The organism is Stenotrophomonas maltophilia group sp. SKK55 (genome assembly GCF_057179845.1).
The window spans coordinates 388691-446222 of record NZ_JBXUHP010000011.1; the positions used below are offsets into that span (position 1 = coordinate 388691).

Genomic DNA, 57532 nt, shown 5'->3' on the forward strand with positions numbered 1-57532 from the left:
TCCCGCAACCGGACCCACCCCGCCTTCGACAGATTTTCGCGATCTGTCGGAACGACGCATTGCCCTGGTGGGTGTCGACCTTGGTCGACACAGTAGATCCACGCCATGCGTGGATGACCCATTCGATATCTGACAGATGTGTCGACCAAGGTCGACACCTACCGACAGCACACGGAATCTGTCAGAGGTGGGGCGGTGTCGGAGTGCGGGGTGTCAGCCGCATGGGCCCGAGGCATGCCTCGGGCGGGTTGGGCAGGACGCCCAACCCCGGTCTTGCCGTGTGCGCAGGAAAGCGCACACGAGCATGCGGCTGCCAAGCCTACACGGACGTACTTGCGGCGTCCCCGCACTCCGACACCGCCCCGCCAAACCACGGACAGTCCGCTGTTGCTGCTGCTTCGGCCTTTGCCGTTGCTTGAAGGCCTCTGCGGGTGCCGGGCGCCGCCAGGCCGACTTCCGCCACTTGCGGTCGCAGCCACTGCCCACTAGCCTTCGGCCGTCGTTCACCACCCAAGGACCGCCCGTGAAACACCGTCATCTCCTGCTGGCCTCGGCAATCGCCGCCGCCACGCTGGCCCTGGCCGCCTGCAAGAAGGAAGCTGCCCCAGGCACCGACACCGCAAGCAGCAGCGCTCCGGCCGGTGAAACCGCCGACCAGTTCGTGGCCCGCATCAATGCCGAATTCAAGGCCGCTTACCCGGAGATGACCTCGGCGCAGTGGCTGTCCTCCACCTACATCAACGGTGATTCGGAACGCATTGCGGCCAAGGCCAACGAGCGTTCGCTGACCCAGCTCAACAGCTGGATCGAACAGGCCGCCAAGTTCGAAGGCAAGCCGATGAGCGAGGACAGCAAGCGCGCGATCCACCTGCTGAAGCTGATGTCGTCGATGCCTGCACCGCGCGACCCGGCCAAGCTGGCCGAGCTGACCCAGATCGCCACGCGCATGGAAGGCAGCTACGGTGCCGGCAAGTACTGCACCGATGCCAATGATCCGAACTCCTGCCGCCAGCTGGGCGAGCTGGAACAGGTGCTGGCGCGCAGCCGCGACTATGACAAGCAGCTCGACGCCTGGCAGGGCTGGCACAGCACCACCAAGAGCATGCGCGGCGACTACCAGAGGTTCGTCGGCCTGGTGAACGAAGGCGCCAAGGGCATGGGCTTTGCCGACGCCGGCCAGATGTGGCGCAGCGGCTACGACATGCCGCCGGAGCAGATCGGCCCGGAAACCGACCGCCTCTGGGAACAGGTCAAGCCGATGTACGAGCAGCTGCACTGCTACGCACGCGGCAAGCTGGACAAGACCTACGGCAAGGACAAGGCCGAAGTGGGCAACGGCCTGATTGCCGCGCACCTGCTGGGCAACATGTGGCAGCAGGACTGGTCGAACCTGTGGGACCAGCTGGAACCGTACCCGGGTGCCGGCAGCCTGGACATCACCGCTGCACTGGAAAAGCAGTACCAGACCAACCTGAGCGCGGCGCTGGCCAAGGCAGGCAAGGACGCCAACGTGGCTGCCCAGTACAAGGCGCAGCGCGAAGCCGAACTGCGTACCGCCAAGCAGATGACCGAACGCGCACAGGACTTCTATGTGTCGCTGGGCATGCCGTCGCTGCCGCAGTCTTACTGGGAACGCACCCAGTTCATCAAGCCCGACGACCGCGATGTGGTCTGCCACGCCAGCGCCTGGGACATGAACATGGAAGGCGATGTGCGCACCAAGATGTGCATCAAGCCGAACGAAGAGAACTTCACCACCATCTACCACGAGCTGGGCCATATCTATTACGACCTGGCCTACAACCCGCTGCCGCCGCTGTTCCAGGGCGGTGCCAACGATGGCTTCCATGAGGCGATCGGCGACACCATCGTGCTGGCGATGACGCCCAAGTACCTCAGCTCGATCGGCCTGGTCGATGCACCGACCGAGAGCCGCGAAGCGGTCATCAACAACCAGATGCGCATGGCGCTGTCGGGCGTGTCGTTCCTGCCGTTCGGGCTGATGATCGACCGCTGGCGCTGGGGCGTGTTCGATGGTTCGATCACCGCCGACAACTACAACAAAGCGTGGTGGGACCTGAAGGCCAAGTACCAGGGCGTGGCCCCGGCCAGCACCCGTGGCGAGGAATTCTTCGATCCGGGCGCGAAGTACCACGTGCCGGGCAACACCCCGTACACCCGCTACTTCCTGGCCCGCATCCTGCAGTTCCAGTTCTACAAGGGCCTGTGCGATGCGGCCGGCTACAAGGGCCCGCTGCACGAGTGCACCTTCTACGGCAACAAGGAAGCCGGCCAGAAATACTGGGCGATGCTGAGCAAGGGTGCCAGCCAGCCGTGGCAGGCCACGCTGAAGGAGCTGACCGGCACCGACAAGCTCGATGCCGGCCCGATGATCGAGTACTTCACTCCGGTCAACGAGTGGCTGAAGCAGCAGAACGAAGGCCAGATGTGTGGCTGGCAGGCCAACGCGGCCCCGGCGGCGAAATGAGAAAAGGGGCGGATCCGCAAGGATCCGCCCCTTCTCCGTGTTGTAGAGCCGAGCCATGCTCGGCTGCGTTTCCACCGTGCTGCGCACGGCAAGCCGAGCACGGCTCGGCTCTACAGATTCGGCGCGATCAGCTGTCCTTCTTCGCCGCCATCGCCGCGGCCAGTTCCGCCTTGAATTCCTCGAAGGTCTGGCCCTTCTCTTTCGCTTCGGCATGCGCGGCGTCGCGCAGCGCATCGGAGTACATCAGGCGCACCGGCGTGCCGTTGCGCTCGTGCAGTTCACCTGCCTGCATGATCAGCGCCAGTACCTGTGCGGCGGAGTCACTGTGGCCGGCGATGCGGCCGTCCATGCCCAGCACCCATTCGCCGTCGCGGCGCACGACACCGGCCAGCAGGGTGCGCTGCGCGTCGCGCAGTTCGGCATGCGGCTCCACCGGCGAGGCCTGGGCAGCGGCCTTGTTGGCGGCCTGCTTTTCCTGGCGACGGCGCTGGTCGCGGCGGGTCTTGGAGCTGGTGGACATGGTGCGGTACCGCTGCGAAGGGGGGCGCAAGGATAGCGCACCCCGCCCGCAGCGCTGCTTCACGCGTGCTCGATCCAGTCCGGTCAGTCCAGCACCTTGCCATGCCGCCAGTAGCCCATGAAGGTGATCGCGCGGCGGTCCAGCCCGCAATCGCGCACCAGGTGGCGGCGGATCGCCATCACCGCCCCCGCCTCACCCGCCACCCAGGCATACAGCGGACCGGCCACACGGGTATCGGCCTGCTCCCAGAGGATCTGCGTATCGACGTCGATCTCCTCCAGCGCATCGCCGGCAGCCACGCTCGAGGTCGCTGCCAACCGCGCCTGGACCGCCTGCAGCAACGGCTGTCCGTAGGCGGCCTGCCCGCGCGGCAGCCAGACCAGCTCGGCGCTGGAGGGCGCCTTCAGGTGCACCGCATCACCGGCCTGCGCCACCTCCAGCAGCGCCAGCGTGCGCGGTGGGTCGACCATGGCCGCCAGTTCCTCAAGAATGCCAGCCACCGCCGGTAGCGCGGTTTCATCGGCCACCAGCAGCACCTGGCCGACGCCGGCCGGCGGCCTCCATTCCCAGCCTTCGCTGCTGTCGGCACAGTCGGCATCGGGGGCCAGCAGCACTACGCGGTCGCCCGGTCGCGCGTGGATGGCCCAGCGCGAGGCCGGCCCGGTCTCGCCATGCAGCACGAAATCAACATCGACTTCGCCCAGCTCTGCACGCAGCTGGCGGATGGTATAGGTGCGCATCGGCGGGCGCTGATCGTCCGGCAGCGCCCGGTAGCGGGGGTACCAGTCCTCGCCGCTGGGCACCTGTGGCAGGTCCTGCCCGGGCAAGGGGAAGAACACCTTGATGCGCTGGTCCGGGCCTTCGGTCTTCATCCGCGCCACGTCGGCGCCGGTGAACACCATGCGGTCCAGGGAAGGGGAAAGAACGCGGCGCTCCTTCAGCGCCACCTCGAACAGGCGGTAGGTCTGCTGCGCAGCCATGGCGAAACCTCATGCAACGACATTGGGTCGGCTGGCTGTCGTGCACCCACGCACCGGCTGGCTGGAATGCCCAGCCTAGTCCGGCCGTTCCCTGCCGCAAGTGTTTCGGGCATCGCGGCCCACCCTACCCCTGCGCGCTGCTCAGTGACCCGTGCAGGCTGCCCGCGCCGCGCGCTCGCGCTGGTGTTCCCAGTACCAGAACACGAAACCGGCGCCGAAGAACGCCGCCTGGCCCAGTGCCAGGTGCAGCGGGCTGCCGCTCAGCAGTGGTGACACCACGCCGGCCACCACGGTGCTGATCATCAGCTGCACGAAGGCCTGCAGCGACGAGGCCAGGCCGCGCTGATGCGGGTACATGTCCAGCACCGCCAGCGCCAGGATCGGGAAGATCAGCGCCATGCCCATGCCACCCAGGAAGATCGGCAGTACCGCCCATGGCAGCACGAACTGTGGCGACAGCACCACGTAGCCAACGTTCAACAGCACTGACAATGCGCACAGGCCGAAACCAATGGAGACCTGGCGGGTGGGCGTGGTGTGCCCGGCCATGCGCCCGGACAGGAATGAGCCGGTGGTCATGCCGCCGATGGTCGGGATGAACAACCAGGCGAAACCGCCCTCGCCCAGGTGCAGGTGCTGCATCACGAACACCGGCGCCGAGGAGATGTACAGGAAGATTCCACCAAAGCCGATGCTGCCGGCCAGCGCCAGGCGCAGGAAGCGTGGATTGAAACCGATGCGCACGTAATCACGCATCAACGCGCGCGGTGACAACGGCACGCGCGCTTCGACGGGATGGGTCTCGGGCAGGTAGCGTGCAGTGGCCGCCAGCAGGACCAGCCCGAACACCACCAGGAACCAGAAGATCAGCGGCCACCCCGCGCCACTGAGCAGGATCCAGCCACCGATGATCGGCGCGATGGCCGGGGCGATGCCGAACAGCATCGACACCTGGCTCATCAGCCGCTGCGCGTCATGGCCATGGTACAGGTCGCGGATCACCGCGCGGCCGACGATCATGCCGACACCCGCCGACAGGCCCTGCAGCGCACGGAACGCCAGCAGCGTGGTCAGGTCGGTGGACAGTGCACAGCCCACCGAGGCGCCGACGAACACCACCAGGCCACCGAGGATCACCCGCTTGCGGCCCCAGGCGTCGGACAGCGGACCGTGCGCCAGGCTCATCAGGCCGTAGAACAGCAGGTAGACGCTGATGGTCTGCTGCACCGCCACCTCGTCCACCGCCAGGCGCCGGGCCAGCTGCGGGAAGGCCGGGAAGATGGTGTCGATCGAGAACGGGCCGAACATGGCTAGGCCGGCAAGCAGCAGGGCCATGCGGCGGGTGGAGGGAGCAACAGCGGCGGTCATGAGAAAGGCGTCCGGCAGGGCCATGCGTGGCACGCACGGCGGGCGCCGGTCCCCTTCTGCAGGGACGGCGCCAGATGAATTCGGGTATCCGGCCATCATAGGTGGGGATTGCGCCCGATGCCATGCAGCGATGCACAAAACGCACGTCCGGGCCATCGGCCATTCAGCCGCGGGGCCGTGCCGGGAGGCGGCCAGCGGGCCCGCAACGGGCTATAATCCGCCGGCAACACGGTGGGAGAAGCGGAACACCGCTGCCGAAGGCGCAACGCCCGTAATCGCTCAGGCCCGATACCACCCGTAACAGAACTCTGGAGAGACCGGTTCGATCCGGCGCCGAAGGGGCACGAAGCTGCGGTCCGCCGCGCTTTTAAACTCTCAGGCAAAAGGACAGAGGGGCGCCCCGCAGACCGCCGACCGGCGGCTTGTGCCCGTGCGTGTGCCCTTTCCTGACGGATCCTTCGCCATGTCCCAGAACACCCCTTCCCTGCGTGAGCTCGAGCACCACAATGCGTTCGTCGAGCGCCACATCGGCCCCAACGATGCCGAGATCGCGCAGATGCTCGACGTCGTCGGCCACGCGTCGCTGGATGCGATGACCGATGCCATCGTGCCGGCCAAGATCAAGTCGCCGGCACCGCTGGCGCTGCCGGAGTCGATGACCGAAGTGCAGGCACTGGCGAAGATCCGCGCGATCGCCGACAAGAACACCGTGCTGCGCAGCTTCATCGGCCAGGGCTACTACGGTACCCATACCCCGAACGTGATCCTGCGCAACATCCTGGAAAACCCGGCCTGGTACACCGCCTACACCCCGTACCAGGCCGAGATCTCGCAGGGCCGCATGGAAGCGCTGATCAACTTCCAGACCCTGTGCGCCGACCTCGCCGGCATGGAGATCGCCAACGCCTCGCTGCTGGACGAAGCCACCGCCGCCGCCGAAGCGATGACCCTGGCCAAGCGTTCGGCCAAGTCGAAGTCGGACACCTTCTTCGTGCACGACGCCGTGCACCCGCAGACCCTGGAACTGCTGCGCACCCGCGCAGAACCGATGGGCATCGTGCTGCGCGTCGGCACCCCCGCCGAAGCACTGGAAGCGGAAGCCTTCGGCCTGCTGCTGCAGTACCCGGACACCTTCGGCCAGGTCGGCGACTACAAGGCCCTGGTCGAGGCCGTGCACGCACGCGGCGGCCTGGTGGCCGTGGCCACCGACCTGCTGGCGCTGACCCTGCTGGCCGCACCGGGCGAATGGGGCGCGGACATCGTGGTCGGCAACAGCCAGCGTTTCGGCGTGCCGTTCGGCTTCGGCGGCCCGCACGCCGCGTTCATGGCCTGCCGTGACGCCTACAAGCGCTCGATGCCGGGCCGCCTGATCGGTGTCTCCATCGATGCCCAGGGCAACCCGGCCTATCGCCTGACCCTGCAGACCCGCGAGCAGCACATCCGCCGCGAGAAGGCGACGTCGAACATCTGTACCGCACAGGTGCTGCTGGCGGTGATGGCCTCGATGTATGCGGTCTACCATGGTCCGGAAGGCCTGACCCGCATCGCCCGGCGCACCCACCGCCTGGCCTCGATCCTGGCTGCGGCACTGCGCAACGCCGGCGTGCAGGTCGGTGGCGACTTCTTCGACACCCTGCACATCACCGGCGTGCATGCCGATGAGATCCACGCCAAGGCACGCGCCGCCGGTTACAACCTGCGCGCGATCGACAGCGACTCGGTCGGCATCAGCCTGGACGAGACCGCCACCCGCGCCGACGTGGTCGCGCTGGCCGCCGTGTTCGGCGCGCAGGCCGACGTCGATGCGCTGGATGCCAGCACCGCCGACGCACTGCCGGCCGGCCTGCTGCGCCAGTCGGCGTTCCTGACCCATCCGGTGTTCAACACCCACCACAGCGAGCACGAACTGCTGCGCTACCTGCGTTCGCTGGCCGACAAGGACCTGGCGATGGACCGCACGATGATCCCGCTGGGCTCGTGCACCATGAAGCTCAACGCCACCGCCGAGATGATCCCGGTGACCTGGCCGGAGTTCTCGCAGATCCACCCGCTGGTGCCGGCCGACCAGGCGCTGGGTTACAAGGAACTGATCGATACGCTGGAAGCGATGCTGGTGGAATGCACCGGCTACGACGCGGTCAGCCTGCAGCCGAACTCCGGCGCGCAGGGCGAGTACGCCGGCCTGCTGGCGATCCGCGCCTACCACCGCTCGCGCGGCGAAGGCCACCGCGACATCTGCCTGATCCCGGACTCGGCGCACGGCACCAACCCGGCCTCGGCGCAGATGTGCGGCATGAAGGTCGTGGTGACCAAGACCGATGCCAACGGCAACGTCGACGTCGAGGACATCCGCCTCAACGCCGAGAAGTACAGCGACCGCCTGGCCGCGATCATGATGACCTACCCGTCCACGCACGGCGTGTTCGAGGAAGAGGTGGTCGAGATCTGCGAGATCATCCACAAGCACGGCGGCCAGGTGTACACCGACGGCGCCAACATGAACGCCCTGGTCGGCGTGGCCAAGCCGGGCAAGTGGGGTTCGGACGTTTCGCACCTGAACCTGCACAAGACCTTCTGCATCCCGCACGGCGGTGGTGGCCCGGGCGTGGGCCCGTGCGCGGTCAAGGAGCACCTGGCCCCGTTCCTGCCGGGCAAGCTCGGTGAAAACGGCCCGGTCGGCATGGTCAGCGCGGCCAGCTTCGGCAGCGCCTCGATCCTGCCGATCAGCTGGATGTACATCGCGATGATGGGCCGCGAAGGCCTGCGCAAGGCCACCCAGGTCGCGCAGCTCAACGCCAACTACATCGCCAAGCGCCTGGCCCCGCACTTCAAGACCCTGTACACCGGCCGCAACGGCCTGGTGGCGCACGAATGCATCCTGGACGTGCGCCCGCTGGAGAAGACCAGCGGCATCGGCGCCGAGGACGTCGCCAAGCGCCTGATCGACTTCGGCTTCCACGCCCCGACCCTGAGCTTCCCGGTCGCGGGCACGCTGATGGTCGAACCGACCGAGAGCGAGTCGCTGCACGAGCTGGATCGCTTCATCAACGCGATGATCCAGATCCGAGAGGAAATCAGCGCGATCGAAGACGGCCGCCTGGACCGCGAGGACAACCCGCTGAAGAACGCGCCGCACACCGCCACCGCGGTGACCGCCAGTGAGTGGACCCACGCCTACCCGCGCGAACTGGCCGCCTTCCCGCTGGCCAGCCTGAAGCAGAGCAAGTACTGGCCGCCGGTGGCACGCGTCGACAACGTGTACGGTGACAAGAACGTGATGTGCGCCTGCATCCCGGTCGATGCCTACAAGGATGATGAAGTCGAGGCTTGATTCCTCACTGCATCGATAAAGAAAACGGCCCGCTTGCGCGGGCCGTTTTCATGAGGGCGTGTGGACCAAGGTCCACACCCACAATTACCCGATCACGGGTCCGGCATCTGTCCCAGGCTCAACTGCCACGATACGCCGAAGCGGTCCTGCACCCAGCCATAGCGGTTGCTGAAGTCGTAATCACCCACCGGCATCAACCAATGGCCGCCCTCGCCCAGCACGCGTGCTGCACGCTCGAACTGCTCGGCACCGGAGCACTCGACGAACAGCGAGATCGACGGGCTGAAGGTGAAGTCGTGCACATCCAGGCTGTCGAAGCACAGGTAATGGGTGCCACCGAGCAGGAAGATGGCCTGGCGGACCTGTCCGGGTACGCCGGCGCCGGCCCCCTCGGGGTGGCGTTGCAGGGCCAGCAGGCGGAAATCGGCAAAGGCTTCGGCGTACAGGGCCAGCGCGGCCTCGGCCTGGCCGGTGAACATCAGGAAGGGACGGCTGCGCAGCATGCGGTACTCCTGGTCGACGGGCCGCTGGCGACCCACACGATCAGGATGGCACGGCGGATGTATGCCGGCTGTAGAGCCGAGCCCGCGCTCGGCTGGCGACTACGCGAACAGCAGCCGACCACAGGGTCGGCTCTACAGAAACTACAGCAACCGCAGCCGACCACAGGGTCGGCTCTACAGCTTCAGTCACGCCTCGCGCATGCGCCGGGCGATGGCGCTGCCGGCGGCGATGGTGGCGGTCAGCGCCACCATCGACAGGAACTGCAGGCGGGTGTGCGCCTCGCTCAGCAGCAGGCCGAAGATCAGCGCCAGGATCGCCAGCGCGCAGCAGGTCAGCCACGGGAAACCGGCCATGCGGAACGGCAGCCGGGTACCCAGGCGATCGGCGCGGCGGCGCAGTACCAGCTGCGAAACCAGCGACAGCGTCCACACCAGCAGGCAGGTGGAACCGACGATGTTCAGCAGCACCGGCAGCACCCGGTCCGGGAACAGCAGCTCCATCACCGTGGCCGCAAAGCCGAACAGCACGCTGGCCAGCACGGCGATGACCGGCACCTGCCGCGGATCGGTCCAGCCCAGCACGGCCGGCGCTTCGCGGCGCTGCGCCAGCGAATACATCATGCGCGAGGCGCCGTAGAGGTTGGCATTGAGTGCCGACAGCAGCGCGATCACCGCGATCAGGGTGATGGCGGTGCCGGCGCCCGGAATGCGCGCAATGTCCAGCACGGCGGCGAAGGGCGACTTCAGTGCTTCGCTGATCCAGGGCACCACGGCGATGATCACGCTCAGCGAGCCGATGTAGAACACCAGAATGCGCCAGGCCACGGTACGGATGGCACGGGCGATGCTGCGTTCGGGATCTTCGGTTTCGGCCGCCGCAACGGCAACGATTTCGGTCCCACCGAAGGCAAAAACGACAACCAGCAGCGCCGCACCGATCCCGGCCAGGCCCTTCGGTGCGAAACCGCCGTGTCCGGTGAAGTTGCTCAGGCCAGGTGAGGTGACCTGCGGCAGCCAGCCCATCAGCAGTGCCACGCCGATGGCAATGAAGGCCAGGATCGCCGCCACTTTCAGGATGGCGAACCAGAATTCGAACTCGCCGAAGTTCTTCACCCCGAGCAGGTTGATCGCAGTGAAGAACAGCATGAAGGCCAACGCAGCCATCGGCACCGGCACCACCGGCCAGACCGTGGCAAGCAACCCGGCCGCACCCACCGCCTCGGCGGCGATCACGATCACCAGCTGCACCCACCACAACCAGCCGACCGTGGCGCCAGCGGTGGCGCCCATGGCATCGGCGGCGTACACCGAGAACGCGCCGCTGGTCGGTTTGGCCGCCGCCATCTCGCCCAGTGCGTTCATCACGATGATCACCAGCGCGCCAGCGACCAGATACGAGACCAGAACGGCCGGACCGGCCGCCTGCACACCGACGCCCGAGCCGAGGAACAGGCCGGCGCCGATGGCACTGCCCAGGCCCATCATGATCAGCTGGCGGGGCTTGAGCGAATGTCCGAGGCGGGACGGCGAAGCGGTCGGAATCGAATTGGGCATCGGCGGGGCTGGCGGCGGGCTACAGGGGCGACACCTTACCCTGTCCCAGGCCCGCGGGGATAGGCACAGCGCAGCAGGGGGCTCAGGCCAGTGCGGGCTCGCCGACGTTGCCGCCGATCCGGGCGCGATAGGCGCGCGGCGAGAAACCGGTTTCAGCCTTGAACTTGCGGGTGAAGGCGCTCTGGTCGCTGAAACCGCAGGCCTGGCCGATGCAGGCAATGCTGTCGTCGCCATGCAACAGGTGCATGGCCATCTGGATCCGCAGCCGGGTCAGCACCTGCTGCGGGGTCATCTGGAACACCTTGCGGAAACTGCGCTCCAGCTTGGACAGCGAAAAGCCTGTGATGTCCAGCAGGGTCTGCATGCGCACGTTCTCGGCGTAGTGCGCGTTGAGGTGGGCCAGCGCGAGCCGCAGCTGCTCGTACTGCGCGCCCAGGCTGTCCTTCTGGCCCAGGTCGCGGGAAATGCCGATCAGGCCCTCGATGGCGCCGTCGACCAGCAGCGGGCGCTTGCAGGTCAGGCACCAGCCCGGTTCGCGGTTGGCGAACAGGTGCAGCTCCATCAGGTTCTCGATCACCTCGCCGGACAGCACGCGGGCGTCCTGGTCGACATAGTCCGCGCTGAGGCCGGTCGGGTAGATCTCGGCCGCTGTGCGCCCGATCACGTCCTTGCGCGCGCGCAGGCCCAGCCGTCGCAGCATGGTCTGGTTGACGTGGGTGTACCGCCCCTGGCGGTCCTTGATGAAGAACAGCACGTCCGGGATGGCGTCGAACAGGGCTTCGATGTCGGCGGGCTCGACTCGCATGGGGCAAGCATACCCGAGCCTGCTTTTGCCCGTACGTTCACCTTTGCCGGACCTGGGTTTAACGGGTTCGGTTCCAGTGTCGTGGTTCACTTGATGATCCGGAGCCTCCCCCATGGCCGCCAGCAAGCCGACCGGCAAGCGCGCAACCGAAAACCACCCCCGCGGCAACGGCGATGAACTGCACCCGCGCGCCGGCGGCAGCCACCCGGCGATGACCACCGATCAGGGCATCCCGGTGGCAGACAACCAGAACTCCCTGCGGCAGGGACCTCGAGGACCCACGCTGCTGGAAGACTTCATCCTACGCGAGAAGATCACCCACTTCGATCACGAACGCATTCCCGAGCGCATCGTGCACGCACGTGGCAGCGCGGCACATGGCTACTTCGAGTTGACCCGGTCTCTGGCCGCCCACACCCGGGCGCGCATCCTGACCGAGGTAGGCGTGAAGACGCCCGTGTTTACCCGCTTCTCGACCGTGGCCGGTGGCGCAGGGTCGGTGGACACTCCGCGCGACGTGCGCGGCTTCGCGGTCAAGTTCTATACCAAGGAAGGCAACTGGGATCTGGTCGGCAACAACATCCCGGTGTTCTTCATCCAGGACGCCATGAAATTCCCGGACCTGGTGCATGCGGTGAAGATGGAACCAGACCGTGCGTTCCCGCAGGCGGCTTCGGCCCATGACACCTTCTGGGACTTCATTTCGCTGATGCCCGAGTCGATGCACATGATCATGTGGGCGATGAGCGACCGCGCCATTCCGCGCTCGCTGCGCATGATCGAAGGCTTCGGGGTGCACAGCTTCCGCCTGCTGAACGAGGCGGGCGAGTCGACGTTCGTCAAATTCCACTGGCGACCCAAGCTGGGCATCCAGTCAACGGTCTGGGACGAAGCGTTGAAACTGCAATCGGCTGACAATGACTTCCATCGCCGCGACCTGTTCGAGGCCATCCAGCGCGGTGACTTCCCCGAGTGGGAACTGGCGGTGCAGCTGTTCACCGAAGAAGAAGCGGACGCATTTCCGTTCGATCACCTGGATCCGACCAAGATCATCCCTGAATCGCTGGTACCGCTGCAGGTGATCGGGCGCATGGTGCTGGACCGCTGGCCCGACAACTTCTTCGCCGAGACCGAGCAGGTGGCGTTCTGCCCGGCCAACGTGCCGCCGGGCATCGACTTCAGCAACGATCCGCTGCTGCAGGGCCGCCTGTTCTCCTATCTGGACACCCAGCTGCTGCGGCTTGGCGGCCCGAACTTCCACCAGATCCCGGTGAATGCCCCGAAGTGCCCGTTCGCCAATCACCACCGCGACGGCCACATGCAGATGCAGGTGCCCAAGGGTCGCGTCGCCTATGATCCCAGCTCGCTGCAGGAGGACTCCCCGCGCGAGACGCCTGCGGGTTTCCGCAGCCACGCCAGCGCCGACGATGGCCGCAAGGGCCGCACCCGCGCCGAGAGCTTCGCCGACCACTACAGCCAGGCCCGCATGTTCTTCCGTAGCCTTGAGAAGCCGGAACAGGCGCATCTGGCATCGGCACTCGTGTTCGAATTGTCCAAGGTGGAAACACTCAAGGTGCGGGTGCGTACCGTCAGCCACCTGCGCAACATCGACGAATCACTGGCGCAGCGCGTAGCCGATGGACTCGCGCTGCCTGCACTGCCCGACCCCGCGCCGACCGCCACGCCGGCGCAGGACATGCCTGCCGCTCCCGAGGTGCGCGTGATCGGGCGCAACAAGCCCACCCTGCAGGGGCGCAGCATCGGCATCCTGTTTGATGAGGGCTCCGACGCGCGCGTGATGGCCAGCCTGAGCAAAGCGACGCGGAAGGCGGGTGCAGACGTGAAGCTGGTCGCGCCCAAAGTAGGCGGCGCCACGCTGAGCGATGGGGCGATGCAGGCGGCGGATGGGCAACTGGCGGGCACGCCATCGGCTGTGTTCGATGCGGTAGCCGTGGTGCTCAGTCCGGAAGCCGCGAAGGCCTTGTCGAAAGAGAGTGCAGCCATCGAGTTCGTCAGCCAGGCGTGGGCGCACCTGAAGGCCATCGCCAGCGACGCAGGCGGCCAGGCGCTGCTGAAGGCGGCGCGCGTCGGAAATGATGCCGGCATCGTCGAAGCGGAAGACGCCAAGGCCTTCCTGGCGGCGGCCGCCACCCGCCAGTGGGCGCGTGAACCGAAGCTGCGCCTGCTGGCCTGACTACTACAACAGGAGAACCGTCATGCCCCGTGGTGACAAATCCGCATATACCGACAAACAGAAGCGCCAGGCCGAGCACATCGAGGAAAGCGAGCGCGAGCGCGGTGCCAGCGAAAGCACCGCCGAACGCATCGCCTGGGCCACCGTGAACAAGCAGGACGGTGGCGGCAAGCGTAGCGGCAGCGCACGCAAGGGCACGAAGAAGGCGGCCAGCAAGAAGGCTGCCAAGAAGGCGCCTGCCAGGACGTCGGCCACAAAGAAGGCCACGACCAAGGCGACGGCAGCGAAGAAGGCACCTGCGAAGAAAGCGGTGGCAAAGAAGGCACCCGCTCGCAAGACCGCCACAAAGAAGGCCGCAAAGAAGACGGCGAAGAAGGTTGCGGCCAATAAGGGGGGTACGGCCGCCTCGCGGAGCGCCGCCGCAAAGAAGGCGGCGGCTACCCGTGCCCGAAAGGCAGCGACACGCAAGACCGCAGCGAAAAAGGCTGCCCGAACGCGGAGCAGAGATTGATCGTCCCCGAAAACGGGGAACAGCCCGCGCCCGCATCGCAGGCGCGGGATGTGTGGCGCAGCGCCTACTCTCGCTGGGTCGGTCCCAAGCGACCCGCGCACCTTACCTCAGCGGGACGGCCCCGCCGTCACTGCAGCTGAGGGCACCGGCACGGCAGCCGCCTGCAGCGTGCGCAACGCCGCGATCGGAATGGCCTCGGCACGCCGCTGCTGCGGCCACCAGACGAACAGGAACGCGCTGCTGGAACCGAGCAGGCGCGCAGTGCCCGGCAAAGGCGCGCGGTCGCCGTTCAACTGCAGGCGGATCACTTCGCCGCTGCCAGCGTTGTGGATCTGCCCCCCGCGCACCGTCATGTAGTTCGCCGCGCCCAGCGCCATGAAGGCGGCCACGCCAGGGTCATCGTGATCAGCGGGCGCCGGCCTACGTCCTCTCATATGGAGGAGTGAAGACCGAGCGATAACGGCCGTACGGCATCGGTGGCAGCGCGACTCACCTGCTCTGCCATCCAGAGACACTCGTGGCTCAGGCACACCGATGAAGGCAGTGCATGTCGCGCAGTTTGTCGTAAACGGCTATATCCCGTGCAGAGCAATCCGGAAGTCACCTGGCACTGCTGATCGCCGTCAGGGCCTCCTCGCTGGGCTCCCTCAAGGACAGATCATCGACATCCACCACCCTGTAGCTTCGCTCGGTGGTAGCGGCTACGTTGATTGACCCACTGACAGGGATAGTTGAGATGAAGAATGTGAACCGAGTTCTGGCGGCCAGCGCGCTGATGCTTGTACTGGCGGCATGCAGCAGTTCCCAGACCGCCAACAAGGGCAATTTCGGCAAGGCTATTCAGAAATATCTTGATACCAAGAACGGACTCTGCGCTGCTTTGCCCGCGCGGGAACTCCCCTTCAGACTGGCCAACGATGGCAGCTTGGGAGAGCGCGCGCGCCTGCAGGCCAACGCCTTGGTCGAGGCCGGGTTGCTGAGCCGCCAAGCATCTGAAATGAAATCGATGTTTGGCACATCGACCGTACCGGCTGGCGAGTACGCGCTTACTTCCAAAGGAAAGAAGTTCCTCGTAGAAGGCGGCGCAGAAACAATTGCAGGTCAAGCAGCGTTCTGCACCGGCAAGTTCAGGGTGACAGAGGTGGACACCTTTACCGAGCCCAGCGAGATGATGGGCGTGAAATTGTCTCAGGTGAACTTCCGCTACAAGGTCGAAGATGCGGACAGCTGGGCCAGATCGAAAGAGGTCCAGGCCAGCTACCGTAACCTAGCGGATCAAGCCAAGGACGAAATCGATGGCAAAGCGACGCTCGTGCTGACCAACGACGGCTGGATGCACGAGCGCTTGTTCAAGCGCTGAGGGCTTCTCGGTCGGCACGGCACTTTGCCGTGCCGACGCGGTGACGGTCAGGCCGCGCGCGCCACCACGGCGCGGGCTGCACCGTCCTGCTCGATCTGGAACACCGCCACTGATGTGGTCAGCGCATGCGCCTGTTCCTCCAGCGCGCGGCTCGCGGCAGTGGCTTCTTCCACAAGCGCGGCGTTCTGCTGGGTCACCTGGTCCATCTGCACCACCACCTGGTTGACCTGCTCGATGCCGGCCGCCTGCTCCTTGCTGGCCGCTGCGATGTCGCTCATCAGCTGGGTGGTGCGCGAGCTGGCTTGGGCCACGCGTGCGATCGCGGCTTCCGATTCAACGGTCACCGCCAGGCCACTCTTCACCTTGGCAGCGGCGTCCTCGATCAGTTCCTTGATCTCCTTGGCGGCGACACCGGCACGCTGCGCGAGCGTACGCACCTCGCTGGCGACCACGGCAAAGCCACGCCCCTGCTCGCCTGCACGCGCAGCTTCCACTGCCGCATTCAGCGCCAGGATGTTGGTCTGGAACGCGATGCCGTCGATCACCGTGGAGATTTCCGAGATGCGTGCCGAGGACTGATCGATCTCGCCCATCACCGATGCCATCTGTGCCATCGCCTGCTCGGTCTCGCGCACGGCGGCACCGGCGGCATGCGCTTCGCTGTCAGCCTGACGCGCCAGTTCGGCGTTCTGGCGTACGGTGGAGGTCAGCTCCTCCATCGACGCGGCCGCTTCTTCCAGATTCGCGGCCTGCTGCTCGGTGCGGCGCGACAGGTCATTGTTGCCAGCGGCCAGTTCCTGGGCCGCGTTGTTGATGCTGTCGGCAGCCACCTGGATGCCGCGGACAATGCCGGTCAGCTGCGCGGTGGTGGTGTTGGCATCGTCGCGCATGCGCGCAAACACGCCTTCGTACTCGCCCTCCATGCGTGCGGTCAGGTCGCCATGCGAGATCGCGCGCAGCACGTCGGAAACATCGGCGATGCTGGCCTGCGAACTGGCCATCATGCCGTTGAGGTGCTCGACCATCGTCTTGAACTGGTACTGGAACGCAGCGGCATCGCCACGCATGCTGAAATCGCCGGCGCGTGCGGCGCGGGCCAGTTCATCGATCTGCGCGTTGATCGCCATCAGGCTCTGCTTCACCGCCGCCAGGGTGCGGGTCAGCGTGCCCTTCTCGCCTGGGTAGTCCGGCAGGTCGCGGCTGAGGTCACCCATGGCGTAACGCTGCATCACCTCGGCCATCAGCAGTTCCACCTGCACGTGCGACTCGACCAGGCTGTTGGTGGCCTGCACCATGCGGCCGAAATCACCGGGGAACGCACTGGCGTCCATGCGATAGCGGATTGCACCGGCCTCGTGCTGCTCGGCCATCTGCAACTGCGCGCCGATCGCCGCCTGCACACTCTGGCGCACGCTGGCCATCGCCTCGCCCAGCTGGGTCAGTTCGTCACGGCCGCCCAGGCGGAATTCCTGATCCAGCTGGCCCTTGGACAGGCGCTCGGCCAGGTTCACCGCGCGGGCCAGCGGGCCGGTCAGGCTGCGCCCGATCATCACCGAGGCACCGATGCCGACCAGCAGTGCAACGCCGCCCAGCACCAGCAGCTGCAGCAGGCTGCGCTCGCCCAGGCGGATGGCCTCGGCGGCTGCCTCACGGCTTTCCTTCTCTTCGAAATCCACGCCATCGGACAGTGCCTTGTTCCAGCCGTTGGCCGCTTCCTGCACCGGGCCCAGGGTCAGTGCCACGGCACCCGGGTAGTCGCCCTGCTCCATCAGTTCGCTGGTCTGCTTGTTGAGCGGGCGCGCGATGGCACGCTTGGCCGCGATGGTTGCCGCGATGGCCTTGCCCTCCGCATCGCCTGGCAGCGCCTGGTAGGCGGCCCAGCTGGCCTCATAGCGCTTGACCAGATCGGCAATGCGCTTCTCATCGCTGCCGCGGTCTTCGCCCTGGCGGATCAGCATTTCGCGCCGCACCACCATCATCTGGTTGTTGGCGTCGAGCATCTGCGACAACAGGCGCACCTTGGCCACGCTGACGTCGACCACCTGCTGCATCGCGCGCTTCTGCACGACGCTGGCGGTGGCGCCGGTGGCCACTACGGCGGCAACCAGCAGCAGCAACAGGCCAAAGCCCAGCCCAAGACGCCAGGCAACCCTGACGTTCCTCAAGTAGTTCATGGGGGTATCCAAAACGGGGGGATGTGGGCTTATCGGCGGCACGGCAGGCAATCTTGATCGCCGCCCATCGACGGCGTCGGCCACCGTTCACCTTGGTGAGTCCCCGTCCCAGCGGCACCTGCCGGTGCCAGCCGGCCGCAATGACATGTCTGCTCATGCGGGTATCAGATCCCTTTCACGGCGGCTCCGCACCGTCTGCGGGCAAGGTGGCGGCGTACCTGCTGGAGATCCCAATGCGCTCATCTGTGTCCCGATCCACCCTGCTCGCAATCTCGCTGCTGGCATCACCTACCTTCGCGCAGGCGCCGCCGCCCGGACTGCCCGCCCCCATGGCCGAGAAGGCTGGCCCGGACACCGCGGTGCGCTCCGCACTGCATGCCCAGGTGCTGCTGGATCGTGCGAACTTCTCTCCGGGCCAGATTGATGGTGAGGTAGGCAGCAACCAGCGGCGGGCGGTGTCAGGCTTCCAGGCGGCGCACGGGCTGACCGTAACGGGTGAGCTGGACGACGCCACCTGGAAGGCTCTGCAGGCCGATACGATCACGCCGCTGGCCAGCTACACGCTGACTGCCGAGGATGTCGCCGGGCCGTTCCAGGCGGTGCCGAAGGGCCCCGCCGCACAGGCCAAACTGAAATCGTTGGGCTTCAACAACGTCGAAGAGTCGCTGGGCGAACGCTTCCACGCATCCCCTGAGCTGTTGAAGCTGCTCAATCCGGGCGTAGATCTGAGCAAGGCCGGCAACCGCATTCAGGTGCCCAACATCGCACCATCGGCGCTACCGAAGGCAGCCAAGGTGGTCGTCGACAAATCCGACTCGACCCTGCAACTGCTGGATGCCCAGGGCAAGGTGATCGCGCAGGTGCCTGTCTCATCCGGCAGCCAGCATGATCCGCTGCCGATCGGCGAATGGAAGATCCTGGGTGTGTACCGCGACCCGCCGTTCCACTACAACCCAAAGCTGTTCTGGGATGCGCGCAAGGGCGAAAAGAAGGCGACGCTGCCGCCGGGCCCGAACAATCCGGTCGGCCGGGTCTGGATCGACCTGTCCAAGCCGCATTACGGCCTGCATGGCACGCCCGAGCCCGGCCACGTGGGCAAGACCGAGTCGCATGGCTGCGTACGCATGACCAACTGGGATGCGCTGCGCGTGGCTGATGCGGTGGATGAGTCGGTGCCCGTGGTGATGCAGGAGTGAGCCGATGCGTCTTTCGCAGCTGATCGTGCTGGGTGTTCTGCTGGGACTGGGTGCAGGTTGGTGGCTGCACCGCGATGCAGGCGAGCCGGTAGCCGCCTCGCTGCCGGAAGCGCCATCGACGGTAGCCGCCGCGCCGGTGACGGAACCGGTAGCGCCAGGCGCAACAGCCCAACCCGCCTCCACCGCGCCGTCGGCCGCGCAGGCTCCGGATGCACCGCCCGGGTTACTGCTGCCGGTGCAGGGCATCCTGCCCTCGCAGCTGCGCGATACCTTCACCGATGCACGCAGCGAGGGCCGCGTACACGATGCCATCGACATCATGGCCGATGCCGGTACGCCGGTGCTGGCGGCGGCCGATGGCACGGTGGAGAAACTGTTCGACAGTGAGCGCGGCGGGCTGACGATCTACCAGTTCGAGCCCAGCGGACGCTGGTGCTACTACTACGCGCACCTGCAACGCTACGCCGATGGCCTGGCCGAGAAGCAGGTGATCAAGCGCGGGGAGGTGATCGGCTACGTCGGCAGCACTGGCAACGCCAGCGCCCATGCCCCGCACCTGCATTTCGAGGTGCATGTGCTGGGGCCAGAGAAGCAGTGGTGGAAGGGAGAGTCGATCAATCCGTATCCGCTGCTGAAATCGGCTGCTTCGACGCCCGGCGCTGCCAGCGCCGCAAGGTGAACGTGAACACCGCCAACGCACCCCCGGGAATCAGCAGGAACAGTGCCGCCACCTTCCAGAAAAAGAACGGCCACAGCCAGACGTAATCCAGGTCGGTCAGCTTCAGCAGGTCCAGCGGGGGCTGCAATTCGATCACGGCCGCCCTGCCCGCCAGCGCCGGGTCCACCTCCAGTACGGTTACCCGCAGCCATGAGCGTCCGCGTGGCAATGCATCACCGCGGCCATATCCAAAGTAGGACGCCATGAGCCCGCTGGACTCAACCGATGCCAGCCTGCGGTTGATACCCTGCCCGGCCACTCCCGAACGCTCTCCTGCGCGGAAGTCCCCATGATCGGTGGGAGTGTCGATGCGCAGCAGCACTTCAGGGTCAGCCTCAGTACCGTCTGCGGCATACCGCAGTCGCAGCCGCAGTTGGTCATCAATGAAGCGGTAGACCGTCACCTCGGCCGTCGCGCCGGGGCTGAGCAGCAGCGGCAGGGTCTGGGTACGCGAGGCCAGATGGTTGGCGATGGCGCCGAGCGCCAGAACCGCGCAGGCGATGACCCACAGGCTCCACAACACCCACAGGGTGACCCGCACCACGGTCTCGCCTTTCACGCTGACATCCTGGTCATCGCTTCGCTTCCTCGCCGGCACTGGCGACACAGTAACGAAAAAGCCCCGCGTTCGCGGGGCTTCTTCCTTCTGCGACGCCAGGCATGGCCCAGCGCTACCGGTCACGCACTCAGGCAAACGGATCCTGCAGGACCATGGTGTGGTCGCGGTCCGGGCCGGTGGAGACGATGCTGATCGGGCAGCCGGCCAGCTCTTCCAGCGAACGCAGGTAGGCGCGTGCGGCCGGCGGCAGGTCGTCCCACTGGGTGATGCCGTGGGTGTTCTCGCTCCAGCCCGGGAACTCCAGGTACACCGGAGTGCATTCTTCCCAGCCCTGTGCGTCCAGCGGCGCGTACTCGGTGCGCTTGCCGTTGTATTCGTAGGCGATGCAGACCTTCAGCTTTTCCATGCCGTCCAGCACGTCCAGCTTGGTGATGCACAGGCCGCTGATGCCGTTGATGGCCACCGCGCGCTTCAGCGCGACGATGTCCATCCAGCCGCAGCGACGCGGGCGGCCGGTCGATGCGCCGTATTCGGCGCCGCGGTCACGGATGCCCTGGCCGACTTCGTCGTCCAGTTCGGTCGGGAACGGGCCGCCGCCGACGCGGGTGGCGTAGGCCTTGGCGATGCCCAGCACGTAGTCGATCGAATCGGCGCCGACGCCGGAACCGGCCAGCGCACCACCGACGGTGGTGTTGGAGCTGGTGACATACGGGTAGGTACCGTGGTCGATGTCCAGCAGCGCACCCTGCGCGCCTTCGAACAGCACGCGCTTACCCTGCTTGCGCAGGTCGTGCAGGATGCCGGCCACGTCGGACTTCATCGGCTGCACGTATTCGCCGAACGCCAGCGCTTCGTCGAAGGTCTTCTGGAAGTCGACCGCATCGGTGTTCAGATACTTGGTCAGCACGAAGTTGTGGTAATCCAGCGCGGTGCGCAGCAGTTCTTCCAGCTGCTTCGGGTAATGCAGGTCGGCGATGCGGATGCCGCGGCGCGCCACCTTGTCTTCGTAGGCCGGGCCGATGCCACGACCGGTGGTGCCGATCGCCTTGCCACCGGCAGCGCGCTCGCGCGCCTGGTCCAGGGCGATGTGGTACGGCATGATCAGCGGCGCGGCCGGGGAGATCTTCAGGCGCGAACGCACTTCCACGCCGGAGGCTTCCAGCTCGGCGATTTCCTTCTGCAGCGCGGCCGGCGAGATCACCACGCCGTTGCCGATCAGGCACAGCGCGTCGTCACGCAGGATGCCCGACGGGATCAGGTGCAGGACGGTCTTCTTGCCGTTGATGACCAGGGTGTGGCCGGCGTTGTGGCCGCCCTGGAAGCGCACGACAGCGCCGATTTCCTCAGTGAGCAGATCGACGATCTTGCCCTTGCCTTCATCGCCCCACTGGGCACCCAACACTACGACAGACTGACCCATGACGGGCTCCTCGGTTTGTTGCGGCCATCGGGGCCGCGGACGGGTAAACCGTGGCGGGGCTGGCCAGCACCTGGAGGGCGGCTCCAAACGGGGAGCAGCCGGCGATGGAAGGCCCAGACACGGAAAAAGCCGAACGGGGAGGCCCGTCCGGCTTTTGTGCATTATCCGGGTTTCCGGGGTCCGGTGCCACCTTTCCGACCGGCGGCTTCACCGGCCGGTCAGGCCGGCGTCTCATGTAGAACCGAGCCCATGCTCGGCTGCCTTCCCGCCGCTGCGCGGCGCCGCCCGAGCATGGGCTCGGACGCTACAGGGCGGGGTCAGTGCCGCGCCCACCACAGCAGGCTCAGGCCGGCCAGCAGCACCAGCCCGCCGAAGCTGCGCAGGGCCGGGCTGGGCAGGTCCAGCAGGCGTTCGGCCATGCGCTTCCAGGCGAACGGCGCCACGAACAGGAACAGGCCTTCCAGCACCGCGACCAGGCAGACGGCGGCGAACAGATCTTTCATGGGGGACTCCGGAAAAAGCACGGGGCCCGGCGTCTGGCCGGGCCCCGTGGGGTAGTGCCCTGCGACCTCAGCGGTCGTTCTTCAGGTACTGCAGGAACGGGTCGTTCTTGTCGAGCACGATCACGCCATTGCCGTCGGTCATGGAGCCACGGTAGGCCTCCAGGCTGCGGTAGAAGGCGTAGAACGACGGATCAGCCGAGCCGGCCTTGCCGTAGATGCGGGCCGCCTCGGCATCGCCTTCACCGCGCAGGCGCTGTGCATCACGCTCGGCCTCGGCGATCAGCACGGTGCTGTCGCGGTCGGCCTGGGCACGGATGGTCAGCGACTGCTCCTCGCCCTCTGCACGCAGCTTGGCCGCTTCCTGCTTGCGCTGGGCGCGCATGCGCTCGTACACATCGTTGATCACCTGGCTGTCGGTCGGCAGGTCCACCTGCTTGATGCGCAGGTCGATCATCTGCATGCCGAGGCCGGCCACCGCCTCGTTGATCCCCTTCAGCTGCTCGGCGATCAGCTCGCTGCGGTCGCCGGACACCAGCTGCTGCAGGGTGCGCGAGTTGATCTGGTTGCGCAGCGAGTCGGTGATGATCGGCGCCAGGCGGGCGTTGGCCACACGCGGGTCGCCGCCGGTGGCACGGAAGTAGTCACCTACGTTGGAGATGTAGCCGATGGCGAAGAAGTCGACGCTGACGTCCTTCTGCTCGGCGGTGAAGTAGCGCGCAGGCGCGGTGTCGAGCACCTGGAAGCGGCGGTCGAAGACCTTCACCGTTTCCACCACCGGCACCTTGAAGTGCAGGCCCGGCTTGATGTCCGAACGCACCACCTTGCCCAGGTTCAGCACCATGGCGGTCTGGTCCTCACGGACCACGTACACCGAGCCGAGCAGGCCCAGCACCACCGCCACGATCACGGCGATCCAGATAGGACTCTTCATCGGCTGCCCTCCTCACGGCCGCTCGGTCGCCCGGTCGGGCGGCCCACCGGCCGGCCCGGATCACGGGAAGCTTCCACCGCTGCACCCGGCAGCGATGGCATCACCACGTCCGGGTTCGCCACTGCGGCCGGGGCCGAGGTGGTGGGACGGGTATCGCCGGTCATCGGCACGTAGATCAGCTGGCGGCCATCGCCGCCGATCACCTTGCGGTTCTCGCTCAGCACCTGCTGCACGGTTTCCAGCCACAGGCGCTTGCGGGTCACTTCCGGGGCGTCCTTGTACTGGGCCTGCAACAGGCTGAAGCGCTGCGCGTCACCCTCGGCCTTGGACACCGCGGCCTGCTTGTAGCCTTCGGCGGTGGTACGGGCGCGCGAGGCCTGGCCTCGGGCTTCCGGCACGACCTTGGCAGCGTAGGCCTGGGCTTCGTTGATCAGGCGTTCCTTGACCTGCTGGGCACCGTTGACTTCGTCGAAGGCCGGCTTCACTTCTTCCGGCGGACGGGCGTCCTGCAGGGTCAGGCCGGTCACGGTCAGGCCGGTCTTGAACGCCTTCAGCAGCGCCTGCAGGCGCTCCTCGGCAGCCACGGCCAGCGGGCCACGATTGTTCAGTACAGCGTTGAGGTCGGCACGGCCGACTTCCTCGCGCACCGCGCTCTGCGCCGACTGCTCCAGCACCTGGTCCGCATCGACAGTGCCGAACAGGTACTGCTGCGGGTCATCGATGCGGTACTGGACGTTCAGCGAGACGTTGACGATGTTCTCGTCCCGGGTCAGCACCGGCACCTGGATCGAGAACGTCTTGATCTCGGTGGCGTTGACCTTGGTGACCGATTCGATCGGCCACGGCAGCTTGAAGTTCGGGCCGGGCTGCAGGATGCGCGAGAACTGGCCGAAGCGCAGGACCACGCCACGCTGCTGTTCACCGATCAGCTGGAAGCTGGAGAACAGCACCAGCAGCACAACGGCCGCCACCACCCAACGCACGATGCCGCCGTCGAACAGGTCCTTCAGCGGCCCGGGCAATCCGCCCCAGCCACCACCATTGCCACCGCCGCGCGACCCGAACGGCCCGCGTCGATTGTCCTCGGGGCCTTGTCCGCCCTTGTTGCCGCCGGGTGTATTCCAGGCCATGCACGCTCCATCAAGATGTGGGCTGCGGCGCGGGCCCTTCCCGCGGCGCCAGCCGTGAAACCATTACTGATCATACAAGATGGGGCGGATTGGCAGGATCGAAAGGGGGGCAACGGGGTAAGGTGGCGTTTTCCTCGAAGTCAGGCAATGCCGATGGCCCCCACCACCCCGTTCACCGCCTTCCGCATCGAAAACGACGACGCCGGTTACCGCAGCGGCCTGGCCCAGCTCAAGGTCGAAGACCTCAGCCCCGGCCAGGTTCTGATCCGCGCCAGCTGGTCCTCGGTCAACTACAAGGACGCCCTGGCCGGCACCGGCAAGGGAAAGATCCTGCGCCGCTTCCCGCTGGTGGGGGGCATCGACGTAGCCGGCACCGTGGTCGCCAGCACCGATCCGGAATGGCGTGAAGGCGACGCGGTGCTGGCCACCGGCTGCGGCCTCAGCGAGACCCGCGACGGCGGCTACAGCCAGTATGTGCGGCTGGAGTCGCGTGCGGTGATCGCCCAGCCGGCCGGGCTGAGCCCACGCGAGGCGATGGTGCTGGGCACCGCCGGCTTCACCGCGGCGTTGGCGCTGCTGCGCATGCAGGACAACCGGCAGAGCCCGGAGCTTGGACCGCTGGCGGTCACCGGCGCCAGCGGCGGTGTCGGTGCGCTGGCACTGTCGATCTTCAGCCGCGCCGGCTATACCGTGCACGCCGTCAGCGGCAAGCCGGAGCAGGCCCGCTTCCTGCGCGACATCGGCGCCAGCGAGGTTCTGCCACGCGAGGCCTTGGCCGATACCGGCCCGTTGCAGACCGCGCGCTTCGGCGGGGGCCTGGACAATGCCGGCGGCGCCATGCTCGCCAGCCTGCTGGCGCAGACCACGCCCTACGGCAGCGTGGTCAGTGCCGGCCTGGCGGCCAGCCCGACCCTGGACATGACGGTGATGCCGTTCATCCTGCGTGGTGTGTCGCTGCTGGGCGTGTCTTCGGCCAATGCGCCACGCGGGCTGCGCGAGGACGTCTGGGCGCGACTGGGCAACGAATGGAAACCGCAGCACCTGGACCGCATCTGTACCGCGGAGGTCGGCCTCGATGGCCTGCCGGCCGTGTTCGAGCGGATGCTGGCGGGCGGATCGCTGGGCCGCACCGTGGTGCGGATCGACTGAACGTCGCAGGCAGGCGACGGACGGCAGATGCGCCCCTCCCGCCGGTAATGAGCCCGCACTACACTGCGGGCATTACATGGGGAACAACATGGCACGCATTCTGATCGTCGACGACTCACCGTCGCAGCTGTTGGGCATACAGCGCATCGTCGAGAAGCTCGGGCACCAGATCCTGACCGCCACCGATGGCGCGGCCGGGGTCGAAACCGCCAAGGCCGAGCTGCCCGACCTGGTCCTGATGGACGTGGTGATGCCCAATCTCAACGGCTTCCAGGCCACCCGCACCCTCGCCCGCGACGAGGCGACCCGGCATATCCCGGTGATCCTGGTGACCACCAAGGACCAGGACACCGATCGCATGTGGGGCATGCGCCAGGGCGCCAAGGCCTACATCACCAAGCCGTTCTCGGAAGACGAGCTGTCCGAAGTGCTGGAGCGCGTGTTCGCCGGGCAGGGCTGAGCCGTGCGCGGTAGTGCCGGCCGCTGGCCGGCAATCAAACCTCAGCCGGCCAGCGGCCGGCACTACCGGAAGGCGTCTCAGATCGTCTCGCCAAACGCCTTGGCCAGGTTCCGGTAGGCCTTCTTCTGCGCCTCGTCGGTCGCGGCCGGGGCCACGATCTCGATCTCGACGATCTGGTCGCCCTCCGGATTGCCCGGCAGGCCCCGCCCGCGCAGGCGCAGCTTGCGCCCGGCATCCGAATCGGCCGGGATCTTCAGTTCCACCGCGCCGCCCAGGGTCGGCACGCTGATGCTGGTGCCCAGCGCGGCCTGCCACGGCGTGACCGGCAAGGTGTAGAGGATGTTGCGGCCATCGACCTCGAACTGCGGGTGTGCGGCGTACTCCACTTCCAGCAGCAGGTTGCCGCCATGGTTGCCCTGCCCCGCCAGGCGGATCACCTGGCCCGGACGGATGCCCTTGGGCACGCGCACGTCCAGCTGCTTGCCGTTGACGGTGATGCGCAGGCTGTCGCCGCTGTAGGCTGCTTCCAACGGTACCGACAGCTTGGCACGGGTGTCGCGGTTGGGGGCATGGCCCTGGCTGCTGAACCCCGGGCCAGGACCGGCACCGCCGCGCTGGCGCGCGAACAGGCTTTCGAAGAAGTCGCTGAAGCCGCCGTTGGCGCCACCACCCCCGAACACTTCCTCGAAGTTGAAACCACCGGCGCCGCCGTAGTTCGGCGGCACGTTGAACTCCTCGCCCGGGCGATAGCCCTGCGCGCGCAGCTGGTCGTAGGCCGCGCGCTTTTCCGGATCGCGCAGCGCCTCGTAGGCCTCGTTGACCGCCTTGAACTTGTCCTCCGCCCCGGCTTCCTTGCTGACGTCCGGGTGGTACTTGCGTGCCAGCCGCCGGTAGGCGGTCTTGATCTCCGCCTCGCCCGCGCTCGGTTCCACCCCCAGGGTGGCGTAGTAATCCTTGAATTCCATCCAGCTACCTCGATCTGCTTCGGCCGCGCCGGTGGCGCCGCCCCGGGTTCATTCTACGCGCCGGCGATGCTCCGCCGCCCCTCGTGCGGCGCCAGTGAGGCCGACTGATCCTGCGCAATGCGGTTGCCATCGCCCTGCCCCAGGCTATGGCTGGAAGCCCGCTCCGCAAAGCCTGAAGATGGGGCCTGCACGCCGGTTTTCCAATGTCTTGACGTCCCTGTCCCATCCGGCCCACTACGCTGCCCCAGCAAGGAGTTCCCCCATGACCATCCATGTCGGCGACCGCATTCCGGAAGTGACCCTCAAGCGCATCCGCGAGGGCATTGAAACGCTTGATACGCATTCGCTGTTCGACGCGCGCAAGGTGGTGCTGTTCGCCGTGCCCGGCGCGTTCACGCCGACGTGCTCGGCCCGCCACCTGCCCGGCTACGTCGAGAAATTCGAGGCCTTCCGCCAGCGCGGCATCGATGTCTACTGCATGGCCGTCAACGACCCGTTCGTGATGAAGGCCTGGGCCGCCGATCAGCACGTGCCCGACGGCCTGCTGATGCTGTCCGACGGCAATGCCGAACTGACCCGCGCGCTCGGCCTGGAGCTCGACGCCAGTGCCTCGGGCATGGGCATCCGCGCGCGCCGTTTCGCCCTGTACGTGGTCGACGGCGTGGTCCGCGCCGCCTGGGTTGAACAGCCCGGTCAATTCGAAGTGTCTTCGGCCGACTACGTGCTGGAGCACCTGCCCACCTGATCTCCCACCGCAAGAGGAAACGGCCAGCCATGTCCAGCAAGCCAGCCAAAGCCCCCAAGCCCGCCGCGCAGATTCCCGGCATCAGCGAGCGCACGGCCCTGCGCGAGCGCGCCCGGCGCAACATCGAGGATGGTGCGATCACCGACAGCTACAGCGCCGACCGCAAGGTGGTGATCAAGCTACTCAACGACGCACTGGCCACCGAGTACGTGTGCGTGTTGCGCTACTACCGGCACTACTTCATGGCCAAGGGCATGCTGGCCGACGCGGTGAAAGCCGAGTTCCTTGAACATGCACAGCAGGAACAGGCGCATGCCGGCAAGCTGGCCGAGCGCATCGTGCAGCTCGGCGGCGAGCCCGACTTCAACCCGGATACGCTGACCGCGCGCTCGCATGCCGAATACAAGGAAGGCAGCGACCTGCGCGACATGGTCCGCGAGAACCTGGTGGCCGAACGCATCGCCATCGACAGCTACCGCGAGATGATCAACTTCATCGGCGACCGCGATACCACCACCAAGCGCATCCTCGAAGAGATCCTGGCGCAGGAAGAGGAACACGCCGACGAGTTCGCCGATCTGCTGGATGGGTGGATCGGAGAATAGCGGTTACGCCACACGCTCGCTGCCATCTGCCGCGTTGTAGAGCCGAGCCCATGCTCGGCTGACTGCACCACGCACGTCGCAAGAGCAGCCGAGCATGGGCTCGGCTCTACAACAGCGTCGCAAATATACGGAAAGCGGCGACCAAGGTCGGCACCTACCGCAGCACGTTGAACCGTACCTGGGTCCACGCGCCGTCCGCGGCCAAGGCGGTCAGGGTATGCGCCCCGGGATCGGCGAACTCGCGCTGCATCAACTGCGCGCCGTGGGTCTGCGCGATCCAGCGGCCGTCCAGCAACCAGTCCACCGCCTGCTCGCTGCCCAGCGCGCGCAGCTGCAGGCGTACGCCATGTTCGGCGTTGGGGGCACGCGCCAGTGCGGCGCCATCATTGAGGCCATCGATGTGCAGCGCGACGCTGGCCTCCCGGCCATCATCACGGCAGTCCGGCGACAGCGCCGGCAGCTGCGAGGCGTCGCGCGTGGCCTTGGGCAGCCACGGCGACAACAGCGCCGGCCAGCGCGCGATCTCACGCGCGACTTCCTCATGCGGCAAACGGCAATCAGCGGAGACACGCAGACCGGTCCGCGCATCGGCCAGGTAACGTTGACGCCCCGGCTGCCAGCGCCGCGCCTCGCGCTCCGGGAAGGTCGGCGGTGCGACGCCATCGAGCAGGTAGGCTGGCATCCTGCGCTGGCACAGTGCAGCCGGCAGTCCCTCGGCACGTTCGCCAGTGGGCCAGCAGATGTCTTCCTGGCTGACACTGGCCGGCATCGGCGCGGCCGCCGAATCACCACGCTGGCGCGGCAGGCTGTCCACCACTTCGAACATCAGCGGCAGCGCGGTGACCGCGCCGTACTGGCCCGGCAACGGAGTACCGTCCGGCCGGCCCACCCACACGCCCACCGTGTAGTGGCGGGTACTGCCGATCGCCCACGCATCGCGGTACCCGTAACTGGTGCCGGTCTTCCACGCCACGCGCGGGCGGCCACCGACATCGAACGTCCCGGCGCTGTATCCCGGGCGCGGGTTTGATTCGAGCATCTCGCGCACGATCCAGCTGGCGCCCGGCGAGGCCAGGCGCCGCTCGATCATGGGCTCGTCGTCGGTATAACGCACGCGGCCGGCGATACCGCTCCGGTTGAGCGCGGCGAACGCGCCGACCAGGTCTTCCAGGCGCGCGCCGGTGCCGCCCAGGATCAGCGACAAGTTGGGCGTACTGCCCGGCGGGAAGCGCAGCTGGATCCCGGCGTGCGACAGGCGGGCAGCGAAGCGCGCCGCGCCGACCCGCTGCAGCAGGTCCACCGACGGTACGTTGAGCGACAGCCGCAATGCGCTGGAGGCACCGATGGGCCCATTGAAGGCCATGTCGAAGTTGCCGGGGCGGTAGCTGCCGAAACTCTGCGGTGCATCGACCAGCAGGCTTTCCGAATGGATCAGGCCATCGTCCAGCGCCATCGCGTACAGGAACGGCTTGAGCGTGGAGCCTGGCGAACGCCAGGCCTGCACCATGTCCACGTGACCCAGCCGCTGGCGGTCACCGAAGGACAATGTGCCGACATAGGCGCGTGCCTGCAGGGTCCGGTTGTCGACCACCAGCAGGGCCGCGGAGGTACGCTCGGGCAGCGTCGAGAAATAGCTGGCCACGCGCTCTTCCAGCGTGCGCTGCAGGCCGATGTCGATGCTGCTCTGGATGCGTGCCTGGCCCGGATGCGCCGAGTGCAGGCGCTGCGCCAGCAGCGCGGCGTGCAAGGGAGGGCGCAGCGAACGCGCCACGACATTCTCGACGCGCGCATCCTCCACTTCTTCCGGTGTCCACGCGCCCAGTTCGGCCATGCGTGACAGCACCTTGTCGCGCGCCTTCTGCGCAGCTTCCGGATGGCGGTCCGGGCGCAGCCGGCTGGGCGCCTGTGGCAGCACCGCCAGCAGCGCAGCCTCGGCATGCGACAGCTGCGCCGCCGGCTTGCCCAGATAGGCCCAGCTGGCCGCTTCCACGCCTTCGATGGTGCCGCCGTAGGGTGCACGCTCCAGGTACAGGGCCAGGATCTGCTGCTTGCTCAGGTGCACCTCAAGCTGCACCGCACGCAGCATCTGCTTCAGCTTGCCCCACGGGGTGCGTGAGTGCGGATCGAGAATGCGCGCGACCTGCATGGTCAGGGTCGAGCCACCGGACACGATGCGGCCGCCGCGCAGCAGCTGGCCGCTGGCCCGCAGGATCGCCAGCGGGTTGATGCCCGGATGGCGCCAGAACCAGCGGTCTTCATAGGTCAGCAACGCCTGCAGGTACAGCGGTGAGACGCTGTCGATCGAGGCCGGATAGCGCCACACGCCCTCGGCATCGGCAAACGCGCGCAATGGCGTGCCGTCGGCAGCCACCACCAGTGTGCTGGTATCACGCTGCTTCGGCAGCGGCGGCGGGAAGGCGAAATCCAGCACCAGCAGCAGCGCCAGCGCAGCGGCCATGCCCCAGCGCAGCCACGGCCACAGCGGCCGCCACCGGCGGCGCAGGGTCGCCAGCCGGGTCGTCATCGTGTTCTTCATTGCGGGTTGCCAGCAGGACGGGCCGCGCCGTCGCGGCCCGTCCGCGCGGTCACGGCTGTACCACCGTGATCGTGGTCGGGTTGCTGCGGCCGACACCGCGTAGCTGCGGCCGGTACATGTCCTCCACCAGCGGCGGCGGCACCGAGTAGGTACCCGGGGTCACCGCGCGCACCAGGTAGAACACGTTGGCCTTGCTGCCACGCGAGAGCTTCAGCGCAGCCACGTAGCGGTCGTCGCGGAACTCCTCGTGCTTGGTATCGGCGGCCTCACCCCGGTCGCTGATGGTGATGCCATCGACCACCACGTCGGCCCACTGCTTGGCATCGCCCAGGTTGAAGTTCTCGATCTCCAGGCCCGCCGGCAGCAGGTCGGTCAGCAGTGCATCGGGCATCGTGGTGTCGGCGGTAACGGTGACGCGCACGATCAGCGCTTCGCCTTCCTTCAGCGGGCGCGGCGACCACGGCTTGCCATCGGTACCGAAGTAACTGCGTTCAATACCCACTACGCTGTTGTCCGGTGCCGGTGCACTGCGCGGGATACCGGCCACGTCGATGCTGGCGAACATCGGCGGTTGCCCCTGCGGGGTGAAGCGCACGCCACTGGCCAGCTCGCTGGCGCTGAAGTTGCGTCCGAACAGCTTGCGCTCGCCGATCGCTTCGGTGGTGCCACCGATCACCAGCTCACCGGCTACCAGCGCCTTCTGGTTGGCGGCGAGCGCCTTGCCGAGGCGGGCAATCGCCACCTGCTCCTGCGTGCTCAGCCACATCCAGCCGGCATTGCGGCGCGCATCCAGGCCACGACCGAGGTCGACCGCGCGCGCGTCCCAGGCCGGCTTGGCCAACTTGTTCTCGTGGGTCAGCGCGATCATCAGCGCGTCATCGCGGATCGCGCTGCCGTAGTCGCCGAAGTACGACGGGCGCTCGCTGCTGGACTTGGCGAAGGCCGCCGCCAGCGCGGCCTGGCCACGCTTGGCATCGCCCTGCAGTGACAGCGCCACGCCCAGGTGGACCAGCGACAGGCCGCCCACCGCCTTGCTGCGCTCGTTGTCGTACAGCGTGCGCAGGGTACCCAGCGGCGCACGGTTGACCCGGGCCAGCACGTAGCCCGAATAGGCCTGGTTGGCGAACTTCAGCTTCTCGCGGTCATCCTGGCCGTAGAACTGATTGCCGCCGGACAGCAGATCCTCGCTCAGGCGGTTGAGCGCCTTCTGCAGCACGTTGTCAGGCACCGCAAAACCGGCGTCCTTGGCATCGAGCAGGAACTCGGTGATGTACGGCGTCAGCCACGGGTTCACGTAGCCGTCGTCACCCCACATCGAGAAGTTGCCGTTGGCCACCTGCATCGACGCCAGGCGACCGAACGCACCTTCCATGCGCTCGCGACGGGTCTTGGCATCCAGGCCGTCGGCACCGAGCATCGACGACGTCGCCTGGTCCAGGATCAGCGCGGCGTAACCCTTGCTGGTGGTCTGCTCGGCACAGCCATATGGATAGTTCAGCGCGCCCTGCAGTGCACTGGCGAACGGAATCGGCGGCAGCGGGCTGACCAGCAGGCGGGCATTGACCGACTCGGACATCAGGCCATCGGTCAGGCTGTTGTCGAGGCTGACCGCCGCCAGTGGATCGAGCGTACGCACCTGCGAACGCAGCACCTGCGGCCACGCCGCACGCACCGGCAGGTCGTAGCGGCGATCGGCCTTGAAGCCGTTGCCGTCCACCCGCACCCGCACCTTGGCCACGCTGTGGCCTTCGCGTGCCGACAATGGGAAGCTCAGCGTGGTCTTGGCGTCGGCATTCAACTGCACGCTGCGGCTGCCCTCGCCCAGGTTCAACGGGCCCTCGGTTTCCACCTTCACGTTGAACTGGCCCGGCTTGCCGGTGAAGTTCTGCACGTCCAGGGTCACGGTGCTGCGGTCGCCCGGGGCCAGCACGCGCGGCATGCTGGCTTCGGCCAGGATCGGTGCGCGCACTATGGTTTCCACGTCGCGCTTGCCGTACTGGTCATCGCTGTAGACCAGCGCCGACACGCGCAGGGTGCCGTTGAAGTCCGGCACTTTCAGGCGGATGCGGGCATTGCCCTTGGCATCGAGCTGTACCGGGCCGGAGAACAGGTCCACGGTCTGCACGCGCGCGGTCGGGCGCTTGGCCTGCGGCAATGCCTGCAGCGCCATGTCGCCGCCGAACTTCAGCTTGCCGCTGCCACCATCGAAGCTCTCGATCACCCGGCTGTAGATGTCGTAGGCATCGATACCGAGGCGACGCTGGGCAAAGAAGTGTGCACCGGCATCGGGCACCGGGAAACGGGTGATGTTGAGGATGCCCACGTCCACCGCCGAAACGGTGACGTGCGCGGTCTTGCCGGCCAGCTGCGGCGCACTGACGGTTACCGGCAGGTCCTGCTCGGGCCGCATCTGCTTGGGCGCGACCAGGCCGACGGCCACTGTGCGGCCCTTGCGGTCCATCGGCACATGCACCACGCCCACGGCACGGGCCGGGGTGATCTTGCTCGGCGCACTGCCGCCACGGAACACCAGCGCAGTGATGTAGACGTCGTGGCGTTCCCAGTCGGCGGTGACCGGAATCTTGAAGGTCGACCCCGGCTTGGCCTCGATGTCCTGCACGTACAGCATGCGGTCGGTCTCGACCATCAGGATGCCCTTGCCGGCGTGCGGCGGGGTCACCGTCACCTCCAGGGTGTCACCGGCCTTGTAACCGGTCTTGTCCAGGCCCAGCTTGACCTTGTCCGGGCGTGCATCCAGGCCACGGTTGTCATCGCCCCAGCTCCAGCCGGCACGGAACGGGTAGCGGCTGGTCAGGCCGGTGGACGGATCGAACACGTCCACCCGGTACTCGCCCCACTCCACCGGGAAATCAAAGGCGACCGCGCTGTTGCCGGCATCGACGGTTCGGGTTTCCTTGTTCTCGAAACGGCGGGTGAAATCGTAATCCCAGCGGTTGTCGTTGAAGGTCCAGTGGTAGTCGCGCAGCTCGCGCACCAGGGTGATCTTCAGGCCCTTGGCCGGCTGTGGCGTACCAGCGGCATCCACGCGCATCAGCTCGAAGCGCGCGTTGCCGTTGGAATCGGCGCCATCGTCCGGGTTGAACAGCGGCCGCACGCCGACCAGCGCATTGGCGGGCCACATTACCCGCTTCAGGGTGCGGGTGACTGTGCGGCCGCCGGTTTCATACAGGCTGCCGGACAGCACCACGGCGATCGGCGCCTTGGCCTTGGCGGCCTCTTCCGGCAACGCCACATCCTCGCGCAGCTGGCCATTGGCCGGCAGCGTGGTGTCGATCACGTCCTTGGCCTCGCGCGGCAGCTGCAGGGTCGGGTCACCGAAGAAATAGCCCGGCAGGCCGTCCACCGGCTTCTGTTCGGCGGCCACCGCCATGCGTGCGGTGAAGCGGTTGCCATCGGCCGGTGCGCCATACAGGTAGGCGCCATTGGCCTGCAGGCGCAGGTCCTCACCCGGCTTCAGCGTCTTCTGCGCGCTGTCCAGGTCCAGCTTCATGCGTTCGGGCAGGAACTCCTCGATGCGCAGGGTCATGCCCTGGATCGCTTCCTTGCTGGCCGGGTCGGTGCGGAACTCGAGCTGCCAGCGGCCGGTCGGCGCCTCGGCGGGGATCACCTGCTCGAAATTGATGTAGCCCTGGTCGCCTGGCTGCAGGCGGGTCTCGCGGAAGGTCTTGCCGTCGGGCTGCTTCAGCCGCAGGAACACCGGTTGCGCCTTGACCGGCTTGCCGTCGTTGTCGCGCAGCAACGCGGACAGGCGCACGGTCTCGCCCGGGCGGTACAGGTCGCGCCCGGACCAGGCATAGACATCGAACCACGCGTTGTCGCGGCCGGCCACGGCGAACTCGCTCAGGTCCAGCGCCGGCTGGTTGAACGGTAGGAAGCTGGTGTCCTTGCCACTGCTGGCGACCAGCACGTGGGTGGCATCCAGGGTGTAGTTCAGCAGCGCATTGCCGTTGCCGTCGGTGCTGCCCTTCAGCACCACCTCGCCCTTGGCGTCGAGCACGCGCAGGTCGATGCCCTTCAGCGGCGCGCCGTCCTTGAGGCCGGCGGTGTGCACGAACAGCTTGTCCTTGTAGGCGCGGGTATGCAGGCCGATGTCGCTGACCGAGAAGAACGCGGTATCGAACTCGCCCTCGTAGTCACCGGTGCGCTTGAGCAGGGCGAAGTACAGGCCCGGCTCCTGCAGTTCCTTGATGTCCTGGGTCGGCAGGTAGGTCAGCACCCGCTCGTTCTTCTTGCCCCCCAGGATGAAACGGTTGACGTACACCGGCTCGGCCAGCTTGTTGATCGGGCTGCGCTCGTAGTCGCTGCTCAGCTCCCAGCTGCCACGGCGGCCGCCGCGCTGGTACTGGCTGAAGAAGGTCGGAAGATCCTTCTCGCGCACGCGCAGGAATTCGACGTCGACTTCCGGCACGTTCACCGAGACCACCGGCAGGCCACGGCTGTCCTTGGCAGGCAGCACGCTGCCCTGCGAGGCGAAGCCAACCACCGGCTTCAGCTCGCCGCTGAACACCTTCTGCTTCAGTTCCTTGCCCAGGCGGCTGCCATCGGCGGCCAGCAGATCCGGCGAGACCACCAGGCTGAACTCCTTGCCGGCCTCGACGAACGGGTAGCGCAGGGTCAGGCCGTCATCGGACAGCGTCCAGCTGCTGTCTTCGGTGCCGACCTTCTCCTCGAAGCGCACCAGCGTGTCGAAATCCTGGGTGCCGACCAGCGGGCGCGAGAACTCCAGCGCCAGCGACAGGCCGTCATTCTTCTGGTCCGGGTAGGCGCGCAGCAGGGTGAATTCCTTCACCTGCTCGGCCTTGGTGGTGATCGCCTCGCCACTGGCCTTGGGCAGCTGCCCGCTGTCGTTGCGGCAGCCGGCCAGGCCCAGCAACAGGCCTCCTGCCAGTACCGCCGCCGCCCATCCCCACCGCTTCCGCCGTGCCGGACCGCTCATGTCGTCACTCCTTGATCGAGGTGGCCATTATAGGCAGGCCGCGTCAAGGCGTTGGCGCCCCGGCGGTCGGAAACCCGGTTCCGCCCGGGACCCGGTAGCCGCCAACCTTGGTTGGCGCCCCCCACATGCCAACCAAGGTTGGCCTCTACCAGAGCGGCCCTACCCCGGCAGGTACAGGTCCACGTAGTCGGTCACCGGCATTGCCGCCAGCGCTACCGGGTCCAGTGATGCCGCCAGGATGCGCTGCTGCTGGACTGTCGGGAAGCGGTGGGCCAGGTGCCGGCGGAACTTGTCCATCAGCAGCGGAATGCCTTCCTCCCGGCGCCGGGCATGGCCGAGCGGGTACTCCACCAGTACCTCGGGCAGCTCAGTACCGTCGCTGAAGCGCACGCCCAGGCCATTGGCGATGCTGCGCTTGCCCGGGTCCAGGTAGTCGGCGCTGAGCTGCGGATCCTCATGGCAGGCCATCTTCGCCCGCAGGGCATCGATGCGCGGATCAGCTGCAACGTCGTCCTCGTAATCCTCGGCCACCAGCCGCCCGTGCAGCAGCGCGATGGCGACCATGTACTGGACGCAGTGGTCGCGGTCGGCCGGGTTATGCAGCGGGCCCTGCTTGTCGATGATGCGGATGCAGGCCTCCTGGGTCCGGATCGCGATATGCGCGATGTCCTCGACCCGCCGCCCCATCGCGCGCAACTGCTGGTGCAGCGTGATGGCCGCCTCCACCGCGGTCTGGCCGTGGAACTCGGCCGGGTAGCTGATCTTGAACAGCACGTTCTCCATCACGTAGCTGCCCAGCGGTCGCCCCAGCGTCAGTGCCTTGCCATGCATCGACACCGCTTCAAAGCCCCAGGTCGGCGCGCTGAGCACACTGGGGTAGCCCATCTCGCCACTGGCCGCCATCAGCGCCAGGCGCACGCCCCGGCTGGTCGCGTCGCCGGCTGCCCAGCTCTTGCGCGAGCCGGTGTTGGGTGCGTGCCGGTAGGTGCGCAGGGACTGGCCATCGACCCAGGCCAGCGACAACGCATTGAGCATGCGCTCGCGATCCAGGCCGAGCAGCTGCGCAACCACGGCGGTGGTGGCCACTTTGACCAGCACTACGTGGTCCAGCCCGACCCGGTTGAAGGAATTTTCCAGCGCCAGCACGCCCTGGATCTCGTGCGCCTTGATCATCGCCAGCAGCACGTCGCGCACGGTCGGCGGGGGGCGCCGCAGGGCCTGCGCGTTGCGCCCCAGCCAATCGCAGACGGCAAGGATGCCCCCCAGGTTGTCCGAAGGGTGCCCCCATTCGGCCGCCAGCCAGGTATCGTTGAAATCCAACCAGCGCACCATCGCGCCGATGTTGAAGGCGGCCTGCACCGGGTCCAGCACATAGTGCGTACCCGGAACGCGCGCGCCGTTGACCACGCTGATGCCCGGCACCAGTGGACCAAGCAGTTTGCTGCAGGCCGGGAAGGACAGCGCTTCCAGGCCACAGCCCAGCGTGTCGAGCAGGCAGTGGTGCGCGGTCTGGAACGCCAGGGGTGAGTCGATGCGCGCGTCGCGCACGTAGTCGACGATGCCCACCAGCAGCGCATCCCACGCTGCACGCTCGTTGGATGGGGTGTGGTTGTCGGACATCGTCGATCTCCTCGCCGGAAAGCAGGTCAGGCCGCGCGTCCCGGCAGTCGCCAACCTTGGTTGGCGCTTGCATGCCAACCACGGTAGGCATCTACCAGAGCACTATTCGGCCGGCACCCGCACCTTGCCTTCCATCAGCACACGGGCGCTGCGGCTCATGATGGCCTTGGTCACCGTCCACTGTCCGTCAACGAGACCGGCCTGCGCGCCCACGCGCAACGTGCCCGAGGGATGACCGAAGGTCACCGCTTCACGTTCGCCACCGCCGGCCGCGCGATTGACCAGCGTGCCCGGAATCGCTGCTGCGGTACCGATCGCCACGGCAGCGGTACCCATCATCGCGTGGTGCAGCTTTCCCATCGACAACGCACGTGCATGCAGGTCGATCGCCGAGGCCGGAATGGCCTTGCCACTGGACGACACGTAATCCTGCGCCGGTGCCACGAAGGCCACCTTCGGCGTGTGCTGGCGCGTGGCCGCATCTTCCAGGTTCTTGATCAGCCCCATGCGCAAGGCGCCGTAGGCGCGGATCTTCTCGAAGCGCTCCAGCGCCCCCTTGTCCTCGTTGATCGCAGGCTGCAGTTCGGTGCCGGTGTAACCCAGGTCGGTCGCATTGAGGAAGATGGTCGGAATGCCGGCGGTGATCATGGTCACCTCGAAACTGCCCACGCCCGGCACGTCCAGGGTGTCGACCAGATTGCCGGTCGGGAACATCGCGCCCGCATCGCCGTCATCGGACGGATCGATGAACTCCAGCTGGATCTCGGCGGCCGGGAAGGTCACGCCATCCAGCTCGAAATCACCGGTCTCCTGCACTTCGCCGTCGCGCATCGGCACGTGGGCGATGATGGTCTTGCCGATGTTGGCCTGCCAGATGCGCACGGTGCACAGGCCATCGCGCGGCACGCGGGACGGATCGATCAGGCCATTGGCGATCGCGAACGGACCCACCGCGGTGCTGAGGTTGCCGCAGTTGCCGCTCCAGTCGACGAAGGCGGTGTCGATCGAGACCTGGCCGTACAGGTAGTCCACGTCGTGGTCAGGCACCGAGGCGGTGGAAATGATCACGCACTTGCTGGTGCTGGAGGTGGCGCCGCCCATGCCGTCGGTCTGCTTGCCATACGGATCGGGCGAGCCGATCACGCGCATCAGCAGCGCATCGCGTGCGGCACCTGGCACCTGCGCGGCTTCCGGCAGGTCCTGCAGGCGGAAGAACACGCCCTTGCTGGTGCCACCACGCATGTAGGTGGCGGGAATACGGAGTTGCGGGAGGAAGGTCATGGTCGAATCCACGCGTTTGAATTTCAGGAAATGTCTTGCATCAGTGCGTCAAGACCACGATCAACGCACCACACGCGCATGATGTCCACGCGGTCCGGTAGATCGAGGTAATAGACGAGGTAGCGTTCGACGCCCGGAACCAGCATGAACCGCAACGGCACCGGTAGCTGTGCTGCGAGGTCGGCGTGCCGGGTGGAACCCGAGCCTGGAAATACCGCGATGCGTTGAAGCGTGGCCTCCAACTCGGCGAGAAAGCGCCGACCCAGTATCAGCCCACCCTGCCGTGCGAACCACAGTGCGGCATCGGCTGCGTCGGCTTCGGCCCTGGGTCGCCATTCAATCGCCTTCACGCTCCATCCTTTCGGTCAGTTCACGACGCATGCGCTCGAATGTGTCGGCCGTCACCGGGACGCCAGGCCCAGAAGCCAGCCCCTCGGCTATCAACTGCTTGAGCAGCTCTTCAGCCTTGCTGCGCTGGCGCTGGCGGATCAGGTCACGCACGTAGTCCGACGTACTGGAATAGCCGCCTTCACGCACTTCCTCGTCCACGAACTGCTTGAGCGGGTCGGTCAGCGAAATGTTCATGGTGGCCATGAGACTCTCCATTGGCAGTTTTTGCCAAGTCAGTGTGCGCCCTGCCCAGGTGTCGGACAAGCCCGCCCCCAGCCTCCGGGGGCAGGCATTCAGGCCGGTATCACGCCACCTTGGCGCCTTCCAGGAAGTCCTGCGCGAAGCGCTGCAACACGCCACCGGCTTCGTAGATCGCCACTTCCTCGTCGCTGTCCAGGCGGCAGGTGACCGGCACGATCACGTCCTGGCCGTCGCGGCGGTGGATGACCAGCGTCAGCTCGGCGCGCGGGGTGCGCTCGCCGACCACATCGAAGGTCTCGGTGCCATCGATGCCCAGGGTCAGGCGGGTGGTGCCCGGCTTGAACTCCAGCGGCAGCACGCCCATGCCGATCAGGTTGGTGCGGTGGATGCGTTCGAAGCCTTCTGCCACGATCGCTTCCACGCCGGCCAGGCGCACGCCCTTGGCGGCCCAGTCACGCGAGCTGCCCTGGCCGTAGTCGGCACCGGCAATGATGATCAGTGGCTGCTTGCGCTCCATGTAGGTCTCGATGGCTTCCCACATGCGCATCACCTTGCCTTCCGGCTCCACGCGCGCCAGCGAACCCTGCTTCACGCTGCCGTCGTCGTTGCGCACCATCTCGTTGAACAGCTTCGGGTTGGCGAAGGTGGCGCGCTGCGCGGTCAGGTGGTCGCCGCGGTGGGTCGCGTAGGAATTGAAGTCCTCTTCGGGCAGGCCCATTTTCGCCAGGTATTCACCGGCGGCACTGGAGGCCAGGATCGCGTTGGACGGCGACAGGTGGTCGGTGGTGATGTTGTCCGGCAGCACCGCCAGCGCGCGCATGCCCGACAGCGTGCGCTCACCGGCCAGTGCGCCCTCCCAGTACGGCGGACGGCGGATGTAGGTGCTCTGCGGGCGCCAGTCGTACAGCGGGCTGACCGCGGCGCCGTGCTCCACGCGCACATTGAACATCGGGTTGTAGACGCGGCGGAACTGCTCCGGCTTCACCGATGCCTTGACCACGGCGTCGATCTCGGCGTCGCTCGGCCAGATGTCCTTCAGGCGCACCTCGTTGCCGTCGGCGTCCACGCCCAGCACGTCCTTCTCGATGTCAAAGCGCACGGTGCCGGCGATGGCATAGGCGATCACCAGCGGCGGCGACGCCAGGAACGCCTGCTTCGCATACGGGTGGATGCGGCCATCGAAGTTGCGGTTGCCCGACAGCACGGCCGTGGCGTACAGGTCCCGGTCGATGATCTCCTGCTGGATGGCCGGATCGAGCGCGCCGCTCATGCCGTTGCAGGTGGTGCAGGCGAAGGCAACGATGCCGAAGCCCAGCTTTTCCAGGTCCGGCAACAGGCCTGCCTCTTCCAGGTACAGCTGCACGGCCTTCGAGCCGGGCGCCAACGAGGACTTCACCCACGGCTTGCGCAGCAGGCCACGTTCATTGGCCTTGCGTGCCAGCAGGCCGGCAGCGATCACGTTGCGCGGGTTGGAGGTGTTGGTGCAGCTGGTGATGGCGGCGATGATCACCGCGCCATCCGGCATCAGGCCCTGCGCCTGCTCGGCCTTGCCCGCTGCCAGCTTGGCCTCGTCGGCGATGCCGCGCTCGGCCAGCTCGGCGGTCGCCACGCGCTTGTGCGGGTTGGACGGGCCGGCCATGTTGCGCACCACGCTGGACAGGTCGAAGCGCAGCACGCGCTCGTACTGTGCGGTGGCCAGGTCGTCAGCCCACAGCCCGGTGGTGCGCGCATAGTTTTCCACCAGCGCGACCTGCGATTCCTCGCGGCCGGTCAGGCGCAGGTAATCGATGGTCTGCCCGTCGATGTAGAACATCGCGGCGGTCGCGCCGTATTCGGGGCACATGTTGGAGATGGTGGCGCGGTCACCGATGGTCAGTGCCGCCGCCCCCTCGCCGAAGAATTCAAGGTACGCACCGACCACGCGCTCCTTGCGCAGGAATTCGGTCAGCGCCAGCACCACGTCGGTGGCGGTGATGCCCGGCTGCGGCCTGCCGGTCAGCTCGACGCCGATGATGTCCGGCAGCCGCATCCACGAGGCACGACCGAGCATCACGTTCTCGGCTTCCAGGCCGCCCACACCGATTGCGATCACGCCCAGCGCATCCACGTGCGGGGTGTGGCTGTCGGTGCCTACGCAGGTATCCGGGAAGGCCACGCCGTCCTGCACGTAGACCACCGGCGACATCTTCTCCAGGTTGATCTGGTGCATGATGCCGTTGCCCGGCGGAATCACGTCCACGTTCTGGAACGCTTGCTTGGTCCAGTCGATGAAGTGGAAACGATCTTCGTTGCGGCGATCCTCGATCGCACGGTTTTTCTCGAACGCCTGCGGGTCGAAACCACCGCACTCCACCGCCAGCGAGTGGTCGACGATCAGCTGCACCGGCACCACCGGATTGACCTTGGCCGGGTCACCGCCCTTGTCGGCGATCGCATCACGCAGGCCGGCCAGGTCAACCAGTGCGGTCTGGCCGAGGATGTCGTGGCAGACCACGCGCGCGGGGAACCATGGGAAATCGAGGTCGCGGCGGCGCTCGATCAACTGCTTCAGCGAGTCGCCGAGCGTGGCCGGATCGCAGCGGCGCACCAGGTTCTCGGCCAGCACGCGCGAGGTGTACGGCAGCGTGGCGTAGGCGCCGGGCTGGATCGCATCGACGGCGGCGCGCGCATCGAAATAGTCCAGCGTGCTGCCGGGGAGGTTCTTGCGGTAATCGGTATTCATGGGCTGGCGGAATGCTTGAGGCGGGCCGGGTGCCGGCAATGCGGCGGCGAAAGCACCCGGCCGGCACAGGGCCGGCCGGATGGGGACAGCAGGTGGATCAGACGCGCTTGTCGATGGCGACGAAGTCGCGGTCTTCCGGACCGATGTAGTTGGCGCTCGGGCGGATGATCTTGCCGTCGATGCGCTGCTCGATGATGTGCGCGCTCCAGCCGGCGGTGCGGGCGATCACGAACAGCGGGGTGAACATCGCGGTCGGCACGCCCATCATGTGGTAGCTGACGGCGCTGAACCAGTCCAGGTTCGGGAACATCTTCTTGATGTCCCACATCACCGATTCCAGGCGCTCGGCGATGTCGTACATCTTCATGCTCGACTGTTCTTCGGACAGCTCGCGGGCCACGTCCTTGATCACCTTGTTGCGCGGATCGGAGACGGTATAGACCGGGTGGCCGAAGCCGATCACCACTTCCTTGCGCTCGACGCGGGCCTTGATGTCTTCCTCGGCCTCATCCGGATTGTCGTAGCGCTTCTGCACTTCGAACGCCACTTCATTGGCGCCGCCGTGCTTCGGGCCACGCAGTGCGCCGATGCCACCGCAGATCGCGCTGTACATGTCGCTGCCGGTACCGGCGATGACACGACAGGTGAAGGTCGAGGCGTTGAACTCGTGCTCGGCGTACAGGATCAGCGAGGTGTGCATCGCCTTCACCCACGAGTCCTGCGGCTTCTCGCCGTGCAGCAGGTGCAGGAAGTGGCCACCGATCGAGTCATCGTCGGTTTCCACGTCGATGGCACGGCCGTTGTGGCTCCAGTGGTACCAGTACAGCAGCATCGAACCGAGGCAGGCCATCAGCTTGTCGGCAATGTCGCGCGCGCCCGGATGGTTGTGGTCATCCTTCTCCGGCGCCACGCAGCCGAGCACGGACACACCGGTGCGCATCACGTCCATCGGGTGTGCCGACGGCGGCAGTTCTTCCAACGCGGCCTTCACCGCGGCCGGGATGCCACGCAGCGACTTCAGCTTGGCCTTGTACGAAACCAGCTCGGCGCGGGTCGGCAGCTTGCCGTGCACCAGCAGGTAGGCGATTTCCTCGAACTCGCTGGTGTTGGCCAGGTCCAGGATGTCGTAGCCACGGTAATGCAGGTCGTTGCCGCTGCGGCCCACGCTGCACAGCGCGGTGTTGCCGGCGGCGGTGCCGGACAGGGCGACGGACTTCTTCGGCTTGAAGGTCGGGGTTGCGGTCGTATCGTTCATGTTTCCCTCCGAAACTTGATGGTGCAGGGTACTGCTTATTTCTTGGCGGCGAACAGCGCATCGAGCTGCTGCTCGAAGGCGTGGTAGCCGATGCGGTCGTAGAGTTCCTCGCGGGTCTGCATGGTCTCCACCACATTGCGCTGGTGGCCATCGCGGCGCACCGCCTGGTAGACGTTCTCGGCCGCCTTGTTGGCCGCGCGGAACGCCGACAGCGGGAACAGCTGGATCGCAACACCGGCCGAAGCCAGTTCATCGCGGCTGAACAGCGGGGTGGCACCGAATTCGGTGATGTTGGCCAGCACCGGCACCTTCACCGCGTCGACGAAGCGGCGGTAGGTGTCCAGGTCGTAGGCCGCCTCGGCGAAGACGCCGTCGGCACCAGCCTCGACACAGGCGATGGCGCGCTCGATGGCCTTGTCCACGCCGTCCACCTGGATGGCGTCGGTACGCGCGATCAGGAAGAAGTCCGGATCGGTCCTGGCATCGGCGGCCGCCTTCACGCGGTCGACCATTTCACCCTGCGACACGATCTCCTTGCCCGGACGGTGACCGCAGCGTTTGGCGCCGACCTGGTCTTCAATGTGGCAGGCGGCCGCGCCGGCCTTGATCAGCGACTTCACGGTGCGCGCGATGTTGAACGCGCTCGGGCCGAAGCCGGTGTCGATGTCCACCATCAACGGCAGGTCGCAGACATCGGTGATGCGGCGCACGTCCACCAGCACGTCTTCCAGGGTGTTGATGCCCAGGTCCGGCAGGCCCAGCGAGCCCGCGGCAACACCGCCGCCGGACAGATAGATGGCGCGGAAGCCGGCGCGCTTGGCCAGCAGGGCGTGGTTGGCGTTGATGGCGCCGATCACCTGCAGCGGCGATTCGGCAGCCAGCGCCTCACGGAAGCGGGCACCGGCGGAGAAAGGGGCGGAAGCGGTCATGCGGCGATCCAAGTTGAAGTACGGGACAGAGGGCGCAAGCCCCATGCCAAGCTGCAAGCCGTTGATTTCACAGGCATGACCACCCCGCAACAGTGAAACATATGAAACGTTGAAACAGATGTATCATGAAACACTGCTACCAATCGCTGCCCTCATGTACCTGCCCCGCTCCCCGCTGCGCCACGCCGACGCCGACCCCGGTCGCCCCGTGATCTGGACGGTCAGCGTCTCTCGCCTGACCGGCCTGTTGGGCGACGTCATTCCCGAGTTCGACCGCCGTGCCCGCATCGAGCAGATCAACCTCGGCTTCGAGGAAGCGGTGGACGTGATCGGCCAACGGCTGCGCCGCGAGCACTGCGACGTAGTGATCGCCGGCGGCTCCAATGCGGCCTGGCTGCGCGGGCGGCTGGAGTTGCCACTGGTGCCGATCCAGGCCAACGGCTTCGACCTGATGGAAGCACTGGCCCGGGCACGACGGATCGCCAGCCGCATCGGCCTGGTCACCCACGCCAGCGACGTACCGGTGTTCAGCAACTTCCAGCAGAGTTTCGGCCTGGAGATCGAGCACCGTCGCTTCGTCACCCGCGAGGACGCACGCGATTGCATTGCCGACCTGCGTGCCAACGGCATCGAGGTGATCGTCGGCACCGGCATGGCCATCGACCATGCCGAGCAGGCCGGCCTGCCCGGCGTGCTGCTGTACTCCGCCGATTCGGTACGGCAGGCGTTCGAACACGCCCTCGAACTGACCCAGACCCTGGCCCGCTCCACGGGCAGCCGGCCGCCCCTGCGCCGACGCCCGACAGTACGCAGCGACGCGCACGAACTGCTCGGCGACAGCGACGCGATGGCGCAGGTACGCGCTCAAATCGCGCTCTACGCACCGCACGACAGCACGGTGCTGGTCACCGGCGAAACCGGCACCGGCAAGGAACTGGTAGCGCGTCAACTGCACGCCGCCAGCGGCCGTCGCGGGCGCTTCGTGGCGCTGAACTGCGGCGCCATCAGCGAATCACTGCTGGAAGCCGAACTGTTTGGCTACAGCGATGGTGCCTTCACTGGTGCACGGCGCGGTGGTCGCGTGGGCCTGGTCGAGGCCGCCGATGGCGGTACGTTGTTCCTGGATGAGATCGGCGAACTGCCGCTGCCGTTGCAGACCCGCCTGCTGCGCGTGCTGGAAGAACGCGAGGTGCTGCGTGTCGGCGCTACCGAACCGACCGCAGTGGACCTGCGCGTGGTGGCCGCCACCCTGAAGTCGCTGGAACAGCACGCGGCGACCGGCGGCTTCCGTCGCGACCTGTATTACCGGCTGGCCGCACTACGCATCGCCCTGCCCCCGCTGCGTGCGCGGCGCAGTGACATCCCGCTGCTGGCACAGCACTTCTTCCGCCAGCTGCGTGGCATCGACGCGCCATTTGATGAGGATGCACTGGCGGTGCTGAGCGCAGCCCAGTGGCCCGGAAACGTGCGCGAACTGCGCAATCTGGTGGATCGACTACGCATCCACTGGCAACCCGGTGAAGGGCTGATTGATGCCGCGCGACTGCTGCAGCTGGCGCCTGAGCTGGTTAACGAAGGCGTCGCGGCACTGCCAGTGGAAAGCAACGGCAAGCGACCGCCGCGTGCGCAGCTGGAGGCACTGCTGCAGGAACACCGCAATGACCGCGAAGGCATGGCACAGGCGCTGGGCGTCTCACGCACCACGCTGTGGCGCTGGCTGCGCGCGGAGGGGCTGTAGAGCCGAGCTTGCTCGACTGCTTCAGCTAAGCAGCCCGATCATCATTGTTGATGTACCAAGCAATGAAATCTACGAAGTTCTTCCAACGGGCAGGGGTCTCACCTGAAAGAAACTGATCGTGCCGAGCCAGGTAGTAATCATGTACCTCCTGCGTTCGCACATCGTACAAATACATCCCCTCACCTTCGTCAGATGACAGCGGAAGAAAATCCGCAGGGAGCTCGTAACGATCCCGAATGTACTCAGCCTGGTCTGGAATTTTCGGAATTCCAGGACCAACCATTCGCAGCAAGTCATGCTTGCCGCTCACAGCAGGCAGCGCGCCATTGACTGCCATGTAGAACATCCACATATCGCAGTGAGGATCAACGCCCAAGCGACGCATGACGTCGGCCGCCGAAGCGCAATCAGGATTCCGACGATCCGGGTACGCGCGAATCACGCGCTGGATCAGATCATTCATCCGCATTCAATTGCCTCCGCTTCACTCAATGTTCAAGGCACCCAACGAGCTTCGATCGCGAACCGTCCACTCCCCACTGCGGCAATCCATAGCAGCAGTACGCCCAGCGGCACTTCGCTCAGGTAGAAGAACCAGCTCAACCAATCCGGCACGCTCAGTCCCGCAGGAATGCGCGCGATACCATCGGTCAGCGCCGCCACCGCGCAGATCGCCGCCAGCAGCAGGGCCGAGGGGCGGCTCAAAAGGCCTAGCACCAGCAGTCCACCCGCAATCCATTCGATCACACCGAGCACCGGCGCGCTGAACACCGGAAACGGAATCCCCGCACCCACCAGCGTATGCACCATGCGCTCGCGGCCCGCATCGCTGAAAACCTTGTTCCAGCCGGACACGCAGAACATCACACCGGCGACGATGCGGGCGAGCAACAGCAGGAACGCTTCCACGCCGTGACGCGGCGGCGGCACCGCAAACAGGCAACGCCAGGAGGGCATGGCAACTCCGGAAGTCGAGATCATCCGTCGGAGTGTGCCGGTTATGAGCCTGCTCGCAGATGAAGCAAGCCGGTCCATTTGCGACAGCCTGCTCTTGTGGAGTCGAGCCCTGCTCGACTGCCTCATGCGTCGGAGCAGCAGCCGAGCATGGGCTCGGCTCTACAACGGCAGCCCGCCGGTCAGCAGCAGCTCGACTTCCTCCACCTGCACCACCGGCACCCGCCACGGATGATGCGGCACGATGCCCTGCTCGAAGATGCGCTGCAACCGCTGCGGATCACGCGGCAGGCAGAACTCCAGGCGCACGCTGTCGACCACTTCGGTGTGGCCCGCCTCACCCTGCGCGGGCGACGCACCCACCCGCGGGCGGAACTGCTCGAACCCCGGCGCCGACCACCACATGCCGTGCTCGTAGTCACCCCCTGCCAGGGCATCCACCGCAAGGATGCCCTGCTTCACTGCGTCCAGTGCTGCCGACGGCACGAGCACCACCACGCGGTACAGCGGCAGGCGTTGCACCGGCCAGCCTTACGGATACAGCAGGCGCTTGCTCCAGCGCCCTTCGGCACCGGCTTCATAGCACCAGCGCTCGTGCAGGCGGAACTGCGCGCCGTACCAGAATTCGATACGGTCAGGCACTACCCGCAGACCACTCCAGCCGTCCGGACGCGGCACGTCCTTGCCGTCGAAACGTGCCTCGACCTCCGCCACGCGGGCATCGAACTCCTCACGCGTCGCCAGCGTCTTCGACTGCTGCGAGGCCCACGCGCCGATCTGGCTCATGCGCGGACGGCTGGCGAAATAGGCATCGGCTTCGGCATCGGCGACCTGCTCGACGCGACCCTCGATGCGCACCTGGATACCGGCCTCGCGCAGGCTGCGCCACAGGAACAGCAGTGCAGCCTGCGGATTGGCCTGCAGCTCCCGGCCCTTGTGGCTGTCCAGGTGGGTGTAGAACACGAAGCCACGCTCATCGAACGCCTTCAGCAGCACGGTGCGCGCCGAGGGACGGCCGTGCGTATCGGAGGTCGCCACGGTCATGGCGTTCGGCTCGACCTCGCGGCTCTGCCTGGCCTCTTCGAACAGGCTGGCAAACGTGGACAGGGCTTCGGCGTACAGGTCGCTCATGGTTGCGTTCTTCTCACACGGATTGGGCTATTGTGGCTGCATGGCCGCTGCTGCGTATATGCCCCAGGTGAAAGGATTCCCCGAAACATTGGCCGAACAGGCGCTGGATGATGCGCTGGGCAGCAGCGCAGCGGTTCCAGTATTGGCGATCAGCGGCCTGCAGGGGAGCGGCAAATCGACGCTGGCCGCGCAGGTCGTGGCCCGCGCCCAGGCACGCGGCCTGAACGCAGCCACGCTGTCGATCGACGACGTCTACCTGACCCGGGTGCAGCGCCAACGGCTTGCCCGCCAGGTGCATCCACTGCTGATCACCCGAGGCCCGCCGGGCACCCATGACCTGCCGCTGGCCCATGCGGTATTGAACGCCGTGGCCGCACGCCAGCCCTTCGCAATGCCGCGCTTCGACAAGCTGGCCGACGAGCGCCTGCCCGAAGCGCAATGGCCGCAGCTGCAGCAACCGCTGGACCTGCTGGTATTCGAAGGCTGGTTCCTGGGCACGCCCGCGCAGGATGACGCCGCGCTGGATACCCCGATGAACGCACTGGAACGCGAAGCCGACAGCGACGGCCGCTGGCGCGACTGGTGCAACCAGGCGCTGGCCCGCGACTACCCCGCGCTGTGGCAGCGCTGCGACCGCCTGTGGTTCTTGCAGCCGCCGGATTTCGCGGTGGTACCGCGCTGGCGCTGGCAGCAGGAGCAGAACCTGCAGGCCGCGCAGCCGGGCCGGCACGGCATGAGCCGGCCGCAGCTGGAGCGTTTCGTGCAGTACTACGAGCGGGTCAGCCGGCAGGCACTGCGCACGCTTCCCACGCTCGCCGACCACGTCGTGGTCCTGGACGGCCAGCGGCAGGTGCAGGCCGTGCGCTGAGCGCGGCTACTCCACCAGGAAGGTCACCCGCAGGTTGACCCGCCACTCGGTGATCTCGCCGCTGCCATTGGTGACCACCTTGGTCTCGTTCACCCAGGCGCCCTGGATGCCCTTGACCGTCTCGGAGACCTTCTTCAGCCCGCTGCGCACGGCGTCCTCCACGCTTTTCGGCGAGGAGGCGGTGATTTCGATGACCTTGGCGACCGTCATGGCCTGTACTCCGGCTGGCGCGGGAAACCCCGCAGGAACAGCTACCCTGACGTGAAGGACGTAAAGGCCAGGGCACGGAGGTGTTAGGATCACAGGGCATGAATCCTGCTCCGAACCTGATCCTGATCGGCCCGATGGGCGCCGGCAAAACCTGCATCGGCCGCCGCCTGGCCGAGCGCTTCACGCTGGACTTCGTGGACGTCGACCAGGCCATCGTCGATGCCGCCGGCGCCAGCATCCCGACCATTTTCGAGCACACCGGCGAAGCCGGCTTCCGCAGCCATGAGCGGCAGGCCCTGGCCCGCGTGCTGGAAGGCCGCGGCCAATTGGTCTCCACCGGCGGCGGCGCGGTGCTGGACCCCGGCAACCGCGCATTGATTGCCCGGCGCGGCTTCGTGGTCTACCTGCGGGTCGGCGTGGCCGCGCAGCTGGAACGCTTGGCCCGCGACAAGGGCAGGCCGCTGCTGCAGCGTCCGGACCGCGAGCAGGTACTGCATGATCTGGCCGCACAGCGCGACCCGCTGTACCGAGAACTGGCCGACCTCACCCTCGATACCGACCCGTATACCGCTGCCGACGCGACTGCCCAACTGGTAGTCAAGCTGGCCACGCAATGGCAGCGCCAGGACATGACCGCATGACTTCCCCCGCCCTGCTGCAGGTCGCCGTTGGCGGCGATCGCCCCTACTCCATCACCATCGGCGCCGGTGCCCTGGCCGATGGCGCTGCATTGGTTTCACACGTGCGCGGCCGCCATGTGCTGCTGCTCAGCGATAGCGAAGTGGCTCCGCGCTATCTGGCGTCGGTCAAGCAGACGTTGTTGACCGCACGCCCCGACCTGATCGTCGGCGAGCACGTGCTGGCCGCCGGCGAAGCCTCGAAGACGCTGGCCGAATTCGGCCGTGCCATCGAAGCGCTGGCCGCGCTCGGCGCCACCCGCGACGCCTGCGTGTTCGCCCTCGGCGGCGGCGTGGTCGGTGACCTTGCCGGCTTTGCCGCCGCCTGCTGGATGCGCGGCGTGGACTGCGTGCAGCTGCCGACCACCCTGTTGGCGATGGTCGATTCGTCGGTGGGCGGCAAGACCGCGGTCGACATCCCTGCCGGCAAGAACCTGGTCGGCGCGTTCCATCCACCGCGTGCGGTGATCGCTGATACCCGCGTGCTGGCTACCCTGCCGCCGCGCGAACTGCGCGCGGGCCTGGCCGAAGTGGTGAAGTACGGCGCGCTGGGCGATGCGGTGTTCTTCGAATGGCTGCAGCAGCATGCCGATGCGCTGCTGGCCGGCGAGGATGCCACGCTGGCCGAAGCCATCGCGCGCAGCTGCCGGCACAAGGCCGCCATCGTCGAGCGCGATCCGTTCGAGAAGGGCGAGCGTGCCCTGCTCAATCTCGGCCACACCTTCGGCCATGCCATCGAGACCGAGCAGGGCTACTCGGCTCCTGGCCGCGATGCGCTGAACCATGGCGAAGCCGTGGCGGTCGGTATGGTGCTGGCGGCAAAGCTGTCCACCGACCTGGGCCTGGCCGACGACGCCGACCGCGCTCGCCTGCAGGCACTGTTGGAACGCCTCGGCCTGCCGGTGGCGATCCCGGCCGGGCTGGACCCGCAGGCCCTGCTCGGCCGCATGCGCCTGGACAAGAAGAATGTGGCCGGCCGCCTGCGCCTGGTGCTGTGGCGCGGGATGGGCCGCGCCGAAGTGGTGCCGGACGTGGATGAGGCGGCGGTGCTGAAGGTGCTGGGCGCGGGCTGACCTTTCCGCGTTCGCCGGGCATGGCCCGGCGCTGACGGATTGTGCTGCGGCATGAAGCGCAGCCGAGCGTGGGCTCGGCTCTACAGGTCCGTGCTGCCCCGGGACGATACAATCGGCGCCATGCACGTCTACCTGCAACATCCCGACGCCGGTGCGCAGGCACCGCGTTTCCTGCGCCTGAGCCTGCAGCCGGACCTGTTCGGCGGTTGGGAGCTGCTGCGCGAGAGCGGCCGCGTCGGCAGCCGCTCGCAGCTGCGGCGCGAGCTGTTCCTGCAGGCCGACGACGCCCGCCACGCCTTCGAGAAGGCCCGCGATGCCGAACTGCATCGCGGCTTCCAGATCCTTTCGCACGGCGACTGACGCCGCTGCTCCTCCCGTCCAAGGAATGCCCATCGTGACCAGCCCTCTCCGCAACGATCGCCTGCTGCGCGCCCTGCGCCGCGAACCGGTGGACTGCACCCCCGTCTGGCTGATGCGCCAGGCCGGCCGCTACCTGCCGGAGTACCGCGCGACCCGGACCAAGGCCGGTAGCTTCCTGGCCATGGCCAAGACCCCGGAGATCGCCTGCGAAGTCACCCTGCAGCCGCTGCGCCGGTTCCCGCTGGACGCAGCCATCCTGTTCTCGGACATCCTCACCATTCCCGATGCGATGGGCCTGGAGCTGTACTTCGTCGAAGGCGAAGGCCCGAAGTTCCGCCACCCGGTACGTGATGAAGCGGCCATCGCCAAGCTGGCGGTGCCGGACATGGAGCAGGACCTGGGCTACGTGATGGATGCGGTACGCCTGATCCGCCGCGAGCTGGACGGCCAGGTGCCGCTGATCGGCTTCTCCGGCAGCCCGTGGACGCTGGCCTGCTACATGGTGGAAGGCGGCGGCAGCAAGGACTTTGCACGCATCAAGGCGATGGCGCTGAACCATCCGCAGGCGCTGCACCGCCTGCTGGAGGTCACCACCGAAGCGGTGATCGCCTACCTCGGTGCGCAACGCGCGGCCGGTGCGCAGGCGCTGCAGGTGTTCGACACCTGGGGTGGCGTGCTGTCCCCGGCGATGTACCGCGAGTTCTCGCTGCGTTACCTGCAGCGGATTGCACAGGGCCTGGATCGCGGCGAAGGCAGCGAGCGCACGCCGCTGATCCTGTTCGGCAAGGGCACCGGCCTGCACCTGGAAGCACTGTCGCAGACCGGCGCCGATGCACTTGGCCTGGACTGGACGCTGGACCTGGACGAAGCAATGCGCCGCACCGGTGGTCGCGTCGCCCTGCAGGGCAACCTCGACCCGACCACGCTGTACGCCTCGCCGGATGCGATCGCCACGGCCGCAGCGCGCGTGCTCGACACCTATGCCGCCGGCAACGGCGGCTCGCGCGAAGGCCATGTGTTCAACCTCGGCCACGGCATGTCGCCGGACATGGACCCGGCGCACGTGCAGGTCCTGGTCGACGCGGTGCACGCGCACAGCCAACGCTGAGCATTCCGCATGCCATCACGGCGCGATGTTGATCGCGCCGTGACCCGCAGTGCGCGATCATGGCGGCCCCCACGCTGCACCGGCCACACCCCATGCCCACATCGCCATCGACCTACAACCGCCAGCGTCCCCTGCTGTGGCTGGTGTCCCTGGCGATCTTCATGCAGATGCTGGACTCGACCATCGTCAACACGGCGTTGCCGGCAATGGCGGCCAGCCTGGGCGAGAGCCCGCTGCAGATGCAGTCGGTGGTGTTCAGCTATGCGCTGGCGGTCGCCACGTTCATTCCCGCCTCGGGCTGGATCGCCGACCGCTATGGCACCCGGCGCACCTTCCTGGTGGCGATCATCCTGTTCACCCTCGGCTCGCTGGCCTGCGCGTTGGCCCAGCACCTGCACCAGCTGGTCGGCGCGCGCGTGCTGCAGGGCATCGGCGGTGCGATGCTGCTGCCGGTCGGCCGGCTGGCGGTGATGCGCTCGGTGCCGCGCGAGGATTTCCTGCGCGCGATGAGCTTCATCGCCATCCCCGCGCTGGTCGGCCCGCTGATCGGCCCGACGCTGGGCGGCTGGCTGGTCGAGATCGCCTCATGGCACTGGGTGTTCCTGATCAACCTGCCGATCGGCGTGATCGGTTTCATCGCCGCGATGAAGATCATGCCCGACCACTACGCCAGCCATCGCACCCGTTTCGACCTGCGCGGCTACATCATGCTGGCCTTTGCGATGGTGGTGCTGTCGCTGGCATTGGACGGCATCTCCGGACTCGGCACCCCGCACGCGCTGGTGATGCTGATGACGGTCGCGGGCCTGGCTGCGCTGGTGGGCTACTGGCTGCATGCCGCCAATTCCACCGCGCCCTTGTTCTCGCTGGCCCTGTTTCGCGTACCCAGCTACCGCATCGGAATCCTCGGCAACCTGTTCTCGCGCATCGGCAGCAGCGCCATGCCGATGCTGATCCCGCTGCTGCTGCAGGTCGGCCTCGGTCTGGGCCCGATGAACGCCGGCCTGATGATGGTACCGGTGGCGGCCGCCGGCATGGTCTCAAAGAAACTGGCAGTAAAGCTGGTCGAACGTTACGGCTACCGCCGCGTGCTGATGACCAACACCGTGCTGGTGGGGCTGGCAATGGCCAGCTTCATCCTGATGACACCTGGCCAGCACCTGGCCTGGCGCCTGGTGCAGCTTGCATTCTTCGGCGCGGTCAATTCACTGCAGTTCACCGTGATGAACACCGTGACGCTGCGCGACCTTGACCGCGAATTCGCCAGTTCCGGCAACAGCCTGCTGTCGATGGTGATGATGCTGGCCGCCGGTTTCGGCGCCGCGGCGGCCGGCAGCCTGCTGGCCGCATTCGGCAATCACCTGGACAGTAACAGCGCGACCGCCGCGCTGCATGCCACATTCCTGTGCGTGGGCGCGATCACCCTGACCTCGACGATGATCTTCTGGCAGCTGCCTGACACCAAGCCCGAACCGCGGCAGGTCGAGCACGTCGCGGAGTGAGGGTGGTTCGGCAGGGCCTGCGGCCCTGCACCTGCGGTAGTGCCGGCCGCTGGCCGGCAACAGCAACAACCAAAGCGGCATTCCGTGGGTTGGCGGGGCAGTGTCGCAGTGCGGGGACGCCGCAAGTACGTGCTTGTAAGCTTGGCAGCCGCATCCATGCGGCTGACACCCCGCACTGCGACACCGCCCCACCTCTGACAGACTCCGGCGGCTCTTGATAGGTGTCGACCTTGGTCGACACATCTGTCAGATATCGAAATCGATCTGGGGTCAGATCCGTTTCCCGTAGGAAAACGGATCTGACCCCACGCCATTTCGACAGCACGCAGAATTCTGTCGAAGGCGGGGTGGGTCCGCAGGCCCTGCAGAACCTACCTACCCGTGACCCTGGCGATCGCTTCCACCAAGAGCTCACCAGTCACCGGCTTGCGCAGGAAGCCGCCGATGCCGGCCGCTTCCACCTGCTGCTGCAGGTCCGGATCGGTCCTCGCGGTCACCGCCAGCAGCGGCAGCATGTAGCCCTGGTTGCGCAGGTGCTGGGCCAGTTCGAAACCACTCAGGCCCGGCAGGTCCAGATCCAGCAGGCCGACATCGAAATCGCCGGCACTGATCTCGCGCAGCGCCGCCAGCGCATGGCCGGCATGCACCACCTCGTGGCCGCGTGCGCTCAACAGGCCACGCACCACGTCGGCCACGGTGGCATCATCCTCGACCAGCAGCACCCGCAGCGGCGGCATGTTCGCCGCTTCGTCGCGTTGTCCCTCGGCCGATGCCTCGGCATCGCTGTTCACCACCAGCGGCAACGGCAAGGTCACGCCGAAACAGGTGCCCCGGCCCAGCTGGCTCTCCACCTGGATCCGCCCCTGCATCGCATGCGCCAGCTCGCGGCAGATCGCCAGGCCGAGGCCACTGCCACCGTACTGCGCCGCGGTACGTGCACCGTCGGCCTGCTCGAAGCGACGGAACAGGCGCTGCTGCTGTTCCTGGCTGATGCCCGGGCCGGTATCGCGCACCTCGAAGTGCAGCGCGCGCAGCTCGCCATCGCAACGTGCGTGCAGGGTGATGGTGCCGCGGCTGGTGAATTTCACTGCGTTCGACAGCAGGTTGAGCAGGATCTGCCGCACGCGCATGGCATCACCGGTCGCCTGCAGGCCCGGCGGCAGCTGGTTGTCGAGGACGAAGCGCAGGCCCTTCTGTGCAGCCAGCGGGCCCATCAGCGCCGCCAGATCCTGCAACAGGCCATTCAACGCAAACGACTGCGACTGCAGTTCCAGGCGCCCGGACTCGATCCGCGCCAGGTCCAGCGCATCGTTGACCAGGTGCAGCAGGTGCTCGCCAGCATGCCGGATCGACTGCGTGTAGCCACGCTGCTGCGGGTCCAGTGGCGAGGCCAGCAGCAGCTCGCTCATGCCCAGCACGCCGGTCATCGGCGTGCGGATCTCATGGCCAAGGTTGGCCAGGAAGCGGGTCTTGGCCGCCGACGCCTGCTCGGCCAGCTCCTGCTTGTGCAGCGCCAGCTGGTAGGCGTGGCGCCGCTGCAGGCGGCGTCGGTACAACCAGGCAAACCAGCTGGTCAGCAGCAACCCGACCGACGCCAGCACCAGCAGGCCGGACAGGCTGCGCCACCACGGCGGCTGCACGCGGAATTCCAGGCTCTGCACCCGCGACCACACATGGTCGGCCGACCGGGCCTGTACTTCCAGCCGGTAGCTGCCCGGCGCCAGGCGCGAGAACAGGCGCTCGCCGGCCGGGCCGACTTCGACCCAATCGGGGTCGTAGCCGGCCAGGCGGTAGCGGTAAGTATTGGACGCCGAGTCGGCGAAGGACAGCAATCGCGCGACGATGCGCAGGTCGCGGTCGCCATCGGCGATCTGCAACGGCGCATCGTGGGTCATGTCCAGCACCTGCTCGTTGCGGCGCACTTCCACCCGCTCGATCACCAGCGGGGCGCGACGGACCGAAGGCCGTACCTGCTCCGGGTCGAACACCACCGCGCCCGCTGCCGTTCCGGCCACCAGGTGGCCATCGGCCGCTGCGATCAAGGTGTGTTCGCGGAATTCCTGGCTGGGCAGGCCGTCGTGCACGCCGTACAGGCGCACGCTCTGCCCATCGGCACTGACGCGTACCAGGCCGCGTGCGCTGGTCGCCCAGGCCACGCCCTGCGCATCCACCACCAGGCCGGAGGCGGAGATCGCCGGATAGCCCTGTTCGGCACCGACCACCGCCTGCCGTTCCAGCCGCCCCTGGCTCCAGCGGTAACGGGACAGTCGACCATCCTCGGACAACCAGACCTGACCGTCACGGCCCACATGCAACGCATGGATCGCCGTTGCCGGCGCGCCCGGCACCGGCTGGAAGCGCTCGCTTTCCGGCAGCCACTGCAGCAGGCCACGGCTGCTGGCCAGCCAGATGTGGTCCTGCGGCCCGCATTCCACATCAAGGTTGAGCTGGCCCTGCTGCAGGCCGCGCTGGCCATTGTCCAGCTGGCGCCGCACGTGGCCGTCGAGGTCGCGCTGCTGCAGGCCTGCGGGCAGCATCAACCAGAGGCTGTCGCCGTCGCAGGTCATCATTGCTTCGACCACCCCTTCCATCGCCGCATCTGCACCGGCATCACGGCCCCAACGACGCAGTTCGCGCCGTTGCGGGTCGTAGCGCACCAGCGCATCGGTCGATCCAATCCAGACCTGCCCACGCCGGTCCTCACGCACCGAGGTCAACCAGTGCATGCCGTTGACCCAGGTGCGATGCTGCTCGATCCTGCCGGTCTTCGGATCGAAGCGGTCCAGCGCGCCATGGCTGCCCACCGTCCAGACGCCGCCGTTGCTGGAGGGGCTGGTACCCAGCACGAGTGCATTGCGCAGCGAGCTGGGGTCGTCCTCCAGGCGCGACAGCACCGAGAACTGCCACCAGCGTGGCAGCAGGTGCCACAGCCCGGCATTGGTGCTGGCCAACCAGATGCCACCTTCGCGGTCCTCGTAGGCACCGGTCCAGTTCGGCCGTACCGGACCGCGCGCGATCGCGCTGTACAGCGGCACGGTCTGGTACTGGCCATCGACCGCACGCCCCAGCCCGGTGCGTGTATCCAGCCAGTGCCCGCCCTGCTCGTCGCGCAGCATCATGCCCAGCACCTGCTCGCCCGGCGGCAGCTTCCACGGGGGGGCTTCGAAGCGGCCATCCGGGCGGCGCACGGTGGCGCCGGCCATCGTGCTGATCCACAGGCTGCCATCCGGCTCGGCGGTCAGCCCGTTGATCAGCAGGCTGGGGATGATGTCCGTACCGACACGCTCGAAGTCGGTCCCGGTCCAGCGCGCCACGCCATGCTTGGTGCCGATCCACAGGCTGCCATCGGCCAGCGTGGCCAGGTAGGGCACCGACGACGAAGGCAGGCTGCGCGGATTGTTCGGCTCGGGCAGGAAGCGCTGCAGGCGATCCTGGCTGTCCAGGCGGTACAGGCCGCCTTCGTGGGTACCGAACCAGATCGAGCCATCAGGCGTGCTGGCCAGGCTCCAGACCGTGTTGGTACCCATCAACGGCTGGCTGCTGCGGTCGTAGAAGTGCAGCTGGCGGCGGTCGGCCGACATGCGCACCAGGCCGGCGTTCTCGGTGCCTATCCACAACTGGTTGCGGGCATCGACCAGCACCGTCCAGATGCGGTTGTCACGCAGTCCATCCTCGGAACGCCACACGCGGTAGGTGCGGCCGTCATAGCGGGCCAGGCCATCGTTGGTGGCGATCCACAGGTAGCCGTAACGGTCCTCGGCCATGCGGTTGACGGTATTGGACGGCAGGCCATCGAACACCGTCACCTGCCGCGGGCTCGGAGGCACCGGCTGTGCCGCAGCGGGCAACGC

The 57532-nt window shown here is 67.0% G+C and carries 47 protein-coding genes and 1 riboswitch (1 of these 48 only partly in view); of the genes, 18 read left to right on the plus strand and 29 right to left on the minus strand.

Annotation, left to right across the window (positions count from 1 at the left end; genetic code table 11):
* The first annotated feature begins 523 nt into the window (after positions 1–523).
* A complete protein-coding gene (locus AC2A1N_RS06750; RefSeq protein ID WP_061478837.1) occupies positions 524–2488 on the plus strand; it encodes a M2 family metallopeptidase in 1965 nt (654 codons plus the stop codon).
* Between the two features lie 127 nt (positions 2489–2615).
* Here the strand turns inward: AC2A1N_RS06750 and AC2A1N_RS06755 are convergent, their stop codons facing one another.
* The 3 genes from AC2A1N_RS06755 to AC2A1N_RS06765 form a co-directional block, all read right to left on the minus strand.
* Entirely contained in the window at positions 2616–3008 is a 393-nt protein-coding gene (locus AC2A1N_RS06755) for a hypothetical protein (protein ID WP_005418286.1), read from the minus strand.
* Positions 3009–3091: 83 nt separating this feature from the next.
* Positions 3092–3988 (minus strand): siderophore-interacting protein, encoded by an 897-nt coding sequence (locus tag AC2A1N_RS06760; protein ID WP_061478838.1) that lies wholly within the window; start codon positions 3986–3988, stop codon positions 3092–3094.
* 141 nt (positions 3989–4129) lie between these two features.
* Complete coding sequence (locus AC2A1N_RS06765; protein ID WP_061478901.1) at positions 4130–5356, minus strand: multidrug effflux MFS transporter; 1227 nt, start codon at positions 5354–5356, stop codon at positions 4130–4132.
* A gap of 298 nt (positions 5357–5654) precedes the next feature.
* A riboswitch (glycine riboswitch) is annotated at positions 5655–5757 on the plus strand.
* Positions 5758–5819: 62 nt separating this feature from the next.
* On the opposite strand from AC2A1N_RS06765, the gene gcvP reads away from it, so the two are divergent.
* Positions 5820–8687 (plus strand): aminomethyl-transferring glycine dehydrogenase, encoded by a 2868-nt coding sequence (gene gcvP, locus AC2A1N_RS06770; protein ID WP_061478839.1) that lies wholly within the window; start codon positions 5820–5822, stop codon positions 8685–8687.
* 92 nt (positions 8688–8779) lie between these two features.
* Here gcvP and AC2A1N_RS06775 read toward each other — a convergent pair whose 3' ends face one another.
* The 3 genes from AC2A1N_RS06775 to AC2A1N_RS06785 all read right to left on the minus strand — a co-directional run bounded on the left by AC2A1N_RS06775 (position 8780) and on the right by AC2A1N_RS06785 (position 11549).
* Positions 8780–9190, minus strand: coding sequence for a VOC family protein (locus AC2A1N_RS06775; RefSeq protein WP_005418291.1), 411 nt, complete (start codon positions 9188–9190; stop codon positions 8780–8782).
* A 186-nt stretch (positions 9191–9376) separates the two neighbouring features.
* Positions 9377–10744, minus strand: a complete 1368-nt coding sequence (locus AC2A1N_RS06780; protein ID WP_484371823.1) for an amino acid permease — start codon at positions 10742–10744, stop codon at positions 9377–9379.
* An 82-nt stretch (positions 10745–10826) separates the two neighbouring features.
* Positions 10827–11549 (minus strand): helix-turn-helix transcriptional regulator, encoded by a 723-nt coding sequence (locus AC2A1N_RS06785; protein ID WP_005418296.1) that lies wholly within the window; start codon positions 11547–11549, stop codon positions 10827–10829.
* A 112-nt stretch (positions 11550–11661) separates the two neighbouring features.
* On the opposite strand from AC2A1N_RS06785, the gene AC2A1N_RS06790 reads away from it, so the two are divergent.
* Together AC2A1N_RS06790 and AC2A1N_RS06795 are read left to right on the plus strand one after the other, a co-directional pair.
* Positions 11662–13743 carry a catalase gene (locus AC2A1N_RS06790; protein ID WP_484371825.1) on the plus strand — a complete coding sequence of 694 codons (2082 nt, stop codon included), beginning with the start codon at positions 11662–11664 and terminating at the stop codon, positions 13741–13743.
* A 22-nt stretch (positions 13744–13765) separates the two neighbouring features.
* A complete protein-coding gene (locus AC2A1N_RS06795; protein WP_082783300.1) occupies positions 13766–14254 on the plus strand; it encodes a hypothetical protein in 489 nt (162 codons plus the stop codon).
* A gap of 107 nt (positions 14255–14361) precedes the next feature.
* Here the strand turns inward: AC2A1N_RS06795 and AC2A1N_RS06800 are convergent, their stop codons facing one another.
* Positions 14362–14643, minus strand: a complete 282-nt coding sequence (locus AC2A1N_RS06800; RefSeq protein ID WP_061478843.1) for a hypothetical protein — start codon at positions 14641–14643, stop codon at positions 14362–14364.
* 347 nt (positions 14644–14990) lie between these two features.
* Here AC2A1N_RS06800 and AC2A1N_RS06805 point away from each other — a divergent pair, with 347 nt between their 5' ends.
* A complete protein-coding gene (locus tag AC2A1N_RS06805) occupies positions 14991–15614 on the plus strand; it encodes a hypothetical protein (protein WP_061478844.1) in 624 nt (207 codons plus the stop codon).
* 47 nt (positions 15615–15661) lie between these two features.
* Here AC2A1N_RS06805 and AC2A1N_RS06810 read toward each other — a convergent pair whose 3' ends face one another.
* Positions 15662–17788: a methyl-accepting chemotaxis protein gene (locus AC2A1N_RS06810; RefSeq protein ID WP_061478845.1), complete on the minus strand. Its 2127-nt coding sequence runs from the start codon at positions 17786–17788 to the stop codon at positions 15662–15664.
* 233 nt (positions 17789–18021) lie between these two features.
* On the opposite strand from AC2A1N_RS06810, the gene AC2A1N_RS06815 reads away from it, so the two are divergent.
* Together AC2A1N_RS06815 and AC2A1N_RS06820 are read left to right on the plus strand one after the other, a co-directional pair.
* A complete protein-coding gene (locus AC2A1N_RS06815) occupies positions 18022–18984 on the plus strand; it encodes a L,D-transpeptidase family protein (protein WP_061478846.1) in 963 nt (320 codons plus the stop codon).
* A 4-nt stretch (positions 18985–18988) separates the two neighbouring features.
* Positions 18989–19663, plus strand: coding sequence for a M23 family metallopeptidase (locus tag AC2A1N_RS06820; RefSeq protein ID WP_061478847.1), 675 nt, complete (start codon positions 18989–18991; stop codon positions 19661–19663).
* Here AC2A1N_RS06820 and AC2A1N_RS06825 read toward each other — a convergent pair.
* The 5 genes from AC2A1N_RS06825 to hflK form a co-directional block, all read right to left on the minus strand.
* The gene (locus AC2A1N_RS06825; RefSeq protein WP_049410388.1) at positions 19599–20261 is read right to left on the minus strand and encodes a hypothetical protein; all 663 of its coding nucleotides are present in this window, start codon (positions 20259–20261) and stop codon (positions 19599–19601) included. The genes AC2A1N_RS06820 and AC2A1N_RS06825 overlap by 65 nt on opposite strands.
* A gap of 127 nt (positions 20262–20388) precedes the next feature.
* Positions 20389–21681 carry an adenylosuccinate synthase gene (locus tag AC2A1N_RS06830; RefSeq protein WP_014648029.1) on the minus strand — a complete coding sequence of 431 codons (1293 nt, stop codon included), beginning with the start codon at positions 21679–21681 and terminating at the stop codon, positions 20389–20391.
* Between the two features lie 317 nt (positions 21682–21998).
* On the minus strand, positions 21999–22184 hold the full coding sequence (locus tag AC2A1N_RS06835) for a DUF2065 domain-containing protein (RefSeq protein WP_005410640.1): 186 nt from the start codon (positions 22182–22184) through the stop codon (positions 21999–22001).
* Between the two features lie 67 nt (positions 22185–22251).
* Positions 22252–23115: a protease modulator HflC gene (hflC, locus tag AC2A1N_RS06840; protein WP_019660037.1), complete on the minus strand. Its 864-nt coding sequence runs from the start codon at positions 23113–23115 to the stop codon at positions 22252–22254.
* Positions 23112–24245, minus strand: a complete 1134-nt coding sequence (gene hflK / locus AC2A1N_RS06845; RefSeq protein ID WP_049413452.1) for an FtsH protease activity modulator HflK — start codon at positions 24243–24245, stop codon at positions 23112–23114. Before hflK ends, hflC begins: the two co-directional genes overlap by 4 nt.
* Positions 24246–24398: 153 nt before the next feature.
* On the opposite strand from hflK, the gene AC2A1N_RS06850 reads away from it, so the two are divergent.
* Both AC2A1N_RS06850 and pilH read left to right on the plus strand, forming a co-directional pair.
* Positions 24399–25394 (plus strand): YhdH/YhfP family quinone oxidoreductase, encoded by a 996-nt coding sequence (locus tag AC2A1N_RS06850; RefSeq protein WP_061478848.1) that lies wholly within the window; start codon positions 24399–24401, stop codon positions 25392–25394.
* Positions 25395–25482: 88 nt separating this feature from the next.
* On the plus strand, positions 25483–25854 hold the full coding sequence (gene pilH, locus AC2A1N_RS06855; protein ID WP_005410644.1) for a twitching motility response regulator PilH: 372 nt from the start codon (positions 25483–25485) through the stop codon (positions 25852–25854).
* 77 nt (positions 25855–25931) lie between these two features.
* Here the strand turns inward: pilH and AC2A1N_RS06860 are convergent, their stop codons facing one another.
* The gene (locus tag AC2A1N_RS06860) at positions 25932–26819 is read right to left on the minus strand and encodes a DnaJ C-terminal domain-containing protein (RefSeq protein ID WP_061478849.1); all 888 of its coding nucleotides are present in this window, start codon (positions 26817–26819) and stop codon (positions 25932–25934) included.
* 262 nt (positions 26820–27081) lie between these two features.
* On the opposite strand from AC2A1N_RS06860, the gene AC2A1N_RS06865 reads away from it, so the two are divergent.
* Both AC2A1N_RS06865 and AC2A1N_RS06870 read left to right on the plus strand, forming a co-directional pair.
* Positions 27082–27564 carry a peroxiredoxin gene (locus tag AC2A1N_RS06865; RefSeq protein ID WP_061478850.1) on the plus strand — a complete coding sequence of 161 codons (483 nt, stop codon included), beginning with the start codon at positions 27082–27084 and terminating at the stop codon, positions 27562–27564.
* A 29-nt stretch (positions 27565–27593) separates the two neighbouring features.
* Entirely contained in the window at positions 27594–28169 is a 576-nt protein-coding gene (locus tag AC2A1N_RS06870; protein WP_061478851.1) for a ferritin-like domain-containing protein, read from the plus strand.
* 154 nt (positions 28170–28323) lie between these two features.
* Here AC2A1N_RS06870 and pbpC read toward each other — a convergent pair whose 3' ends face one another.
* The 9 genes from pbpC to prpB all read right to left on the minus strand — a co-directional run bounded on the left by pbpC (position 28324) and on the right by prpB (position 44060).
* Positions 28324–30705: a penicillin-binding protein 1C gene (pbpC, locus tag AC2A1N_RS06875; RefSeq protein ID WP_061478852.1), complete on the minus strand. Its 2382-nt coding sequence runs from the start codon at positions 30703–30705 to the stop codon at positions 28324–28326.
* A 49-nt stretch (positions 30706–30754) separates the two neighbouring features.
* A complete protein-coding gene (locus tag AC2A1N_RS06880; protein WP_061478853.1) occupies positions 30755–35662 on the minus strand; it encodes an alpha-2-macroglobulin family protein in 4908 nt (1635 codons plus the stop codon).
* 159 nt (positions 35663–35821) lie between these two features.
* Positions 35822–37282, minus strand: a complete 1461-nt coding sequence (locus AC2A1N_RS06885) for a bifunctional 2-methylcitrate dehydratase/aconitate hydratase (protein WP_061478854.1) — start codon at positions 37280–37282, stop codon at positions 35822–35824.
* A gap of 102 nt (positions 37283–37384) precedes the next feature.
* A complete protein-coding gene (prpF, locus tag AC2A1N_RS06890; RefSeq protein WP_058981167.1) occupies positions 37385–38563 on the minus strand; it encodes a 2-methylaconitate cis-trans isomerase PrpF in 1179 nt (392 codons plus the stop codon).
* 23 nt (positions 38564–38586) lie between these two features.
* Positions 38587–38913 (minus strand): type II toxin-antitoxin system RelE/ParE family toxin, encoded by a 327-nt coding sequence (locus AC2A1N_RS06895; protein WP_061478855.1) that lies wholly within the window; start codon positions 38911–38913, stop codon positions 38587–38589.
* Positions 38900–39157, minus strand: coding sequence for a type II toxin-antitoxin system ParD family antitoxin (locus tag AC2A1N_RS06900; protein ID WP_019338677.1), 258 nt, complete (start codon positions 39155–39157; stop codon positions 38900–38902). Before AC2A1N_RS06900 ends, AC2A1N_RS06895 begins: the two co-directional genes overlap by 14 nt.
* Positions 39158–39257: 100 nt before the next feature.
* On the minus strand, positions 39258–41876 hold the full coding sequence (gene acnD / locus AC2A1N_RS06905; RefSeq protein ID WP_181357842.1) for a Fe/S-dependent 2-methylisocitrate dehydratase AcnD: 2619 nt from the start codon (positions 41874–41876) through the stop codon (positions 39258–39260).
* Between the two features lie 97 nt (positions 41877–41973).
* Positions 41974–43131 (minus strand): bifunctional 2-methylcitrate synthase/citrate synthase, encoded by a 1158-nt coding sequence (gene prpC, locus AC2A1N_RS06910; RefSeq protein WP_005418357.1) that lies wholly within the window; start codon positions 43129–43131, stop codon positions 41974–41976.
* A 35-nt stretch (positions 43132–43166) separates the two neighbouring features.
* Complete coding sequence (gene prpB / locus AC2A1N_RS06915) at positions 43167–44060, minus strand: methylisocitrate lyase (RefSeq protein WP_061478857.1); 894 nt, start codon at positions 44058–44060, stop codon at positions 43167–43169.
* Between the two features lie 154 nt (positions 44061–44214).
* Between prpB and prpR the strand changes: the two genes are divergently transcribed.
* Positions 44215–45798: a propionate catabolism operon regulatory protein PrpR gene (gene prpR / locus AC2A1N_RS06920; protein WP_061478858.1), complete on the plus strand. Its 1584-nt coding sequence runs from the start codon at positions 44215–44217 to the stop codon at positions 45796–45798.
* Between the two features lie 25 nt (positions 45799–45823).
* Here prpR and AC2A1N_RS06925 read toward each other — a convergent pair whose 3' ends face one another.
* The 4 genes from AC2A1N_RS06925 to pdxH all read right to left on the minus strand — a co-directional run bounded on the left by AC2A1N_RS06925 (position 45824) and on the right by pdxH (position 47883).
* Complete coding sequence (locus tag AC2A1N_RS06925) at positions 45824–46261, minus strand: SMI1/KNR4 family protein (protein WP_241776753.1); 438 nt, start codon at positions 46259–46261, stop codon at positions 45824–45826.
* A 32-nt stretch (positions 46262–46293) separates the two neighbouring features.
* Positions 46294–46755, minus strand: a complete 462-nt coding sequence (locus AC2A1N_RS06930) for a DoxX family protein (protein ID WP_061478860.1) — start codon at positions 46753–46755, stop codon at positions 46294–46296.
* 159 nt (positions 46756–46914) lie between these two features.
* Positions 46915–47274, minus strand: a complete 360-nt coding sequence (locus AC2A1N_RS06935; RefSeq protein ID WP_061478861.1) for a YqfO family protein — start codon at positions 47272–47274, stop codon at positions 46915–46917.
* A 9-nt stretch (positions 47275–47283) separates the two neighbouring features.
* Positions 47284–47883 (minus strand): pyridoxamine 5'-phosphate oxidase, encoded by a 600-nt coding sequence (gene pdxH / locus AC2A1N_RS06940; RefSeq protein ID WP_061478862.1) that lies wholly within the window; start codon positions 47881–47883, stop codon positions 47284–47286.
* Positions 47884–47923: 40 nt separating this feature from the next.
* Between pdxH and AC2A1N_RS06945 the strand changes: the two genes are divergently transcribed.
* Complete coding sequence (locus AC2A1N_RS06945; RefSeq protein ID WP_061478863.1) at positions 47924–48751, plus strand: hypothetical protein; 828 nt, start codon at positions 47924–47926, stop codon at positions 48749–48751.
* A 6-nt stretch (positions 48752–48757) separates the two neighbouring features.
* Here the strand turns inward: AC2A1N_RS06945 and AC2A1N_RS06950 are convergent, their stop codons facing one another.
* A complete protein-coding gene (locus AC2A1N_RS06950) occupies positions 48758–48961 on the minus strand; it encodes a dodecin family protein (protein WP_005410663.1) in 204 nt (67 codons plus the stop codon).
* A gap of 98 nt (positions 48962–49059) precedes the next feature.
* Here AC2A1N_RS06950 and AC2A1N_RS06955 point away from each other — a divergent pair, with 98 nt between their 5' ends.
* From AC2A1N_RS06955 to mdtD, 5 genes are all read left to right on the plus strand, one after another.
* Complete coding sequence (locus AC2A1N_RS06955) at positions 49060–49602, plus strand: shikimate kinase (RefSeq protein ID WP_061478864.1); 543 nt, start codon at positions 49060–49062, stop codon at positions 49600–49602.
* On the plus strand, positions 49599–50711 hold the full coding sequence (aroB, locus tag AC2A1N_RS06960) for a 3-dehydroquinate synthase (protein WP_061478865.1): 1113 nt from the start codon (positions 49599–49601) through the stop codon (positions 50709–50711). Before AC2A1N_RS06955 ends, aroB begins: the two co-directional genes overlap by 4 nt.
* 120 nt (positions 50712–50831) lie before the next feature.
* Positions 50832–51071: a WGR domain-containing protein gene (locus AC2A1N_RS06965; RefSeq protein ID WP_053498927.1), complete on the plus strand. Its 240-nt coding sequence runs from the start codon at positions 50832–50834 to the stop codon at positions 51069–51071.
* Between the two features lie 25 nt (positions 51072–51096).
* Positions 51097–52179 (plus strand): uroporphyrinogen decarboxylase, encoded by a 1083-nt coding sequence (gene hemE, locus AC2A1N_RS06970; RefSeq protein WP_061478866.1) that lies wholly within the window; start codon positions 51097–51099, stop codon positions 52177–52179.
* Between the two features lie 92 nt (positions 52180–52271).
* Positions 52272–53681 carry a multidrug transporter subunit MdtD gene (mdtD, locus tag AC2A1N_RS06975; protein ID WP_134970372.1) on the plus strand — a complete coding sequence of 470 codons (1410 nt, stop codon included), beginning with the start codon at positions 52272–52274 and terminating at the stop codon, positions 53679–53681.
* Between the two features lie 371 nt (positions 53682–54052).
* Here the strand turns inward: mdtD and AC2A1N_RS06980 are convergent, their stop codons facing one another.
* Positions 54053–57532, minus strand: the 3' portion of a protein-coding gene (locus AC2A1N_RS06980; RefSeq protein WP_478458970.1) for a hybrid sensor histidine kinase/response regulator. Its footprint extends 48 nt past the window's final position; the window shows 3480 of its 3528 coding nt (coding positions 49–3528); the start codon falls outside the window, past its right edge; the stop codon is at positions 54053–54055.

Bases quoted from the DNA above. Each gene is read 5' to 3' on its own strand.
- AC2A1N_RS06755 (WP_005418286.1), bottom strand. From the start codon at position 3,008: ATGTCCACCAGCTCCAAGACCCGCCGCGACCAGCGCCGTCGCCAGGAA.
- AC2A1N_RS06760 (WP_061478838.1), bottom strand. From the start codon at position 3,988: ATGGCTGCGCAGCAGACCTACCGCCTGTTCGAGGTGGCGCTGAAGGAG.
- AC2A1N_RS06765 (WP_061478901.1), bottom strand. From the start codon at position 5,356: ATGACCGCCGCTGTTGCTCCCTCCACCCGCCGCATGGCCCTGCTGCTT.
- gcvP (WP_061478839.1), top strand. From the start codon at position 5,820: ATGTCCCAGAACACCCCTTCCCTGCGTGAGCTCGAGCACCACAATGCG.
- AC2A1N_RS06775 (WP_005418291.1), bottom strand. From the start codon at position 9,190: ATGCTGCGCAGCCGTCCCTTCCTGATGTTCACCGGCCAGGCCGAGGCC.
- AC2A1N_RS06780 (WP_484371823.1), bottom strand. From the start codon at position 10,744: ATGCCCAATTCGATTCCGACCGCTTCGCCGTCCCGCCTCGGACATTCG.
- AC2A1N_RS06785 (WP_005418296.1), bottom strand. From the start codon at position 11,549: ATGCGAGTCGAGCCCGCCGACATCGAAGCCCTGTTCGACGCCATCCCG.
- AC2A1N_RS06790 (WP_484371825.1), top strand. From the start codon at position 11,662: ATGGCCGCCAGCAAGCCGACCGGCAAGCGCGCAACCGAAAACCACCCC.
- AC2A1N_RS06795 (WP_082783300.1), top strand. From the start codon at position 13,766: ATGCCCCGTGGTGACAAATCCGCATATACCGACAAACAGAAGCGCCAG.
- AC2A1N_RS06805 (WP_061478844.1), top strand. From the start codon at position 14,991: ATGAAGAATGTGAACCGAGTTCTGGCGGCCAGCGCGCTGATGCTTGTA.
- AC2A1N_RS06810 (WP_061478845.1), bottom strand. From the start codon at position 17,788: ATGAACTACTTGAGGAACGTCAGGGTTGCCTGGCGTCTTGGGCTGGGC.
- AC2A1N_RS06815 (WP_061478846.1), top strand. From the start codon at position 18,022: ATGCGCTCATCTGTGTCCCGATCCACCCTGCTCGCAATCTCGCTGCTG.
- AC2A1N_RS06820 (WP_061478847.1), top strand. From the start codon at position 18,989: ATGCGTCTTTCGCAGCTGATCGTGCTGGGTGTTCTGCTGGGACTGGGT.
- AC2A1N_RS06830 (WP_014648029.1), bottom strand. From the start codon at position 21,681: ATGGGTCAGTCTGTCGTAGTGTTGGGTGCCCAGTGGGGCGATGAAGGC.
- AC2A1N_RS06835 (WP_005410640.1), bottom strand. From the start codon at position 22,184: ATGAAAGATCTGTTCGCCGCCGTCTGCCTGGTCGCGGTGCTGGAAGGC.
- hflC (WP_019660037.1), bottom strand. From the start codon at position 23,115: ATGAAGAGTCCTATCTGGATCGCCGTGATCGTGGCGGTGGTGCTGGGC.
- hflK (WP_049413452.1), bottom strand. From the start codon at position 24,245: ATGGCCTGGAATACACCCGGCGGCAACAAGGGCGGACAAGGCCCCGAG.
- AC2A1N_RS06850 (WP_061478848.1), top strand. From the start codon at position 24,399: ATGGCCCCCACCACCCCGTTCACCGCCTTCCGCATCGAAAACGACGAC.
- pilH (WP_005410644.1), top strand. From the start codon at position 25,483: ATGGCACGCATTCTGATCGTCGACGACTCACCGTCGCAGCTGTTGGGC.
- AC2A1N_RS06860 (WP_061478849.1), bottom strand. From the start codon at position 26,819: ATGGAATTCAAGGATTACTACGCCACCCTGGGGGTGGAACCGAGCGCG.
- AC2A1N_RS06865 (WP_061478850.1), top strand. From the start codon at position 27,082: ATGACCATCCATGTCGGCGACCGCATTCCGGAAGTGACCCTCAAGCGC.
- AC2A1N_RS06870 (WP_061478851.1), top strand. From the start codon at position 27,594: ATGTCCAGCAAGCCAGCCAAAGCCCCCAAGCCCGCCGCGCAGATTCCC.
- pbpC (WP_061478852.1), bottom strand. From the start codon at position 30,705: ATGAAGAACACGATGACGACCCGGCTGGCGACCCTGCGCCGCCGGTGG.
- AC2A1N_RS06880 (WP_061478853.1), bottom strand. From the start codon at position 35,662: ATGAGCGGTCCGGCACGGCGGAAGCGGTGGGGATGGGCGGCGGCGGTA.
- AC2A1N_RS06885 (WP_061478854.1), bottom strand. From the start codon at position 37,282: ATGTCCGACAACCACACCCCATCCAACGAGCGTGCAGCGTGGGATGCG.
- prpF (WP_058981167.1), bottom strand. From the start codon at position 38,563: ATGACCTTCCTCCCGCAACTCCGTATTCCCGCCACCTACATGCGTGGT.
- AC2A1N_RS06900 (WP_019338677.1), bottom strand. From the start codon at position 39,157: ATGGCCACCATGAACATTTCGCTGACCGACCCGCTCAAGCAGTTCGTG.
- acnD (WP_181357842.1), bottom strand. From the start codon at position 41,876: ATGAATACCGATTACCGCAAGAACCTCCCCGGCAGCACGCTGGACTAT.
- prpC (WP_005418357.1), bottom strand. From the start codon at position 43,131: ATGAACGATACGACCGCAACCCCGACCTTCAAGCCGAAGAAGTCCGTC.
- prpB (WP_061478857.1), bottom strand. From the start codon at position 44,060: ATGACCGCTTCCGCCCCTTTCTCCGCCGGTGCCCGCTTCCGTGAGGCG.
- prpR (WP_061478858.1), top strand. From the start codon at position 44,215: ATGTACCTGCCCCGCTCCCCGCTGCGCCACGCCGACGCCGACCCCGGT.
- AC2A1N_RS06925 (WP_241776753.1), bottom strand. From the start codon at position 46,261: ATGAATGATCTGATCCAGCGCGTGATTCGCGCGTACCCGGATCGTCGG.
- AC2A1N_RS06930 (WP_061478860.1), bottom strand. From the start codon at position 46,755: ATGCCCTCCTGGCGTTGCCTGTTTGCGGTGCCGCCGCCGCGTCACGGC.
- pdxH (WP_061478862.1), bottom strand. From the start codon at position 47,883: ATGAGCGACCTGTACGCCGAAGCCCTGTCCACGTTTGCCAGCCTGTTC.
- AC2A1N_RS06945 (WP_061478863.1), top strand. From the start codon at position 47,924: ATGGCCGCTGCTGCGTATATGCCCCAGGTGAAAGGATTCCCCGAAACA.
- AC2A1N_RS06950 (WP_005410663.1), bottom strand. From the start codon at position 48,961: ATGACGGTCGCCAAGGTCATCGAAATCACCGCCTCCTCGCCGAAAAGC.
- AC2A1N_RS06955 (WP_061478864.1), top strand. From the start codon at position 49,060: ATGAATCCTGCTCCGAACCTGATCCTGATCGGCCCGATGGGCGCCGGC.
- aroB (WP_061478865.1), top strand. From the start codon at position 49,599: ATGACTTCCCCCGCCCTGCTGCAGGTCGCCGTTGGCGGCGATCGCCCC.
- AC2A1N_RS06965 (WP_053498927.1), top strand. From the start codon at position 50,832: ATGCACGTCTACCTGCAACATCCCGACGCCGGTGCGCAGGCACCGCGT.
- hemE (WP_061478866.1), top strand. From the start codon at position 51,097: ATGCCCATCGTGACCAGCCCTCTCCGCAACGATCGCCTGCTGCGCGCC.
- mdtD (WP_134970372.1), top strand. From the start codon at position 52,272: ATGCCCACATCGCCATCGACCTACAACCGCCAGCGTCCCCTGCTGTGG.